The 55,973-nt window shown below is 63.8% G+C and carries 54 protein-coding genes and 3 tRNA genes (2 of these 57 running past the window's edge); 25 read left to right on the top strand and 32 right to left on the bottom strand.

Going from position 1 to position 55,973, the window contains the following annotated elements; genetic code table 11:
* From der to RGQ15_RS06070, 12 genes are all read right to left on the bottom strand, one after another.
* Positions 1–971: the 5' portion of a ribosome biogenesis GTPase Der gene (gene der, locus RGQ15_RS06125; protein WP_311159331.1), read on the bottom strand. It extends 502 nt beyond the left edge of the window; only the first 971 of its 1,473 coding nucleotides appear in the window; the start codon lies at positions 969–971; the stop codon falls past the left edge of the window.
* Positions 968–2,290: an outer membrane protein assembly factor BamB family protein gene (locus tag RGQ15_RS06120; protein ID WP_311159330.1), complete on the bottom strand. Its 1,323-nt coding sequence runs from the start codon at positions 2,288–2,290 to the stop codon at positions 968–970. The genes der and RGQ15_RS06120 overlap by 4 nt, the downstream gene beginning before the upstream one ends.
* Positions 2,291–2,351: 61 nt before the next feature.
* The gene (locus RGQ15_RS06115) at positions 2,352–3,047 is read right to left on the bottom strand and encodes a tetratricopeptide repeat protein (protein ID WP_311159329.1); all 696 of its coding nucleotides are present in this window, start codon (positions 3,045–3,047) and stop codon (positions 2,352–2,354) included.
* Between the two features lie 76 nt (positions 3,048–3,123).
* Positions 3,124–4,032 carry an EamA family transporter RarD gene (gene rarD / locus RGQ15_RS06110; protein ID WP_311159328.1) on the bottom strand — a complete coding sequence of 303 codons (909 nt, stop codon included), beginning with the start codon at positions 4,030–4,032 and terminating at the stop codon, positions 3,124–3,126.
* A gap of 148 nt (positions 4,033–4,180) precedes the next feature.
* Positions 4,181–4,780, bottom strand: a complete 600-nt coding sequence (locus tag RGQ15_RS06105) for a superoxide dismutase (RefSeq protein ID WP_311159327.1) — start codon at positions 4,778–4,780, stop codon at positions 4,181–4,183.
* A 125-nt stretch (positions 4,781–4,905) separates the two neighbouring features.
* Complete coding sequence (locus tag RGQ15_RS06100) at positions 4,906–5,340, bottom strand: hypothetical protein (RefSeq protein ID WP_311159326.1); 435 nt, start codon at positions 5,338–5,340, stop codon at positions 4,906–4,908.
* A gap of 72 nt (positions 5,341–5,412) precedes the next feature.
* Positions 5,413–5,931 (bottom strand): sarcosine oxidase subunit gamma, encoded by a 519-nt coding sequence (locus RGQ15_RS06095; protein ID WP_311159325.1) that lies wholly within the window; start codon positions 5,929–5,931, stop codon positions 5,413–5,415.
* Complete coding sequence (locus tag RGQ15_RS06090; protein WP_311159324.1) at positions 5,924–8,854, bottom strand: sarcosine oxidase subunit alpha family protein; 2,931 nt, start codon at positions 8,852–8,854, stop codon at positions 5,924–5,926. The genes RGQ15_RS06095 and RGQ15_RS06090 overlap by 8 nt, the downstream gene beginning before the upstream one ends.
* Positions 8,851–9,216 (bottom strand): sarcosine oxidase subunit delta, encoded by a 366-nt coding sequence (locus RGQ15_RS06085; protein WP_311159323.1) that lies wholly within the window; start codon positions 9,214–9,216, stop codon positions 8,851–8,853. Before RGQ15_RS06085 ends, RGQ15_RS06090 begins: the two co-directional genes overlap by 4 nt.
* A gap of 3 nt (positions 9,217–9,219) precedes the next feature.
* Complete coding sequence (locus RGQ15_RS06080; protein WP_311159322.1) at positions 9,220–9,555, bottom strand: hypothetical protein; 336 nt, start codon at positions 9,553–9,555, stop codon at positions 9,220–9,222.
* A gap of 90 nt (positions 9,556–9,645) precedes the next feature.
* Positions 9,646–9,888 (bottom strand): hypothetical protein, encoded by a 243-nt coding sequence (locus RGQ15_RS06075; RefSeq protein WP_311159321.1) that lies wholly within the window; start codon positions 9,886–9,888, stop codon positions 9,646–9,648.
* Between the two features lie 154 nt (positions 9,889–10,042).
* Positions 10,043–11,317 (bottom strand): sarcosine oxidase subunit beta family protein, encoded by a 1,275-nt coding sequence (locus RGQ15_RS06070; protein ID WP_311159320.1) that lies wholly within the window; start codon positions 11,315–11,317, stop codon positions 10,043–10,045.
* Between the two features lie 205 nt (positions 11,318–11,522).
* Here RGQ15_RS06070 and ccmI point away from each other — a divergent pair, with 205 nt between their 5' ends.
* Genes ccmI through RGQ15_RS06055 form a run of 3 tightly spaced genes read left to right on the top strand, consistent with a single transcriptional unit; the run spans position 11,523 to position 13,389 of the window.
* Positions 11,523–12,743, top strand: a complete 1,221-nt coding sequence (ccmI, locus tag RGQ15_RS06065; RefSeq protein ID WP_311159319.1) for a c-type cytochrome biogenesis protein CcmI — start codon at positions 11,523–11,525, stop codon at positions 12,741–12,743.
* Positions 12,740–13,207: a Holliday junction resolvase RuvX gene (gene ruvX / locus RGQ15_RS06060; RefSeq protein ID WP_311159318.1), complete on the top strand. Its 468-nt coding sequence runs from the start codon at positions 12,740–12,742 to the stop codon at positions 13,205–13,207. The genes ccmI and ruvX overlap by 4 nt, the downstream gene beginning before the upstream one ends.
* Positions 13,204–13,389, top strand: a complete 186-nt coding sequence (locus tag RGQ15_RS06055; protein WP_311159317.1) for a DUF1289 domain-containing protein — start codon at positions 13,204–13,206, stop codon at positions 13,387–13,389. The genes ruvX and RGQ15_RS06055 overlap by 4 nt, the downstream gene beginning before the upstream one ends.
* Positions 13,390–13,392: 3 nt before the next feature.
* Here RGQ15_RS06055 and RGQ15_RS06050 read toward each other — a convergent pair whose 3' ends face one another.
* The 6 genes from RGQ15_RS06050 to RGQ15_RS06025 form a co-directional block, all read right to left on the bottom strand.
* Positions 13,393–15,549, bottom strand: a complete 2,157-nt coding sequence (locus tag RGQ15_RS06050) for an esterase-like activity of phytase family protein (protein WP_311159316.1) — start codon at positions 15,547–15,549, stop codon at positions 13,393–13,395.
* Positions 15,550–15,635: 86 nt separating this feature from the next.
* Positions 15,636–15,986, bottom strand: a complete 351-nt coding sequence (locus RGQ15_RS06045) for a hypothetical protein (RefSeq protein ID WP_311159315.1) — start codon at positions 15,984–15,986, stop codon at positions 15,636–15,638.
* A complete protein-coding gene (locus tag RGQ15_RS06040) occupies positions 15,983–16,891 on the bottom strand; it encodes a DnaJ C-terminal domain-containing protein (protein WP_311159314.1) in 909 nt (302 codons plus the stop codon). Before RGQ15_RS06040 ends, RGQ15_RS06045 begins: the two co-directional genes overlap by 4 nt.
* A gap of 105 nt (positions 16,892–16,996) precedes the next feature.
* Complete coding sequence (gene mog / locus RGQ15_RS06035; RefSeq protein ID WP_311159313.1) at positions 16,997–17,539, bottom strand: molybdopterin adenylyltransferase; 543 nt, start codon at positions 17,537–17,539, stop codon at positions 16,997–16,999.
* A gap of 50 nt (positions 17,540–17,589) precedes the next feature.
* On the bottom strand, positions 17,590–17,994 hold the full coding sequence (locus tag RGQ15_RS06030; RefSeq protein WP_311159312.1) for a GFA family protein: 405 nt from the start codon (positions 17,992–17,994) through the stop codon (positions 17,590–17,592).
* 77 nt (positions 17,995–18,071) lie between these two features.
* Complete coding sequence (locus RGQ15_RS06025) at positions 18,072–19,298, bottom strand: argininosuccinate synthase (RefSeq protein WP_311159311.1); 1,227 nt, start codon at positions 19,296–19,298, stop codon at positions 18,072–18,074.
* A 381-nt stretch (positions 19,299–19,679) separates the two neighbouring features.
* On the opposite strand from RGQ15_RS06025, the gene ilvA reads away from it, so the two are divergent.
* Positions 19,680–20,918: a threonine ammonia-lyase IlvA gene (gene ilvA / locus RGQ15_RS06020; protein WP_311161045.1), complete on the top strand. Its 1,239-nt coding sequence runs from the start codon at positions 19,680–19,682 to the stop codon at positions 20,916–20,918.
* A gap of 18 nt (positions 20,919–20,936) precedes the next feature.
* Here ilvA and RGQ15_RS06015 read toward each other — a convergent pair whose 3' ends face one another.
* Positions 20,937–21,284, bottom strand: a complete 348-nt coding sequence (locus tag RGQ15_RS06015) for an Hpt domain-containing protein (RefSeq protein ID WP_311159310.1) — start codon at positions 21,282–21,284, stop codon at positions 20,937–20,939.
* A 120-nt stretch (positions 21,285–21,404) separates the two neighbouring features.
* Here RGQ15_RS06015 and RGQ15_RS06010 point away from each other — a divergent pair, with 120 nt between their 5' ends.
* A complete protein-coding gene (locus RGQ15_RS06010; protein ID WP_311159309.1) occupies positions 21,405–22,745 on the top strand; it encodes a PP2C family protein-serine/threonine phosphatase in 1,341 nt (446 codons plus the stop codon).
* On the opposite strand, the gene RGQ15_RS06005 is transcribed toward RGQ15_RS06010, so the two are convergent.
* From RGQ15_RS06005 to RGQ15_RS05990, 4 genes are all read right to left on the bottom strand, one after another.
* A complete protein-coding gene (locus RGQ15_RS06005; protein ID WP_311159308.1) occupies positions 22,681–23,121 on the bottom strand; it encodes an NUDIX hydrolase in 441 nt (146 codons plus the stop codon). The two genes, RGQ15_RS06010 and RGQ15_RS06005, sit on opposite strands and share 65 nt — an antisense overlap.
* Before the next feature lie 109 nt (positions 23,122–23,230).
* Positions 23,231–23,854, bottom strand: a complete 624-nt coding sequence (locus RGQ15_RS22370) for an acyltransferase (protein ID WP_409201303.1) — start codon at positions 23,852–23,854, stop codon at positions 23,231–23,233.
* A 210-nt stretch (positions 23,855–24,064) separates the two neighbouring features.
* A tRNA-Leu gene (locus tag RGQ15_RS05995) sits at positions 24,065–24,149 on the bottom strand.
* 179 nt (positions 24,150–24,328) lie between these two features.
* Positions 24,329–24,413: transfer RNA gene (locus tag RGQ15_RS05990), tRNA-Leu, on the bottom strand.
* Between the two features lie 300 nt (positions 24,414–24,713).
* On the opposite strand from RGQ15_RS05990, the gene RGQ15_RS05985 reads away from it, so the two are divergent.
* From RGQ15_RS05985 to gltB, 5 genes are all read left to right on the top strand, one after another.
* Complete coding sequence (locus RGQ15_RS05985) at positions 24,714–25,706, top strand: complex I NDUFA9 subunit family protein (protein WP_311159307.1); 993 nt, start codon at positions 24,714–24,716, stop codon at positions 25,704–25,706.
* Complete coding sequence (locus RGQ15_RS05980) at positions 25,706–26,509, top strand: undecaprenyl-diphosphate phosphatase (RefSeq protein WP_409201302.1); 804 nt, start codon at positions 25,706–25,708, stop codon at positions 26,507–26,509. Before RGQ15_RS05985 ends, RGQ15_RS05980 begins: the two co-directional genes overlap by 1 nt.
* A gap of 148 nt (positions 26,510–26,657) precedes the next feature.
* On the top strand, positions 26,658–28,151 hold the full coding sequence (locus RGQ15_RS05975; protein ID WP_311159306.1) for an NAD(P)-dependent oxidoreductase: 1,494 nt from the start codon (positions 26,658–26,660) through the stop codon (positions 28,149–28,151).
* A 109-nt stretch (positions 28,152–28,260) separates the two neighbouring features.
* Positions 28,261–28,965, top strand: a complete 705-nt coding sequence (locus RGQ15_RS05970) for a hypothetical protein (protein WP_311159305.1) — start codon at positions 28,261–28,263, stop codon at positions 28,963–28,965.
* Positions 28,965–33,497, top strand: coding sequence for a glutamate synthase large subunit (gltB, locus tag RGQ15_RS05965; protein WP_311159304.1), 4,533 nt, complete (start codon positions 28,965–28,967; stop codon positions 33,495–33,497). The genes RGQ15_RS05970 and gltB overlap by 1 nt, the downstream gene beginning before the upstream one ends.
* Positions 33,498–33,716: 219 nt before the next feature.
* Here gltB and RGQ15_RS05960 read toward each other — a convergent pair whose 3' ends face one another.
* Positions 33,717–34,316 carry a thermonuclease family protein gene (locus tag RGQ15_RS05960; RefSeq protein ID WP_311159303.1) on the bottom strand — a complete coding sequence of 200 codons (600 nt, stop codon included), beginning with the start codon at positions 34,314–34,316 and terminating at the stop codon, positions 33,717–33,719.
* 253 nt (positions 34,317–34,569) lie between these two features.
* On the opposite strand from RGQ15_RS05960, the gene RGQ15_RS05955 reads away from it, so the two are divergent.
* From RGQ15_RS05955 to RGQ15_RS05920, 8 genes are all read left to right on the top strand, one after another.
* Positions 34,570–35,457 carry a cation diffusion facilitator family transporter gene (locus tag RGQ15_RS05955; protein ID WP_311159302.1) on the top strand — a complete coding sequence of 296 codons (888 nt, stop codon included), beginning with the start codon at positions 34,570–34,572 and terminating at the stop codon, positions 35,455–35,457.
* Positions 35,458–35,597: 140 nt separating this feature from the next.
* Positions 35,598–37,406, top strand: a complete 1,809-nt coding sequence (locus RGQ15_RS05950; protein WP_311159301.1) for a sensor histidine kinase — start codon at positions 35,598–35,600, stop codon at positions 37,404–37,406.
* The gene (locus RGQ15_RS05945) at positions 37,403–38,752 is read left to right on the top strand and encodes a sigma-54-dependent transcriptional regulator (RefSeq protein ID WP_311159300.1); all 1,350 of its coding nucleotides are present in this window, start codon (positions 37,403–37,405) and stop codon (positions 38,750–38,752) included. The genes RGQ15_RS05950 and RGQ15_RS05945 overlap by 4 nt, the downstream gene beginning before the upstream one ends.
* Positions 38,753–38,943: 191 nt before the next feature.
* The gene (locus RGQ15_RS05940; RefSeq protein WP_311159299.1) at positions 38,944–39,918 is read left to right on the top strand and encodes a tripartite tricarboxylate transporter substrate-binding protein; all 975 of its coding nucleotides are present in this window, start codon (positions 38,944–38,946) and stop codon (positions 39,916–39,918) included.
* Positions 39,919–39,967: 49 nt separating this feature from the next.
* Positions 39,968–40,429: a tripartite tricarboxylate transporter TctB family protein gene (locus RGQ15_RS05935; RefSeq protein ID WP_311159298.1), complete on the top strand. Its 462-nt coding sequence runs from the start codon at positions 39,968–39,970 to the stop codon at positions 40,427–40,429.
* A 9-nt stretch (positions 40,430–40,438) separates the two neighbouring features.
* On the top strand, positions 40,439–41,947 hold the full coding sequence (locus tag RGQ15_RS05930; RefSeq protein ID WP_311159297.1) for a tripartite tricarboxylate transporter permease: 1,509 nt from the start codon (positions 40,439–40,441) through the stop codon (positions 41,945–41,947).
* 416 nt (positions 41,948–42,363) lie between these two features.
* Positions 42,364–43,971 (top strand): sensor histidine kinase, encoded by a 1,608-nt coding sequence (locus RGQ15_RS05925; RefSeq protein ID WP_311159296.1) that lies wholly within the window; start codon positions 42,364–42,366, stop codon positions 43,969–43,971.
* Entirely contained in the window at positions 43,949–44,623 is a 675-nt protein-coding gene (locus RGQ15_RS05920) for a response regulator transcription factor (protein ID WP_311159295.1), read from the top strand. The genes RGQ15_RS05925 and RGQ15_RS05920 overlap by 23 nt, the downstream gene beginning before the upstream one ends.
* A gap of 94 nt (positions 44,624–44,717) precedes the next feature.
* Here RGQ15_RS05920 and RGQ15_RS05915 read toward each other — a convergent pair whose 3' ends face one another.
* From RGQ15_RS05915 to leuB, 4 genes are all read right to left on the bottom strand, one after another.
* Positions 44,718–45,455 (bottom strand): calcium-binding protein, encoded by a 738-nt coding sequence (locus RGQ15_RS05915; RefSeq protein ID WP_311159294.1) that lies wholly within the window; start codon positions 45,453–45,455, stop codon positions 44,718–44,720.
* 309 nt (positions 45,456–45,764) lie between these two features.
* Positions 45,765–45,841, bottom strand: a tRNA-Pro gene (locus RGQ15_RS05910).
* 70 nt (positions 45,842–45,911) lie between these two features.
* Positions 45,912–46,859, bottom strand: coding sequence for a DMT family transporter (locus RGQ15_RS05905; RefSeq protein WP_311159293.1), 948 nt, complete (start codon positions 46,857–46,859; stop codon positions 45,912–45,914).
* A gap of 58 nt (positions 46,860–46,917) precedes the next feature.
* Positions 46,918–48,039, bottom strand: coding sequence for a 3-isopropylmalate dehydrogenase (gene leuB / locus RGQ15_RS05900; protein ID WP_311159292.1), 1,122 nt, complete (start codon positions 48,037–48,039; stop codon positions 46,918–46,920).
* A 144-nt stretch (positions 48,040–48,183) separates the two neighbouring features.
* On the opposite strand from leuB, the gene RGQ15_RS05895 reads away from it, so the two are divergent.
* Both RGQ15_RS05895 and RGQ15_RS05890 read left to right on the top strand, forming a co-directional pair.
* Positions 48,184–48,585 (top strand): hypothetical protein, encoded by a 402-nt coding sequence (locus RGQ15_RS05895; protein ID WP_311159291.1) that lies wholly within the window; start codon positions 48,184–48,186, stop codon positions 48,583–48,585.
* 62 nt (positions 48,586–48,647) lie between these two features.
* Positions 48,648–49,460 (top strand): uracil-DNA glycosylase, encoded by an 813-nt coding sequence (locus RGQ15_RS05890; RefSeq protein ID WP_311159290.1) that lies wholly within the window; start codon positions 48,648–48,650, stop codon positions 49,458–49,460.
* On the opposite strand, the gene RGQ15_RS05885 is transcribed toward RGQ15_RS05890, so the two are convergent.
* Positions 49,457–50,251 (bottom strand): protein-disulfide reductase DsbD domain-containing protein, encoded by a 795-nt coding sequence (locus RGQ15_RS05885; RefSeq protein ID WP_311159289.1) that lies wholly within the window; start codon positions 50,249–50,251, stop codon positions 49,457–49,459. The two genes, RGQ15_RS05890 and RGQ15_RS05885, sit on opposite strands and share 4 nt — an antisense overlap.
* Before the next feature lie 123 nt (positions 50,252–50,374).
* Between RGQ15_RS05885 and RGQ15_RS05880 the strand changes: the two genes are divergently transcribed.
* Positions 50,375–50,950, top strand: coding sequence for a YqgE/AlgH family protein (locus tag RGQ15_RS05880; RefSeq protein WP_311159288.1), 576 nt, complete (start codon positions 50,375–50,377; stop codon positions 50,948–50,950).
* On the opposite strand, the gene RGQ15_RS05875 is transcribed toward RGQ15_RS05880, so the two are convergent.
* Positions 50,947–51,897, bottom strand: coding sequence for an L-threonylcarbamoyladenylate synthase (locus RGQ15_RS05875; protein ID WP_311159287.1), 951 nt, complete (start codon positions 51,895–51,897; stop codon positions 50,947–50,949). The two genes, RGQ15_RS05880 and RGQ15_RS05875, sit on opposite strands and share 4 nt — an antisense overlap.
* Before the next feature lie 111 nt (positions 51,898–52,008).
* Between RGQ15_RS05875 and RGQ15_RS05870 the strand changes: the two genes are divergently transcribed.
* The 4 genes from RGQ15_RS05870 to RGQ15_RS05855 are packed head-to-tail and all read left to right on the top strand — an operon-like array spanning position 52,009 to position 55,599.
* On the top strand, positions 52,009–53,700 hold the full coding sequence (locus RGQ15_RS05870; RefSeq protein WP_311159286.1) for an acyl-CoA dehydrogenase: 1,692 nt from the start codon (positions 52,009–52,011) through the stop codon (positions 53,698–53,700).
* Complete coding sequence (locus RGQ15_RS05865) at positions 53,697–54,719, top strand: MBL fold metallo-hydrolase (RefSeq protein ID WP_311159285.1); 1,023 nt, start codon at positions 53,697–53,699, stop codon at positions 54,717–54,719. The genes RGQ15_RS05870 and RGQ15_RS05865 overlap by 4 nt, the downstream gene beginning before the upstream one ends.
* A gap of 58 nt (positions 54,720–54,777) precedes the next feature.
* Positions 54,778–54,930 (top strand): aa3-type cytochrome c oxidase subunit IV, encoded by a 153-nt coding sequence (locus RGQ15_RS05860; RefSeq protein WP_311159284.1) that lies wholly within the window; start codon positions 54,778–54,780, stop codon positions 54,928–54,930.
* Between the two features lie 21 nt (positions 54,931–54,951).
* Positions 54,952–55,599, top strand: a complete 648-nt coding sequence (locus tag RGQ15_RS05855; RefSeq protein ID WP_311159283.1) for a hypothetical protein — start codon at positions 54,952–54,954, stop codon at positions 55,597–55,599.
* Here RGQ15_RS05855 and RGQ15_RS05850 read toward each other — a convergent pair.
* On the bottom strand, positions 55,584–55,913 hold the full coding sequence (locus tag RGQ15_RS05850) for an AzlD domain-containing protein (protein ID WP_311159282.1): 330 nt from the start codon (positions 55,911–55,913) through the stop codon (positions 55,584–55,586). The genes RGQ15_RS05855 and RGQ15_RS05850 overlap by 16 nt on opposite strands.
* Positions 55,910–55,973: the end of an AzlC family ABC transporter permease gene (locus RGQ15_RS05845; RefSeq protein WP_311159281.1), read on the bottom strand. It continues 725 nt past the right edge of the window; 64 of the gene's 789 nt are visible here — the last part of the coding sequence; its start codon lies off the right edge, out of view; it ends in the stop codon at positions 55,910–55,912. Before RGQ15_RS05845 ends, RGQ15_RS05850 begins: the two co-directional genes overlap by 4 nt.

The raw sequence follows: 55,973 nt of genomic DNA, 5'->3' as shown, positions 1-55,973 counted from the left end.
TCTTCCAAATCCCACTTATTCGCGGCGACGACGACGGCACGGCCCTCGGTCTCGGCGAAATCGGCGATGCGCAGGTCCTGCTGCTCGAAGGGGATGCCCACGTCCAGCAGAACGACGACCACCTCGGCGAAGCGCACGGCGCGCAGTCCATCGGCGACCGAGAGCTTTTCCACCTTGTCGGTCACGCGCGCCTTCTTGCGCATGCCGGCAGTGTCAAAGATCCGGACCGGCGTGCCCATGAATTCGGTTGTGACAGAGATCGAGTCGCGCGTGATCCCGGCTTCGGGGCCGGTCAGCAGGCGATCTTCGCCGATGATCTTGTTGATGAGCGTCGATTTCCCGGCATTCGGGCGACCGATCACCGCGACTTGCAGTGGCTTGTGGATGCTCGGCCGCCAGTCCTCGGCATTGCTCTCGTCGTCATCGGACACGGCAACATCGGTTTCCGGAGCTTGCTGGATGTTCTGCGCCTCGAACTCCTCGGCCAGCGGCACGAGGATGCGATAAAGGTCGTCCATCCCCTCGCCATGTTCGGCGGAAATTCGCAGCGGCTCGCCCAGGCCCAGCGACCAGGCCTCCATCGCACCCGCCTCGCCAGCGCGCCCCTCGGCCTTGTTGGCCGCAAGAATCACGTGTTTCGATCGCTTGCGCAGGATCTCGGCAAAATATTCGTCGGCAGCGGTCACGCCAACGCGGGCGTCGATGACGAACAGGCAAACATCGGCCTCATCCACGGCGCGCTCGGTCAGGCGGCGCATGCGGCCTTGCAGGCTGTCATCGTCAACCAGTTCCAGACCGGCCGAATCGACGACGATGAAGCGCAGGTCGCCAAGGCGTCCCTGTCCCTCGCGCAGGTCGCGCGTCACGCCCGGCTGGTCATCGACCAGCGCCAGCCTCTTTCCGACGAGGCGGTTGAACAGCGTGGACTTGCCGACATTCGGCCGCCCGACAATGGCGAGGGTGAAGCTCATCGGTATGCCATAAGTTGGCCGTCATGGGTGACGACGTAAAGGGTCTGGCCTGCGACGGCCGGGGCCGCCGCGGCGCCGCCCGGTATCTCGGCTTGACCGATAAGGGCGCCCGTGGCGGGATCGAAGACGCGCAGATAGCCGTCCGACGAGGCAAGGTAAAGCCGATTCCCTGCAAGCACCGGGCCGAAATGCGTCCAGACCTTGCCTTGCTTGCGGATGATGTTCTCGCTGAAATAGGGCAGCTTCTGCGCCCAGACACGCCCGCCATTCGCGATATCAAGACGCAGAAGCTGTGCCTGGTCGTTCACCAGGAAGACGGAATTTCCAGCGACAAGTACCGGGCTCGACGCCCCTTCGCGGGCTTCCCAATTCATCGCGCCGGTCGCAAGATCATAGGCACCGACCCGGCCCGAACTCGTTCCCGCATAGACCGTGCTGCCGACCACAACGGGGTCGCCGGTCATGTCGCGGAACAGGGTGATGGAACGTCCAAGGCGCGAACCGGCCACGTTGGCCGTCCAAAGCTGGCTTCCATCCGAGGTGTCGACCCCGGCGAGCTGACCGTTGGAATAGGCGAATACAGCCGTGCCACCAGAAACGGCCGGAGCGCCGCCCCCCATGACGCCCGCCATGCCATTATTGCCGAAGACCCGCCATAGCACCTTGCCATCGGCGGCCCGCACAGCCCAGCCCGTGGCATCACGGCCAAGGGCGTAAACAACCCCGTTCGCGACGGTCGGCGCGCCGCTGATCGGCGCATCGACGCGCTGGCGCCAGACAATGGCACCGCTGCGCGCGTCAAGCGCAATGACCTGACCATAGCCCGAGGTCACATAGACGCGCCCGCCCTCATAGGCGAGACCACCGCCGGAAACACTGCCCGAGGTTTCGGCCGGGGGACGCACATCGGTGCTCCAGACCCGACCGCCACCAGTCGTGGTCGCGGTAACCGAGCTTTGGCTGTCAAGCGTATAGACAATGCCGCCGGCGACAATCGGATCAGCAACGACGCGGTGGCGGCGGTCGGAGCCTGCTCCGATATTCGCGCTCCAGATGCGGCTGGTTCCGGCACCAAGTGCCATGTTGCCCGAGGCATGGCTCGCACTGCCAGCCCGCTGCGGCCAGTCGGCATTTCCGCGCACCGCAGGCAGGGACAGCGCCGTCGTCGTCGGTCCCGCGGCACCTTGGGTGACGGGTCCATCGGGGGAAATCACCGCCCGCGGATCCAGTCGTTCGCCTTGCAGGGTTTCGTCTTGCCGGTTGCAGGCAGTCAGGGCCACGAGGACCGCCATAGTGGCGATCAAAGGAAGCCTTGTCATCGCTGTCTCCTCGTTGCGGCGGGTTCGTCGCATTCTCGTTGTTCCTTGGCCGATGCTGGCGTCATTCCGACGGAGCCAGCGGCATCGTCTGCGGACCCGGACCGGCTGCCTCGTCGGGCGCGGCTCCTAGCGTGATCATCATCTCGGCGAGACGGCGACGCAAGGCTTCGGAAAGCCCATCTTTTTGCTGGATCTGACGGATCAGAACGATGGCGTCATCGGTCCGCCCCGCATTGATCAGCGCAACGGCCTTCTGTTCAAGTGCAAGCAGCTCGAACGGAGCGCCGGGCTTGGACAATTCGGCCAGGATGCCGTCGCGGCGCGCCGCATCCATGTTCGGCCCCGCCACCATCACCGCCTTGAGAAGCGCGAGATCGTGAAAAAGCCTGTTGTCGGCGACGCCTTCGGCTGCCGACTGCAGGCGTTCGGATGCTTTTTCCGTCAGACCGGATTCGGCTTCGACACCGGCAGCCAGCATTTCGGACAGAAGCTTCCGTCCGGCCACGCCCTCGGCATCGATGGCGCCGAGCGCGGCGATCCGGTCCGGCGCATCCTGGGCTGCCAGCACGGCATCACCCCAGGCTTGGGCAGACTGCTCGGCCTTGCGCGCGGAATATTCCCGCCAGGCCGAACCACCGACCAGCGCCAGTATGAGCAGGACCGCGATCCAGCCGTAGCGCCGAAAGGCGTTGAACAGCCTGTCGCGGCGCAGATCCTCGGTGACCTCGTCAATGAAGCTGTCGTTCTGATTGGCCATGTCGTCCCCGTTCGCTTTCGCGCTGTTCTATACGGGCTTGCAACATTTTGCCAATGCCGAGGCTGACTGGCGTTGATCACGTGCTTTGGCGCAGGCCAAAGGCGCCGCGGCGGATCGCAGGCGCAGAGTAGAGCGCAAGGGCCAGCCAGATCAGCGGAAAGGCGATCATGTGCCAGCCTGTAACCGTTTCTCCGAAAATCGCGACCGCACAGAAGAATTGCAGGGTCGGATTGATGTACTGCATGATGCCGATCGTCGCCATGCCCACGCGGCGCGTTGCATAGCTGAAAAGGATCAAGGGCAGCGCCGTCACCACCCCGGAGGAGATCAGCAGAAGCGTAAGGCGCAGGTCAGTTCCGAAAACCAGCCCTTGGGGAAAGGGGTCGGGCAAGGCGCCGAAACCCTGAAGCAGCAACCAGCCAAGGGCGATGGGGCCAAGAATCGCCACTTCGCAGGCGACCGAAACGACCGGACCCATCGGCAAGGTCTTCTTCACTACGCCATACAAGCCGAAGCTAATCGCCAGGACCAGGCTGATCCATGGCGCGGCGCCCAACCCCCAGCTGAGCAGGGCGACTGCAAAGGCCGCGAGCCCGATCGCGAAGCGTTGCAACGTGCTCAGCCGCTCACCGAATGCCAGAACCCCGGCCAGAACCGCAACCAGCGGGAAGATGTAATAGCCAAGCGAACTTTCGACGACATGCCCTGATTGAACGGCCCAGATGAAGATGCCCCAGTTGAGCGAGATAACCAGCGCCGCGAGGCAGATCTTCGGCAGATGAGGTCCGCTGAGCGCCTCTCGTAAAAGGGCAACACGACCCTGTGCCGCAAGCAGAAAGACAAAGAAGACAAGCGAGAACAGCGTTCGGAAGGCCAGCACTTCGAGGACCGGAACACCCACCATCAGGTGATAGAACAGCGGGCAGAAGCCCCAGACCACGCAGGCCAGGACCATCGCCCAGAAACCCTTGCTCCATTCCGTCATGATTTTCTCCGCCTGAGGCAAGCCGGCACATGCGCCCGTTTGCATGGAAGAGCAAGTGGTATGGTAGGTTTGCGCTACAATCGTGAACGACGCGCTAAAAAGAAAAGACCCGCCTTTCGGCGGGCCTTTGATCGCAAGCGGGTCGGGTTCAGAGGCGCGAGGCCACGTTTTCCCAGTTCACGAGCTTGTCGAGGAAGTTCTCGAGATATTTCGGACGGGCATTGCGGAAGTCGATGTAGTAGCTGTGCTCCCACACGTCGCAGCCCAGAAGCGCGGTCTGGCCGAAGCAGAGCGGGTTCACGCCGTTTTCGGTCTTGGTGACCTTGAGCGAACCATCCGCATCCTTGACGAGCCAAGCCCAGCCCGATCCAAACTGGCCGACGCCGGCAGCCGAGAAGTCCTGTTTGAACTTGTCGACCGAGCCGAAGGATTCAGTGATAGCCTTTTCCAGTTCGCCCGGCATTGCGCCCGGGTTCGGACCCATCATTTCCCAGAACTGGGCGTGGTTCCAATGCTGGCTCGCATTGTTGAAGATGCCGTTCTGAGCCACCGCACCCGATTGGTAGGTGCCCTTGACGATGTCCTCGAGGCTCTTGCCTTCCCACTCGGTGCCCGAAACCAGCTCGTTCAGCTTGTCGACATAGGCCTTGTGGTGTTTGTCGTGGTGGAATTCCAGCGTTTCTTTCGACATGCCGCCCGCAGCAAGTGCGTCATGGGCATAGGGAAGATCGGGAAGCGTGAAGGCCATTTTCGATTTCCTTTCCAAAGGTTTCGGAACAGGGTTCTGACACAGCTGGATAGCGGGGGAAAGCCCTGTATCGCGATGATCCGTCAGGCGTCAGAACGCGCGATGAATGTCTGGGTTCCTTGCCGCTACTCTGGCGGTGACAGGCAGAGGCCCTGCCCCCGCATCGTGTTTGCATATCCTTGCGCCTCGACGTTGAGAATCGCGGCACCATCCTTTTTGTTCACCGTCAGACGGTAATCAAGCCGTTCGGCGAATTGGCCGGAATGATTGGTCACCCTGCCCAATGCCCAGCCATAAGTGCGACTCGCGGCCGTGTCCGCAGTGATGACCGCCTTGATCGGCCGACCGACCAGATCCTGCAGGATCGGATCGAACACCTCGATCCGGCCATTATTCTGCCCTGAAGTCTGACGGGTGAGCATCAGGAACTCGGGAACCCAACCCGTCCCACTTTGATCTTCCAACTCGCACATCATGACGCGTGGACGGTTCGCGTCCTCCTGTCCAAGGGCCGAGACCGGAAGGCAAAGAGCAAGGCAAAGGAACGGAAGGCGTGGCATGGGGCGGCTCTTGCTGGATCTGCGGCCCAGCTTAAGCCGCCTTCGCCCCGCCACAAGATGCGAAGTGCCGCATCAGCGGGGCTCGAGCTGGGTTCCGCCCTGTGCCGCGCCCATCAGCAGGCCGCGCAGATAGTCTCCGACCGAGCGAAAACCGATCAGGGTGAAACCATCCGCCTGGCGCCAGATCCCGCACGCCACCTGAGCGGCCCTTGTACGACGCATACCGTTTTCGGGCATGGATGCGATATCGGTCGGGCAAAGCTTCATCAGGACCTGCTGCGCCTTGGCGCCCTCGATCGCGAAGGCAGCGCGCATGTCGCTCACGTCCAGGACCAGGGCATGCTGGGACGAAAGCGCCGCGTTCAGCGACTCGACCGTTGCCGCGACCTCGCTGCGGGGCAGTACAAGCAGCAACTCGTCCGGCGACATCCAGCACAGCCGTCGCGCACCATCGGCGCTGGTCGTGCCCGATGCGGGCACGGTGACGCCCGCCGCTGCGGCGATGGCTTCGCCCGCGCTTTCAAGATCGGCCCGGATCTGGATCATGCCCAGATCCGCAACTTCGGTTATTCGTGCCAGCGCCTCAGCCATTCGCCCGGCTCCCTTCCTTGTCGTAGAAGACGGGATCGACGATCCGCGCCTTGTAGCTTTGCTCGCCCGCAACCGGGAATTCGAGGACCTCGCCCATACGATCGGGCCCATGCAGGACCAGGCCCATGGCAATCGGCTTGTTGAGGGTCGGCGAAACATAGGTCGAGGTCACCCGACCCTGGGTATTGCGCTGGCCGTTGCCATTGACGCCATCGGCGACAGCGTAGACGCCATCGGGCAGCATGCGGCCGTCAAGGCTTTCCAGCCCCACCAGTTTCCAGCGTTCCGAAGAGGCCATGAAGCTGCGCTCCTGCGCGCGCTTGCCGATATAGTCGGCCTTCTTCTTCGAGATCGCCCAACTCATGCCCAGATCCTGCGGGATCACCGTTCCGTCGGTTTCGTCACCGATCATGATGAAACCCTTTTCGGCGCGCATGACGTGCATCGCCTCGGTGCCATAGGGCGTGATGTCCAGATCCTTGCCAGCTTCGTGCAGCCTTTCCCAAAGCTCCAGACCCCGCTTGGCGGGAACCGACACCTCGAAGCTCAGTTCCCCCGAGAAGCTGATACGGTAGACCCGTGCCGGGATGCCGGCAATCTCACCCTCGGCCCAACCCATGAAGGGCAGCGCCTCGGCAGAAAGGTCCATGCCCCCCAGCCGCTCGAGCAGGATGCGGGCCTTGGGTCCGACGACTGCGACCTGTGCCCATTGCTCGGTCACGTTCGCCGTATAGACCTTCCAGTCCCACCATTCGCACTGCAACCAGTCCTCCATATGGGCGTGGATGCGATCCGCGCCGCCGGTGGTTGTATGAACAAGCCAGGTATCCTCGGAAAGACGCGCGGCGACGCCATCATCGGTCAGGAAGCCGTTCTCGGTGCAGATCAGGCCATAGCGGCACTTGCCAACCGGCAGGGTCGACATCATGCCGGTATAGATCATGTCGAGGAAACGCCCCGCATCGGGACCCTTCACGATGATCTTGCCAAGGGTCGAGGCATCGAGCGTGCCGACCGAGGCGCGCACCGCCCTGACTTCGCGCGCGATCGCGTCGTGATGCGTTTCGCCCGCCTTCGGATAGCAATAGGGACGACGCCAATGGCCGACGGGCTCCCAATGCGCGCCCTTGGCTTCGTGCCAGCCATGCATCGGCGTCTTGCGCAGGGGCTGGAACAAGTCTCCCCGAGCCTCTGCCGCGATCGTGCCGAGCGTGAGCGGCGTGTAAGGCGGGCGGAAGGTCGTCGTCCCGGTCTGCGGGATCGCCTGCTTCAGCGCCTTGGACAGCACCGCGAGGCCGTTGATGTTGCTGACCTTGCCTTGGTCAGTCGCCATCCCGAGCGTAGTATAACGCTTGGTATGCTCGACGCTTTCATAGCCTTCCTGTGCGGCGAGTTCGACATCCGAGACCTTCACGTCGTTCTGGAAGTCGAGCCACATCTTGAACTTCATCTTGCGGGTCGCATTGATCGGCATGACCCAGACCGGCAGCAGGGGCTGCTCAGCCGCGGCGCCCGTCAAGGTGGCCACTGCCAGATCACCCGCGGCCGCGCCGACAGGCGTCGCCATCGCCTGGCCATCGGCGCCGGTCGGGGGACGGCCGGTATCGGGGGAGAACATCGCCTGTGCATCGGACCAGTTCAGCTTGCCGCCGCAATGACTCCACAGATGGACGACCGGGGACCAGCCACCCGACATCGCGACGCAATCAGCCTCGATTATTTCGGACACCTGACCCGCGCCGGTGTGCGAGCAAATCTTTACCGCCTCGACGGTCTGGCCGCCCTTGATCCCGGCAATCGCGCTGGCAGCAAGGATGCGGACACCGCGCGACCGGACGGCTTCGGGCAGCGCGCCCGTGACCTCGTGACGCGCATCGATTACCGCAGGCACTTCAAGCCCGGCATCCAGCGCGGTCAGCACTGTGCGATAGGCATCGTCGTTGTTGGTGACGATAACGATGCGACGCCCGGGTGCGACGCCGTAATCGGCAATGAAATCACGCACCGCCGAGGCAAGGATCACGCCCGGCACATCATTGCCCGCAAAGCTCAGCGGACGTTCGAGCGCCCCCGAGGCGATGATCACATGTCCGGCCCGGATGCGCCACAGACGCTGCCGCGGGATGCCCGCATTCGGATCGTGATCCGCAAGCGCCTCGCGCGCGATCAGATAACCGTGGTCATAAAGCCCGGTCGCCATCGTGTTGCGGCGCAGGGTTACGTTGGGCATGGCGCGAAGTTCGCCCAGCAGCGCGTCGACCAGTGCCTGACCGTTCGCATGATCGGTCGGGGTGCGACCGCCCCAATGCCCGGTCTGTTCCAGAACGGTGACCGTCTTGCCCTCGCGTGCCGCATCGCGCGCGGCCGACAGCCCGGCGATGCCGCCACCCACCACGACAAGATCGGCATGGCCGTAGGCCTGCTCGTAGGTATCAAGGTCGGCATCGGTCGGCGCTTTGCCGAGGCCTGCCGAGCGGCGGATGATCGGTTCGAAGACGTGCTTCCAGAACGGGCGGGGGTGGATGAAGGTCTTGTAATAGAAGCCCGCCGGGAAGAACCGATAGAGCCAGCTGTTCACAGCGCCCACATCGACGGACAGGCTGGGCCAACAGTTCTGGCTTTGCGTCACCATTCCGCCGACCAGAGGCGTGGTCGTGGCGCGCTGGTTCGGCTCGAACCGGCCGCCCTGGCCAAGGCCCAGCAGGGCGTTCGGCTCTTCGGCACCCGAAGCGATCGGGCCGCGGGGGCGGTGATACTTGAACGAACGCCCCATCATCAGCTGGCCGTTCGCCAGCAGGGCCGAGGCCAGCGTGTCGCCCTGCAAGCCGCGCATCTGCCTCCCGTCGAAACGGAATGGCAACGGGTAGGCGCGGTCGATCAGGCGACCGCCACGGGACAGGCGGAAGGGTCCGGAATCGCTCATTCTGTCAGGCTTTCGGCAGAGGTGTTCGAGTTGTCTTGGGGCCAGTCGGGCATCCAGTCCGGGCGTCTGGCCTGGATGGCGGCGACGATCTCGGGCGTGGGATGGGGGGTCTGGGCCGTATAGGTCCCAAAGACCTCAAGCGTGATCGTGCAGCGCGCCGCCATGAACCATTTCCCGCAGCCGTAGGCATGGCGCCAACGCTCGAAATGGACGCCCTTGGGGTTCTTGCGGGCGAAAAGATACGCCTCGAAATCTTCATCCGTGGAGCCGGGCCCGAACCGTTTCAGATGCGCCTCGCCACCTGGGTGCAGTTCGGTCTCTTCGGCGGCAACACCGCAATAGGGGCAGGTCAGGGTCAGCATCGTTCACTCCTTGGGCGGCAATGCGCGCACGGTCTTCATTGCCCAGCCGGTCAGCCGGGCACGTATCTTGTCATCGGAAAGGGAATCGCCAGAGAGCCAGATCCAGCCGGGATAGGCGTGACCGCCATGGACCATTCGTTCGGAACCGGGGATGTCAAGCGCGGCGGCCTCATGGGGCCTGCCAACGCGGTACATCCCGCGGCCTTCGCGGATGGCGCAGATCATGTTGCCGTGGGACAGAAAACAGAGGCCGCCGAACATCGGCTTTTCGCCAAGGCCGGGTATTGCCCCGAGGTCCTTGCGCATCACCTCTTCCATGCCGGGGTCGCGAACCATCACGCGGCACTCCCGACAGGGGCATGTTCCGCATGACACAGGGGCAGGCGGAACAGCAGAGCGGGGACGACCGAGGCCGCCCCCTCAATAAAATCAGTTGTTGGCCGGGGGCGTGGCGTCGGCGGGCGCGGGCTCGGTCGTGGCAGGCGCCGCTGGCTCGACACTGACGGCTCCGTCGGTCGGCGCGGGCTCGGGGGCCGGTGTCGTGACGGCGCCGGTCTCTGCAGGCACGGTCGGCTCGGGGGTGCCGGACGACATGTACCAGTAGATGACTGCCAGCACCACGACGACGGCGCCGATGATGAGCCAGAGATTGCCCTTGTTCTGTTCGGCCATGAAGGAAGCTCCTTGGTCAGGGGGACGTGTCCGACCAATGCACAACCATCAAAAGAGTTCCCCGCGCGATGCAGAGCCAGAGGCGCGAGTCCCGCATGGGCAAGAACCCGCGCGTCGCGGGTTCCAGCCGGCATGAGCTCGCGCAGGTTCTCCATCAGTGCGCGACCCCCGCCGCGACGCTTTCGTCGATGAATCGGCCTTCCTTGAAGCGGTTCAGGCCGAATTCGGCAGCCAGCGGACCCGGCTCGCCCTTCGCGACCAGCTCGGCCATGGCCCAGCCCGATCCCGGAATTGCCTTGAACCCGCCCGTGCCCCAGCCGCAGTTGACGAAGATATTCCCGACGGGAGTGGTCGAAAGGATCGGTGAGCGGTCGCCGGTCATGTCCACGATCCCGCCCCATTGCCGCAGCATCTTGAGCCGCGACAGCATCGGGAAGGTCTCGACCAGGGCTCGGACCGTTTCCTCGACATGCTGCCACGAGCCGCGCTGCGTGTAGTTGTTGAAACCATCGGTGCCGCCCCCGATCACCATTTCGCCCTTGTCCGATTGCGACAGGTAGCCGTGAACGGTGTTGGCCATGATGACCAGATCGCAGCAAGGTTTGATCGGCTCGCTGACCAGGGCCTGTAGCGCCAGCGATTCGATCGGCAGACGGAAACCCGCCTTTTCCGCCAGAACCGAGGAATGACCCGCGACGACCAGTGCAAGCTTGTCGCATTCGATCCGGCCCTTGCCGGTATTCACGGCCTTGACCTGCCCGCCTTCGGTCTCGATGCCCGAGACCTCGCAGTTCTGGATGATGTGCATGCCCATGGCCGAGCAGGCGCGGGCATAACCCCAGGCCACGGCGTCATGCCGTGCAGTGCCGCCCCGCTCTTGATAGAGCCCGCCCAGGACAGGATAGCGCGGCCCTTCGATGTTGATGATCGGCAGCATCTGCTTGATGCGCTCGGGCGTGACCCACTCGGTCGCCACGTTCTGCAACTGGTTGGCATAGACGGTGCGCTTGTAGCCACGCACCTCGTGCTCGGTCTGGGCCAGCATCAACAACCCGCGCGGGCTGAACATCACGTTGTAGTTCAGGTCCTGCGACAGGTTCTCGTAAAGCTTCAGCGCCTTGTCGTAGATCGCAGCCGAGGGGTCCTGCAGGTAGTTCGAGCGGATGATGGTCGTGTTCCGACCGGTATTGCCGCCCCCCAACCAACCTTTCTCGATGATCGCGACGTCAGTGATGCCGAAGTTCTTGCCCAGGTAATAGGCCGTTGCCAGCCCGTGGCCACCCGCCCCCACGATCACCACCTGGTACTTTTTCTTGGGTTCGGGACTGGCCCAGGCACGCTTCCATCCGGTGTGCAGGCGCATCGCCTCGCGCGCGATGGCAAAGACCGAGTAGCGGCCGGTGCTGTTTGAGGCGGGATTGGCGGACATGGGCGGACCTTTCGAGACTCTCGTGACGCAGAGTGGAATCTTCCTGCTCTTCGGGCAAGGCGGGCATGCGACGGGGAAACTGTCAAAATGCGTCACATATCTGCGCATATCTCCCGCATGGGGCGCGCAGCATGTCGCAGGTCTTTGACTTTTGCCCTCGCGACAAAACCGCTATGACGCGATCGGAGGCGGCAGGGAGTATGTGATGTTCTGGATTATCTGTGCGGCGTTGACGGCAATCGTGGCAATCGCCATTGCCGCGCCTCTGATCCGTCGCCGGACGACCGGCGAGGAACCGGCGGCTGCCTATGACCTGCGGATCTATCGCGACCAGCTTCGCGAGGTCGAGCGCGATCTCGAGCGTGGTCTTGTCGAGCCGTCCGAAGCCGAGCGGCTGCGCAACGAGATCGGTCGCAAGGTTCTGTCCGCCGACCGGGCCCTTGCGCGCGAGACGGCGGCGCGGCGTGCGCCGGGCGGACCGGCCGCGATCGCGATCCTCGTCCTGCTCATTGTGGGGACGGTCCTTCTGTACCAGCGGATAGGCTCGCCCGAGATGCCGGACGAACCGATCGCCGAGCGTGTAGCCCTGGCCCAGGCATTCTACGAGGATCGCCCGAGCCAGACCGAGGCGGAAAATGCCGCGCCCAAGCCCCAGCCAGCCCAGGTCGACCCCGAATACCAGGCGCTGATCGACCAGCTTCGTGCGACCGTCGCAAGAAAGCCTGACGATCCGCGCGGACAGGAGCTTTTGTCCCAGCACGAAGAACGACTGGGCAACCTGATCGCCGCGAAAGACGCCCAGGCCCGGCTGATCAAGTTGCAGGCGGAGAAGGCAACGGCGGCGGACCATGTTCGTCTTGCGGCGCTCAGCGCTCAGGCGGCAGGCGGGCTTATCACGCGCGAAGCCGAGGCGGAAATTGCCCGCGCGCTCGAGATCGAACCCGGCAACCCCCAGGCGCGCTACATGGTGGGCCTGGTCCATATCCAGAGCGGTCGGCCGGATCGTGCCTTCCCGATCTGGGCGGACCTTCTGTCCGAAGGTCATCACAATGCTGAATGGGTCCCGACGGTCCGGATGGCGATCAGCGATCTTGCCTGGTTCGCGGGGGAGCCCAGCTATGTCCCGCCCGAGGAAGGGGCGCGAAGGCTTCCGGGACCCGACGCGGCCACCATGGCCGCGGCCGAGGACATGACGCCCGATCAGCGTCAGGAAATGATCGAGGGCATGGTTCAGGGGCTGGAAACCCGTCTCGCGACGCAAGGAGGCAGCCCCGAGGAATGGGCGAGGCTCATTTCGGCCCTTGTGGTCGTTGGCAAAAAAGACCATGCGCAGGACATCCTGGGCGAGGCGCGGATGCGTTTTGCCTCCATTCCCGAGGCGCTCGAGATCGTCGAGACCGCGGGCAAGCAATCGGGGCTGCAATGATCTGCGAGACGATCGAGGAATTCGCCGCGACCCTGCCGCGGGCGGGGGCGATCGCCGGGCTGGATCTGGGCACCAAGACGATTGGCGTTGCCGTCAGCGACGGGTTGCGCGGCGTCGCTTCTCCGCTCACGGTCATCCGGCGCGTCAAGTTCACGGCCGATGCCGAGGCGCTGCTGAAGATCGCGGCGGAACGGGGGCTGGTCGGGCTGGTGCTGGGGCTGCCGCGCAACATGGACGGCTCCGAAGGTCCCCGCGCGCAATCGACCCGTGCATTTGCCCGGAACCTTGAACGGCTGACGCCCCTGCCGATCAGCTTCTGGGATGAACGCCTTTCGACCGTCGCGGCCGAACGCGCGCTGCTTGAAGGCGATACCTCGCGCAAGCGCCGCGCCGAGGTAATCGACCAGGTGGCAGCGGGGTACATTCTGCAAGGTGCGCTGGACCGGCTTCGTTTTCTGGAATGAAGCCTTCCAGCCCCTGCATCGACATCTGCCAGATCGATGCGAAGTCCCGCCTGTGCATTGGCTGCCTGCGGAGCATGGACGAGATCGCGGCCTGGGGCAGTCTTCCTGAAACCGAAAGGCTGGCCATCATGGCCAGCCTGCCTGCGCGCAAGACGGACCGGGACGCAGAGCCCCGGCCCTGATCCTTACATCTTGAACGACCAGAAGAAAGTTTCGCCCGAGGCATCGTCGACGCCATCATTGTCGGTCGCGACCCAGGCAGTGCCGTCGGGCGAAATGGCAAGGCTTTCGACCTTGTCCTGAACATAGCCGTTCCACTGCTTCAGGTCGGGGATCAGGTCGCGCACCACCTTCTTTTCGACCAGGGGCAATTCCCCGCCCAGCGGTGCCGGCTTCAGCCCCGACAGCGCAACCGAGGTGATCTGCTTCAGCTTGGCTGCCTGCCCGATCTGGTTGTCGCGCTCGATCAGGTAGAGATTGTCGCCGTGAATGGCTATCTCGGACAGGCCGACCCAGCCTTCGCCCGATTCCAGTGGATAATGGACGCCGGCCCAATCCCCGGTGGCGGGATCGAACTGCAGCAGCTTGGTCCGGCCTTCTGGATCATCCTTCCATTCGCGCTGGACAGCCATCCAGAGCTTTCCGTCCGAAGCCATCGCGATCCCTTCGAGCCCGAAGCGGGTCGATTGGGCCGTCAGTTCCGCCGGAAGCTCGATCGCCTGCGAAACCTCGCCATCGGCATCGACATGCAGGATCTGATGCGGGATTTCCTTTTCCGGATTTCCCTCGCTTGCCAGCCAGAAACCGCCCTGCCCGTCCGAGGCAATGCCTTCCAGATCGAGCTTGCCAACAGGTTCACCCTCTTTGCAGACGGCCATGACCGACGTGATGCGGGCCGGCATGGAGCCCGTCTCGATCCGGTAGATCGAGGGCGCCTTGCCATAGGCGCTGTCATTGACCGCATACAGAACCGAGGGGTCCTTGGCATCGACGGTCAGGCCCGAGATAGCGCCCCAGCCAATCAGGTCCTCGCCGTCCGAAATCAGCGTCGGATAAGCGGGCTCACCTTCGGCACGCTCGTAGATCATGACATGGGAACGGGCGGCGCCGTCCGCGCCCAGATCGGTTTCGTTGGCGCTGGCGAACAGGTTGCGCTGCGGGATCGCCACCAGTCCTTCCGGTCCGATGCCAGAAGGCAGGAACTGGCGAAGCTTCGGCTCGGCCGGATTTGCCACATCGAACACGCCGATCACGCTGCCGCGCTCGGAGCCGACGAAAAGCAGCTTCTCACCGTCAAACTCGGCATATTTCAAGGCTTCGGGCTCGACACCCTTCTTCCCCGAGCGGCCCTCGGGATAGTGGCCGATCCGGACGATTTCATGCTCGAAGCTCGCGCCTGCATCGTAAACGACCGAGCCATCGCGGTTCCAGATGGTGAAGCCGCGCGAGCCTCCCTTCCAGTCACCCTCGTTCGCAGTCGCGAAGTGGTCATTGTCGATCCATGCGACGGTGTCGGGCTCGCGCGCGACACCTTTCAGGCTGCCGGAGAAGTCGAGCTTTCCGTCCTTTTCGATGTCGATGCCGTCAAGGTCGACCGCGCCAGCACTGAAATGCGAAGCAACTTCGCCATCCGCGCCGATCACGACGATGTGGTTGTTTTCCTGCAGCGTGACGACCAGGTCGCCGTTGTCATTGAAGTCCACATATTCGGGTTCGGGATCCTCGGGCGCAACCTCGGCCAGGCCGGTCAACTCGACGACCTGCTTGCCGGCACAATCCACCTGGCCATCCATGATCGGAAGGCGAACGACGAAGCCCGCGGGCATCTGCGGCAGCGCGCCGTCATTGATCTCTTCGTCGCGTTCGTTTTCGATCGCGACGGCCAGCCAGTCACCCTTGGGCGAAAGGGCGACGGAATCGGGCTGCCCCCCCAGATCGCAGTTCGCTGTAACACTTTTGCTGGTCAGGTCCACCGAGCGCAGCACGCCCGATGGCTGCGTGAAGCTTTCCGAGGTATTCACCCCGACAAAGGCGGTCCCGCCCAGGACCACGGTCGTCGTCGGCTCGCCATCCATCGCGATATTGCCAAGCGGCTTCGGCGCATTCGGATCGCGGATGTCAATGAGGCCGATCGCGTTCAGCGGACTGTCCGAATAGATCAGCTCCATCCCGTCGGCGTTCGCGGTCATGATCTCGGCCGAAGTCTCGCGGCCGCGATCCTCTCCCGCAGCCATGTTCTCCGCCGTGGCAAAGCTGGAGATCCGGTTGAAGACAGGCTCAGCAATGGCCGGAGAAGCGGCCGCAAGGGCAATGAGTGAGCAGAATGTCAGGCGAAACTGCATGTTTACCTCGGGGGTTGGAGGGTCCCCGGGGGTGTCGCGCCACCATGTAACAGCGTCTTGTCGCCGCCGTGACGCTTTGATGACCTTTAATCGCGATCCACGATGCGGATCTCTCGGATCGCCGTCTTCAGCCGATTGCGCGTTTCGGCAGGCTCGCGCGCCACTGCGTCCAGAATGGCCCGCATGTCCCCGCGCAGCCCGTGCAACTGATCCACGAGCGAGAGGACAAGCGACAGGCCCTCTGCGTCCAGATGATATCCTTCGGCCAGATCCACGACGAGATGCAGCCGCGCGATGTCCAGTTCGCGAAACAGCGGCCCCGTCTCGGATTGGACGGGCAGCACGACGCCCCCTTCGATATAGCCCTCAAGCTGTTCGCGGGTGAGATCCGGCACCTCGATCAGGGTTTCGGTCAGGGTGTAATGCCTGCGCGTCATTTCCCCCTCCTCGGATCGTAGGCATGGTCCTCGCGCCAGGTTTCCATGAACCGCGCGAGTTCGTCATCCACGTGGGAAGGCATGACGACCTTGAGCACCACATGCTGATCGCCCCGCTTGCCGCCCGCGCCCTTGAGCCCCCTGCCCTTCAGCCGAAGCTTCTGGCCGGTATTGGCGCCGCGCGGAACCGTCAGCATCACCGGCCCGTCGATCGTCTGGGCCTCGACCTTGCCACCAAGGATCGCCTCGTCGATCGTGATGGGCAAGGTCGTCTCAAGATCGTCGCCATCACGCCGCCAGTCGGGATCTTCGGCCACGATCAGCGTCAGCAGCGCGTCGCCCGGACCGCCATCGCCATAGCCGGGACCGCCCTTGCCGCGCAGGCGGATGATCTGGCCGTCACGCGCGCCTTCCGGGATCTTGACGTCCAGCAGCGCACCGTCGGGCATCGTGATCCGCGTGTTTCCGCCACGAGCCGCCGTCATGAAGTCGATTTCCATGGTGAAGCGCTGATCCTGCCCCCGCATGTCGAAACTGCGCGCCCCAGCCCGGCGTCGCGAGGCGCCCTGCCCGAAGAGATCCGAGAAGACATCCGACAGATCCTCGAAGTCCTGAGCCCCCGCGCGATAGGGATTGTCGCCCGCTTGCGCGAAGTCCCGGTAATACTGCCGCTGCGGGCGTTCCTGCCCCGAGGCGTCTATTTCGCCCCGGTCGAAACGGGCGCGCTGGTCGGGGTCCTTCAGCAGATCATAGGCAGAGGAGGCGGCCTTGAAGCGCTCATGCGCCGCGGGATCGGGATTAAGGTCCGGATGGTCAGTCTTGGCGATCCTGCGATAGGCCTTCTTGATTTCGTCCTGACTCGCATTCTTGCTGAGACCCAACGCGCTGTAGGGATCATCGGCCATTGCCGCTCCGTCCTTTCCCGTGACATTGGCCTGCCCCGTACGGGTCGGCCGCCAAGGGCCATCGGACACGAGGCACGGGAATTTGTCCAGTTTTCCGCGCGAAGACTATGCCTTGGGACGAAAGGCAACGATGCGCCGAGGATCGGTCTCGATCCGGGCCGCACCGATCAGGTCAAGGCAGTAGGGCACCGCCGCAAACACCGCGTCGAGGCAGGTCGCGATCGCCGAGGGCTTGCCCGGGATGGTGATCATCAGCGTGGCACCCCGAATGCCCGCCGTCTGGCGCGAAAGAATGGCCGTCGGCACTTCGCGCAGGCTGGCACGGCGCATCTCCTCGCCAAAGCCCGGCAACTCCTTTTCCATGACATCGGCCATGGCTTCGGGGGTCAGGTCACGCGGCGATGGTCCAGTTCCACCGGTGATCAGGATCAGGTCGGCCGCCCGGTCGTCGGCCAGATCGCACAGCGTTTCAGCGACGATCTCGCGGCCATCGGGAATGATGATGCGGGTGATTTCGATCGGTGAGGTGATCGTGGCGCGCAGCCAGTCTTCAGCGCCCGGCCCGCCCTTGTCCTCATATTCACCACGACTTGCGCGGTCCGATACGGTGACGATGGCGATATGGGCGGTCTGGCTCTGTGAGGACATGATGGCGCTTTCGTCGACAAATCAGCATGGCGGAGGAATACGAATCCGCATCAAGGCTTTTTGGGCAAATCGTCGGCCACGTCGATCAGCCGTGAGGCATAGTGGAAATGGCTCATGGACCGCAGCGTGTCGGGCAAGGTATTTCCGTAGTTCTTGGCAATCAGATGCTGCGACACGACGCGCCAGTCCATTGCGTTCGTATTGTAGATCACCTCACCACAATTCGAACAGAAAACCTTCTTCATCGACAGCCGTGGATGCCGGAACTGGGACAGAAGGTCGTGGCCACGCGCAATTTCGACCTGATCGGGGTTCCATGCGGTAACAGAGTGGTATGGGATATCCAGCAGGGTGCGGCAATCCTGACAGTGGCAATGCCCGCGAACACGCGGCTCGCCAATCAGAACCATCTCGACGCTTCCACAATCGCAGGAGACGGAATAGCGGTCGGACATGAGGGCGGACTCCTCTTGATGCTTCCGGCCAGCCATAACGGCGCAGCGAGATCATTCGTTCCCGCTGCGCCGCCGCTTTATTTCACCCGCGCATTCCGCGTGGCGATCAGCTTCAGGCGCAACGCGTTCAGCTTGATGAAGCCCGCCGCGTCCTTCTGGTCATAGGCCCCGGCATCTTCCTCGAAGGTGACGTGCTTCTCGCTGTAAAGCGAATGGTCCGACCAGCGGCCGACGCAATTCGCCGAACCCTTGTAGAGCTTCAGCCGGACGGTGCCGGTGACATGCTCCTGCGACTTGTCGATCAGGGCCTGCAGCATCTCGCGCTCGGGCGAGAACCAGAAGCCGTTATAGATCAGCTCGGCATAGCGCGGCATGATCGAGTCCTTGAGGTGACCCGCGCCGGCATCCAGCGTGATCTGCTCGATCCCGCGATGGGCCTCCAGGAGGACCGTGCCGCCGGGGGTCTCGTAGATGCCGCGCGACTTCATGCCGACGAAGCGGTTCTCGACGAAGTCCAGGCGGCCGATGCCGTGCTTGCCACCCAGTTCGTTGAGCTTGGTCAGGATGGTCGCCGGCGACATCGCCTCGCCATTGATCGCGACGGCATCGCCCTTCTCGAAGGTGATCTCGACGAATTCCGGCTCGTTCGGCGCTTCCTCGGGGGAAACCGTGCGCTGATAGACATATTCCGGCGCGGCCTCGGCCGGGTTTTCCAGCGCCTTGCCCTCGGACGAGGTGTGCAGGAGGTTCGCGTCGACCGAGAACGGCGCCTCGCCGCGCTTGTCCTTGGCGATCGGGATCTGGTTCTGCTCGGCGAATTCGATCAGCTTGGTGCGCGAGGTCAGGTCCCATTCGCGCCAGGGTGCGATCACCTTGATCGAGGGGTCCAGCGCATAGGCCGAAAGCTCGAAACGGACCTGGTCGTTGCCCTTGCCGGTCGCGCCATGCGCCACGGCATCGGCGCCGTGCTTGTGCGCGATCTCGACGAGATGCTTCGAGATCAGCGGACGGGCGATCGAGGTGCCGAGCAGATACAGGCCTTCGTAAAGCGCGTTGGCGCGGAACATCGGGAAGACGAAGTCGCGCACGAATTCCTCGCGCACGTCGACGATATGGATGTTCTCGGGCTTGATGCCCAGAAGCTCGGCCTTGGCGCGCGCCGGCTCAAGTTCTTCGCCCTGGCCCAGGTCGGCGGTGAAGGTGATGACCTCGCAGCCGTATTCGGTCTGCAGCCATTTCAGGATGATCGAGGTGTCGAGCCCGCCCGAATAGGCAAGGACGACTTTCTTCGGCGCGTCGGACATGCAGGTATCCCTCTGTGGAATTTCGGCAGGGAATAGGCCCATTCGCCGCGTGTCACAAGGGGAAGGGGGAAAATAGGCGCTGCGAAAAACATGGGGAAATCCAGCAGGCAGGACCCATGGTTTTCCAGCCCCCCTAGCAGATTCTATCTGATGTTCGGCAAGCCGTGTCGCCATATGTCATACCAACCATCCTGACGGGGCCACCCGCTGACAAGCAAAGCTGCACGGGCCTCGCACCCCATCACGTTTGACCGCCGCCAGTTCGGTTCCTGGCGCAGTCCGGGATCGAGGTGCCGCCGCTTATCCGCATGCGGCAGGTTGATCACGACGCATGGCGCGACGGCGCTTGCCAAATCGTGCATTTCGGGCCATTGGCGGCCTATGGAAAACTTTGCCGCCTCTGTCCGCCAGGCAGAGCTCGCGCTGCGCGATCTCTTCGAGCCGACGCCCCTGCAAAAGAACGACCATCTCTCGGCGAAATACGGCGCCGAGATCTGGCTGAAACGCGAAGACCTGACCCCGGTGCGCAGCTACAAGCTGCGCGGGGCCTTCAACGCCATGCGCAAGATCGGCGCGGGTGCGCAGGGCCATTTCGTCTGCGCAAGCGCCGGAAACCACGCGCAGGGCATGGCCTTCGCCTGCCGCCATTTCGGGGCCAAGGGCACGATCTTCATGCCGGTCACCACCCCGAAACAGAAGATCGACAAGACCCGCATATTTGGTGGCGGCGCGGTCGAGATCGTTCTGACCGGCGACTATTTCGACCAGACGCTTGCCGCCGCGCAGGAATTCGCGCGGACCGAGGGCGCGGCCTTTCTTTCGCCCTTCGATGACCCGGACATCATCGAAGGACAGGCGACCGTCGGGCTGGAAATCCTGACCCAGTTGGGGGTCGCACCTGACCTGGTCGTCCTGCCGGTCGGTGGCGGCGGGTTGTCGGCCGGGGTGACGCGCCTGCTTGGCGAACTGTCCCCTGCGACGCAGATCGAATTCGCCGAGCCGGAAGGCGGCGCCAGCCTACGAGAGGCACTTGTGGCGGGCGCACCAGTCACCCTGCCCTCGGTCGACACATTCGTGGACGGCGCGGCAGTTGCCCGGATCGGTGCCCTGCCCTTCGACGCACTTCGGCGTTTTTCGGCTTGCCAGGTCCATGCCGCCCCCGAAGACAGGATCTGCGCCACGATGCTCGAGATGCTGAACATCGAAGGCATCGTTCTGGAACCCGCAGGCGCGCTTGCGGTCGATGTCCTGCGCGACATTCCCGATCTTGCCGGGAAGCGCATCGTCTGCGTCTGCTCGGGTGGCAATTTCGACTTCGAGCGCCTGCCAGAAGTGAAAGAGCGCGCCCAGAGGTTTTCGGGGCTAAAGCGCTATTTCATCCTGCGGATGCCACAACGCCCCGGTGCGCTGCGGGACTTCCTGCAGCTTCTCGGGCCGGAAGACGACATCGCGCGGTTCGAATATCTCAAGAAATCGGCCCGCAACTTCGGTTCGATCCTGATCGGGATCGAAACGACACGCCCCGAAAATCTGGATCTGCTGCGCGACCGACTTGACGAGGCCGGGATCAAGCATCGCGACATCACCCGCGATCCGGTACTGGCGGAATTCCTGATCTGAGAAACAGGGTCGGGCCGCTCAGGCCCGCCACCGCCCTTCGCCGAGCTGATCGGCCTGAAGCCCTTGGAACAATGCCCGCTTGGAAGAGGCATAGCAGGCGATCAGCTCATCAAGCCTGATTTCGTCTGCCCGATCATTGCAGGCCAGCCGCTCTGACCGGACGCAGATCCTGTCGAAGCTACGGAAGCCCAGGTTCCTGGCGCAGCCGACCAGGAAATGCAGATCGCTGGCGAGACGGGCAGGTTCGCGGCCCGCAAGACGCATCACGACGCCTTCGACCTCGTCCAGAAAGAGGTCGAGGATCAGCGAAAACTCATCCTCGCCCACTTCCTCGCGCAACTCGTGGATGCGGCCCCAATCCAGCATTTTTCAACCTCAGGAAGAATCATCGCCTTCTCGTAGCACAGGAACGCGTCGGGGCGCGCAGATGCCGACAATTCTTCCTATTAACAGAACCTTCAGCGCCCCTGTCATAGAGATCTTTTCATGACAGAACCCGCGAACCCTTCATCTCTCTCCAATCAGCCTTTCTGGCGGCTTATCCTGCTGGTGGATGACAGCCGGGCGCAGCGCCGCGCGCTGGCGGTCCAGCTAAGGCGCGCGGGCTATGACGTGCTGGAAGCCGCAAGCACGGCAGAGGCGATGCGGATCTGTTCGGAACGACGTCCCGATTTCGTCATCTCGGACTGGATGGCACCCGGCCGGTCGGGGCTGGAATTCTGCCAGAACTTTCGAAACATGCGACAGGATCGCTACGGCTATTTCATTCTCCTGACCTCAAGGGATGACAAGCGCGATGTGGCCGAGGGACTGCGCGCTGGTGCCGACGACTTCCTGACAAAGCCCGTCTCCGGGGCCGAATTGCTGGCCCGGCTTTCCGCAGGAGAACGGGTGCTGCGCATGGAGGACAGCCTGCGGTCAGCGAATGCGCAACTCAAGGAAACGCTGTCCCGCCTGCGCGAACGAGAAGCGGCGATCGACCGTGACCTGCGCGAGGCACAACGGCTTCAGCAGAGCCTGGTCAGCGAAAGGAACGGCCGTTTCGGGGATTTCGACATTTCGCTGCTGATGCGTCCGGCCGGTCATATCGGGGGGGACCTGGTTGGCTTTTTTCCGATCAACGCCCGGCGGGTCGGGCTTTTCGCGCTGGACGTTTCTGGGCATGGCGTGGCCGCGGCCCTTCTCAGCGCCCGGCTCGCCGCGCTGCTCTCGGGCACGGCCGAACACAATATCGCCGTTCGCGTGTCGAAACGGGGCCGGCACGAAGCGCGCTCGCCCGCCGAGATCATGCGCCATCTGAACCGGCTGATGATCGACGAGGTTCGGACGGATGCCTATTTCACCATGATCTATGCCGATCTCGACATCTCCAGCGGAGAGGTCCGTCTGGTCCAGGCCGGCCATCCTCATCCGGTCGTTCAACGGGCCGATGGGCGCATCGAGCTGATCGGCGACGGCGGCATGCCGGTCGGCGTCTTTGCCGAGGCCCATTTCGAAGAAATCGCGCTGAGCCTTGCCGAAGGCGACCGGATGTTCATTTCTTCCGATGGGTTGACCGATAGCGAAAACCCCCGCGGCGAACCGCTGGGGACCGAGGGTTTGCAGGCCATCCTGCGCACGAATGCCGTCTTGCGCGGCAATGCGCTGCTGGAATCGATCTGCTGGTCCGCAGCGAATTACGCCCTGGGCAAGCGCAATGACGACATCTCGGCCGTACTTGTCGAACGGGGCCATCCATGCCGCGCAAACCCGACCGACAACGTCACTGCCTTCCCAGCACTCGTCCAGCAAAGGCCCGGGAACCAGGATCGGCCAGAAGATCATTGAGTTCGGCGAGCGGGACCCAATGCGCCTCGTGCCCCGGCTCGGTCGGCGGCCCGAGACGGCGGATCGGGCGTGCAATCCAGACGGAACACAGCTTTTCGGCCCAGTAATCGTATTCCGGCATGAAGCAGAAACGCCGGTAGACCCCCAGCCGGCTGGGTGAACCGATGGTCCAGCCCGTTTCCTCATAGACTTCGCGATGCAGGGCGGCGATGGGCGATTCGCCGGCATCGATGCCGCCGCCGGGAAGTTGCCATTCTGGCTCTGGCGCATGCTGAAAGGTGACAAGCGCCGCTCCGTCCCGGATCAAGAGGGCATAGGCTCCGGGGCGCAGGCGGTAGCGGCGGGCACCCGGCGGCGTGCCGAATCTGGGAATCATCTGGCTGGACCTTTCCTGTGGCTGGGACAGCCTTAGCCGCTGCATTACGGGATCAGAAGCGGGTGATGGCCCTGACGACCGCGGCGCAAGTTCCATCTGGGCGCGAAGATCACTCCTCCCAGCGGCGATCTCCGAAAAAATGGGCAGTCCGCATTCGGATCAGATCGGGCTCAAGCGCTGGGTCATAGCCCCCCTCGCGCCTTTCGATGATTCCTTTCCAAGGGTATTTCTCGGAGCGCTCGCGCACCAGGGTCAGGTGTTCGTCGAGGGTTCGTATGAACCTGGCCGGGTTTCCGGCAACGACGGAGTTCGGCGGCACATCGCGGCTGACGACCGCGCCCGCGCCGACGATGGCGCAGGGGCCGATCGACACGCCCGGCAGGATCGTCGCCCCTCGCCCGATGAAGACATTGTCCTTGATGATCACCGGCCCTACCGCATCAAGCTTGGTGCCGTGAAGCCGGTTCAACATGTTGACGCTGCCGTCATGGCCCGAAATCCAGGCACCGGCGATCGAGACATTGTTTCCGATCATCGTATAGGCGGGGTCGGTGAAGATGGTTTCGGGCAGGATCGAGCAATCCGCGCCGATACTGTAAAGCCCGCCGAATTTCGCCAGCCAGATTGTCCAATCCGCGGCGGAGGGTTTGCAGATCCGTCGCCAGAGGCCGACAAACCGCCCCTTCTCAATCGCTTCAATCCTCAGAAACCGCTCGAACCAACGACGCAGCACGATGATGAGAACTCCGCCCGGACTTGGCCAGATGGCCCTATCGCTCGACGATATGCCAAGCCTCAGATCGCTGATATGTCAAGAATTTCATTGCGATGGAGCGCGAGATCACAGCACGTTTTCGTGCTCTGCCACATCCGTGACCTTCCGAATGCGGCGCGGCATGCAAAAACCCCCTTGAAACGCGAGGTTTCAAGGGGGTTTTTATTATGGTGCCCAGGAGAGGACTCGAACCTCCACGCCTTGCGGCACACGGACCTGAACCGTGCGCGTCTACCAATTCCGCCACCTGGGCAGGTGGTGTGAAGGCTCAGTAAAGCCAGTCGCGGCGGGTTTCAATGGGGGCCAAGCGAATAATCGCAGAATCTGATCACCTGCCGCGGCAGGATGGGAAGGGATCGCGAAGGGGTGAGGAAACGATCAGGACGAAATGAAAAAACCCTGCAACTTCAAATGAAGTTGCAGGGTTTTTCATGGTGCCCAGGAGAGGACTCGAACCTCCACGCCTTGCGGCACACGGACCTGAACCGTGCGCGTCTACCAATTCCGCCACCTGGGCAGGTGGTGTGGGCGGGTCTCTAAGGGCAGTCGCGAAGGCCGTCAATGGGATTCGACAAGAAAAATTCAGCTCGCGCATTTTTTCTGAAACGAGATCCCTCGGGGCCAGCAATCATTGGCTTGCGCGGGTCGACCCATGGGTTTGAACGGCTGACCCGGATAGAGGCAGCCAAAGCGCGATCGGTCTGCAATACGCCAGCGGATGTGCCCCGGAATGCGCCCACGACTTGCCGCCCGCACCGGCCTTGGGTAATGAGCAGGCTAGCACGCCATCCAAGGCACGCAAGAAGGAGCGAGAGCCATGTCCGCAGCCAAGCTTGTCACGATCTATGGTGGATCCGGATTCCTGGGTCGGCAGATCGCCAGGTTGATGGCCGCCCAGGGTTGGCGCGTCCGTGTCGCCGTCCGCCGCCCGAACGAGGCAGGAATCGTGCGCACTTACGGCGCGCCGGGTCAGATCGAACCGGTTCCGTGCAATGTGCGCGACGACCGTTCCGTTGCCGCCTGCATGGCCGATGCAGATGCCGTTGTGAACTGCGTGGGCATCCTGGTGAACGAGGGCAAGAACACCTTCGCTTCGGTCCATGAAGAGGCCGCAGGCCGCGTGGCCCGGATCTCGGCCGAAATGGGCGTGCAGCATGTCGTCCATGTTTCTGCACTGGGCGCCGATGCAAATTCCGACAGCCACTATGCCGCCTCGAAGGGGAAAGGCGAAGCCGCAGTCCTGCAGCATCGCCCCGACGCGATGATCCTGCGCCCCTCGATCATCTTCGGTTCGGACGACAATTTCTACAACCGCATCGCCTCGATGTCGCGCCTTGGCCCGGTCCTGGCGCTGCCCGGCGCGCGCTGCGAGATCCAGCCGGTCTATGTCATGGACGTGGCCGCCGCCGCCGCGAAAGGCGTGACCGGCGAGGCCGCTCCGGGCATCTACGAACTGGGCGGGCCGGAGGTGATCACCATGCGCGAGCTGGCCGGCCAGGTCCTGACCGCGATCGACCGGCGCAAGCTGGTCGTCGGCCTGCCGTCCTGGATCGCAGGGATCGGCGCGGCGGTGCTGGATGGCGTCCAGTTCGTCACCGGTGGCCTGCTGACGAACCGCGTGCTGACGCGTGACCAGTTGCGCACGCTGAAACACCCCAACAAGGTTGCAGATGGCGCACGCACATTCGCCGATTTGGGAATCACCCCGACCGCGCCTGAAGCCGTGATCGGCGAATATCTTTGGCGCTTCCGTCCTTCGGGACAATACGAGTCGATGACCGCCACCGCGAAGAACCTGCGCCGGAGCTGATGGAACATAACACGATCGTTGCCGCCTTTCTCGGTCTGCTGGAAGGGCTGACCGAGTTCATCCCCGTGTCCTCCACGGGCCATGTGCTTCTTGCAGGACATTTCCTGGGGTTCGATTCCCCCGGCAGGGCCTTCGAGGTGCTGATCCAGTTCGGCGCGATCCTGGCCATTCTCGGCGTATATGCCAGCCGGTTGTGGAACATCGTCACCAGTGCGCCGCATGATCCGCGCGCCCGGCGCTTCATCGCCGCAGTTCTGGTGGCCTTTCTGCCCGCAGCGGTCATCGGGGTGATGGCCCACAGGATCATCAAGGAAGTCCTGTTCGAAACGCCCATGCTGATCGCGTCGATGCTGATCCTGGGCGGTGTCGTGCTGTTGTTCGTCGACCGGATGGCGAAAGCGCCCCGCTATCATTCGGCCGAGGAGATCCCGATCAGCCGGGCGCTCGGCATCGGCTTTATCCAGTGCCTGGCGATGATTCCGGGCGTTTCGCGGTCCGGCGCGACGATCACGGGTGCCCTGCTTCTGGGCGCGGACAAGCGATCTGCCGCCGAGTTCAGCTTTTTCCTGTCGATGCCGACCATGCTGGGCGCTTTTGTCTATGATCTCTACAAGAATCGCGAGATCCTTGATGCTGCCTCGGCCGGAAACATCGTCATCGGCTTCATTTGCGCCTTTTTGTCTGCGCTGGTCGTCGTGCGGGTGTTGCTGAGCTACGTCTCGGCGCATGGTTACGCGATCTTTGCCTGGTGGCGAATCGCGCTTGGCGGGGTTGTCTTGTTGGCCCTTGCGGCAGGTTGGTAAGCTTTGCTGACCTATTTTTTGCGCGAGCGCGTCGGATTTTATCCTGTTCGGCGGGAAAATCGTTAAATAGGTCAGCATTACTGACTTTTAATCATTTCGCCCCTGATCTATCAGGCTGACAACAGCTTGTTTTGGGGGATGCGCAGCGATGGCCACGCAAAAAATGCTCAAGTTCGTCACGGTCGGTCGGGAGATGCCCGAGAAGCGTGACGCGGCATCCCGTGCCGAGGATTTCCACGAGATCTATCGCGAATTCGCGGACGCCAAGGCGAAAGAGCAGGCCAGCCGTTGCAGCCAATGCGGGGTCCCCTATTGCCAGTCGCATTGCCCCCTTCATAACAACATTCCCGACTGGTTGCGCCTGACGGCAGAAGGTCGCACGCAGGAAGCCTATCTGCGCAGCCAGGAAACCAATACCTTCCCGGAAATCTGCGGCCGCATCTGCCCGCAGGACCGGCTGTGCGAAGGCAATTGCGTCATCGAGCAATCGGGCCATGGCACCGTCACCATCGGCGCGATCGAGAAATACATCACCGACACGGCATGGGAGGAAGGCTGGGTCCAGCCCGTCGCCCCCGCCGCCGAACGCCCGGAATCCATCGGCATCATCGGCGCCGGACCGGGCGGGCTTGCCGCCGCCGACCGGCTGCGTCGCCTGGGCTACCAGGTCACCGTCTATGACCGCCACGACCGCGCCGGCGGGCTGCTGATCTATGGCATCCCGGGCTTCAAGCTGGAAAAGCATGTCGTCGAGCGCCGCAACAAGCTGCTGGCCGATGGCGGGGTCGAATTCGTCCTGAACGCCAATGTCGGCGAGGATATCAGCTTCGACGCGATCCGCGGCAAGCATGACGCGGTGCTCATCGCGACCGGCGTCTACAAGACCCGCGATCTGGATATCGACAATGGCGCGGCCAAGGGCGTGGTGCGCGCGCTGGATTACCTGACCGCTTCGAACCGGGTCGATCTGGGCGACGAGATCCCCGATTACGAGGATGGCGAGCTGAATGCCAGGGGCAAGCGCGTCGTCGTCATCGGTGGCGGCGACACCGCGATGGATTGCGTTCGCACCGCGATCCGCCAGGGCGCACAATCGGTGAAATGCCTTTACCGCCGCGACCGCGCGAACATGCCGGGCTCGCAGCGCGAGGTGCAGAATGCCGAGGAAGAAGGCGTCGAATTCGTCTGGCTTTCGGCCCCCGGCGCGTTCAGCGGCCATGTCACAGGCGAGGCCATGGAGCAGCAAGAGCGCGACATGGACGAGGTGGGCGACATCCCGACCATCAGCGCCGTCCGGGTGCAGAAGATGCGCCTTGGCCAGCCCGATGTTTCGGGCCGCCAGTCGCCCGAGCTGATCGAGGGCGCCGATTACGACGAGCCCGCCGATCTGGTCATCAAGGCGCTGGGTTTCGAGCCCGAGGAGCTGCCGAAGCTTTGGGGTGTGGACGGGCTGGAAGTGACCCGCTGGGGCACCATCAAGGCCGATTTCCAGACCCACCAGACCAGCCTGCCCGGCGTCTATGCCGTGGGCGACATCGTGCGCGGCGCCAGCCTTGTGGTCTGGGCCATCCGCGACGGCCGTGAAGCGGCGGACAGCATCGTCGGTTACCTGACCGGCGCTGCCCGCGTCGCCGCCGAATAGGGAAGTGACCATGGTGCACAAGCCGTACACAGGCTGTACACCGCGCGTACACCGGCAGCGAGCGTTGCATGTTGCGCGCGGCCTGGCCCTTCCGGCGGGAATGGCAGCGATGCTGACCATTTTCGCCCTGCCCGCTTCGGCCGCGAATTTCACGCCGCCACAGGGCTGCAAGCTGGAGGTGACGGTCCAGAACCGTGGCTGCACGGTGTCGCAGCATTATCGCTGCGGATCGGACACGCCCGGCGATCAATGGGTGACCTATTACACGCCCGACGGGCCGTCCTATCAGTCGCGGATCGACCGCGAGACGCGCTGGATGGAAAGCACCGACCTGACCACCGGCCTGGTCGACACGCTGGAACCCGATGCCAAGGATCACGCGTCGTTTTCGACGCTGCTGAAAACCGGATCGGACGATTTCGACTTCTGGACGAGCTCGAATACCGGCGAGCGGCTGCACCATGTCGGCCGCGACGAGCTGACCGGCGAGAAGGTCGATATCAACGGGGTCGAGCTGGAGATCACGCGTTTCCAGCTGACCACCTATAGCGAGGCGGGCGACGCGCTGATCCACCGCGAGGGGCAGCAATTCGTCAGCCGCGCGCAGGGGCGCTTCTACGGTGGGGTCGAGCAGTCGGAAGACTGGACCGGCGCCAGCGAGAAGACGAATGACAGTCCGGTAAGCTTCGCCTTTCCGGGACAGCCCGGATTTGGCTCGACCAAGCCGGAATATGATTGCGACCTGCAGATGGTCCGGGGGCAAAGGCCCGACCTGATGCGGCAGCTTAGGATCTTGAAGGAGGCACGGACGTGATGGACTGGGAACAGAAGGAACAGGCCCGCCGCGACTGGATGGCGGAGAATTCGCTTTACCGTGCCGAGGACGAGCATTCGTCCTGCGGCGTCGGTCTGGTCGTCAACCTGGACGGCAAGTCGAGCCGCAATGTCGTCGAGGCCGGCATCAACGCGCTGAAGGCGATCTGGCATCGCGGCGCGGTCGACGCCGATGGCAAGACCGGCGACGGCGCCGGCATCCATGTCCAGATCCCGGTTCCCTTCTTCTATGACCAGGTGCGCCGCACCGGGCACGAGCCGGATCAGTCGAAGCTGATCGCGGTCGGCCAGGTCTTCCTGCCGCGCACCAACTTCGCCCAGCAGGAAGCCTGCCGGACGATCGTCGAATCCGAAGTGCTGCGCATGGGCCACTATATCTATGGCTGGCGCCACGTTCCGGTGAACACGAGCGTCCTGGGCGAAAAGGCCAATGCCACCCGCCCCGAGATCGAACAGATCCTGATCCGCTGCGAAAAGGATATCGACCAGGAAGATTTCGAGCGCGAGCTTTACATCATCCGTCGTCGGATCGAGAAGGCCGCGATCGCGGCGCAGATCGCGGGGCTGTATTTCGCCTCGCTGTCGTGCCGGTCGATCATCTACAAGGGCATGATGCTGGCCGAGCAGGTCGCGGAATTCTATCCCGACCTCAAGGACGAGCGCTTCGAATCCGCCTTCGCGATCTATCACCAGCGCTATTCGACCAATACCTTCCCGCAATGGTGGCTGGCCCAGCCCTTCCGCATGCTCGCCCATAACGGCGAGATCAACACGCTGAAGGGCAACTCGAACTGGATGCGCAGCCACGAGATCCGCATGGCCAGCCGCACCTTTGGCGAGATGGCCGAGGACATCAAGCCGATCATCCCCGCGGGTTCGTCTGACTCGGCGGCGCTGGACGCGGTGTTCGAGGTGATGGTGCGCTCGGGCCGCTCGGCCCCGATGACCAAGACCATGCTGGTCCCGGAAGCCTGGTCCAAGGCCACGACCGACATGCCCAAGGCCTGGGCCGACATGTATGCCTATTGCAATGCCGTGATGGAGCCCTGGGACGGCCCCGCCGCCTTGGCGATGACCGATGGCCGCTGGGTCTGCGGCGGTCTGGACCGCAACGGGCTGCGTCCGCTGCGTTATGTGGTGACCGGTGACAACCTGCTGATCGCAGGCTCGGAAGCGGGCATGGTGCCGATCAATGAAACCACCGTGCGCGAAAAGGGCGCGTTGGGTCCGGGGCAGATGATCGCCGTCGACATGAAGGACGGCCGGCTCTACCACGACCGCGAAATCAAGAACCGTCTGGCCAACAGCCAGCCTTTCGGCGAATGGCTGGAAAAGGTCACGCAGCTTTCCGAAGTGATGAAGGACCTGCCCGAGCAGGTCGTCCATGCGGGCGAGGATCTGCGCCGCCGCCAGGTCGCGGCCGGCTACACGGTCGAAGAGATCGAGACCATGCTGACGCCCATGGCCGAGGACGGCAAGGAAGCCCTGGCCTCGATGGGCGACGACACGCCACCCGCGGTTCTGTCGGGCCAATATCGCCCGATGTCGCATTTCTTCCGCCAGAACTTCAGCCAGGTCACCAACCCGCCGATCGACAGCCTGCGCGAGACCCGCGTGATGTCGCTGAAGACCCGTTTCGGCAACCTCAAGAACGTGCTCGACGAATCCTCGTCGCAGACCGAGATTCTCGTGCTGGAGAGCCCCTTCGTCGCAAATGGCGAATTCGCCGAGATGTCGAAGATGTTCGGCGACACGGTGACGCAGATCGACTGCACCTTCATTGTCGATGCCGGACCCGAGGCGATGGGCGAGGCCCTGGCCCGCATCCGCGCCGAGGCCGAGGATGCCGTGCGGTCCGGTGCTGGCCATCTTGTCCTGTCGGATGAGCGGCTTGGCCCCGATCGCGTCGGCCTGCCGATGATCCTCGCGACCAGCGCGGTGCATAGCTGGCTGACCCGCAAGGGGCTCAGGACCTTCTGTTCGCTGAACGTGCGTTCGGCGGAATGCATCGACCCGCATTACTTCGCGGTTCTGATCGGCTGCGGCGCGACGACGGTGAACCCCTATCTCGCGCAGGACACCATCGCCGACCGGATCGAGCGCGGGTTGCTGGGTGGTTCGCTGATCGAGAACATGCGCAACTATCGCGACGCGATCGATGCGGGCCTTCTGAAGATCATGGCCAAGATGGGGATCTCGGTCCTGTCTTCCTATCGCGGCGGTCTGAACTTCGAGGCGGTGGGCCTCAGCCGTGCCATGGTCGCGGAATATTTCCCCGGCATGCAGTCGCGCATCTCGGGCATCGGCCTGCACGGGTTGCAGAACAAGGTCGAGGAAATCCACGCCAAGGGCTTCTTGGGCGCGACCACCGAACTGCTGCCGGTCGGCGGCTTCTACAAGGCGCGCCGCTCGGGCGAGAAGCACGCATGGGAAGCCAATACCATGCGCCTGCTGCAACTTGCTTGCGAGAAGGCATCCTATGACGTCTGGAAACAGTTCACCGCAACCATGCGGGCGAACCCGCCGATCCACCTGCGCGACCTTCTGGACATCAAGTCGCTGGGCAAACCCGTGCCGCTGGAGGAGGTCGAATCGATCACCTCGATCCGCAAGCGTTTCGTGACGCCGGGCATGTCGCTGGGGGCGCTTTCGCCCGAGGCGCACATGACCCTGAACATCGCCATGAACCGGATCGGCGCGAAGTCGGACAGCGGCGAAGGCGGCGAGGACCCGGCGCATAGCCACCCGCTGCCGAATGGCGACAACCCCTGCGCCAAGATCAAGCAGGTCGCCTCGGGCCGTTTCGGCGTCACCGCCGAATATCTGAACGCCTGCGAAGAGCTGGAAATCAAGGTGGCCCAGGGCGCGAAGCCCGGCGAGGGCGGCCAGCTTCCCGGCATGAAGGTCACCGACCTGATCGCCCGGCTGCGCCATTCGACCAAGGGCGTCACGCTGATCTCGCCGCCGCCGCATCACGACATCTATTCGATCGAGGATCTGGCGCAGCTGATCTATGACCTGAAGCAGATCAACCCGCGCGCCAAGATCACCGTGAAGCTGGTGGCATCCAGCGGCGTCGGCACGATCGCGGCGGGTGTGGCGAAGGCGAAAGCCGACATCATCCTGATCTCGGGCCATAACGGCGGCACCGGGGCCTCGCCCGCGACCTCGATCAAATATGCCGGCCTTCCGTGGGAGATGGGCCTGACCGAGGCGCATCAGGTCCTGGCCATGAACCGCCTGCGCGACCGCGTCACTTTGCGCACCGATGGTGGTCTGCGCACCGGCCGCGACATCGTCATGGCCGCGATGATGGGCGCCGAGGAATACGGCATCGGCACCGCCGCGCTGATCGCCATGGGCTGCATCATGGTCCGCCAGTGCCAGTCGAACACCTGTCCGGTGGGCGTCTGCACCCAGGACGAGAAGCTGCGCGCCATGTTCAACGGCTCGGCCGACAAGGTGGTGAACCTCATCACCTTCTACGCCACCGAAGTGCGCGAGATCCTTGCCAGCATCGGCGCGCGCTCGCTCGACGAGATCATCGGCCGCGCCGACCTGCTGACCCAGGTCAGCCGGGGCGACAAGTCGCTGGATGACCTCGACCTGAACCCGCTTCTGATCACCGTCGATGGCTCGGAAAAGATCGTCTACGACCGCTCGAAGCCGCGCAATGCGGTGCCGGACACGCTGGATGCCGAGATCATCCGCGACGCCAGCCGCTTCTTCTCGGATGGCGAAAAGATGCAGCTGAGCTACGCGGTCAGGAACACCCTGCGCACGGTCGGCACCCGGACCTCGTCGATGATCGTCCAGACCTTCGGGATGCGGAACAACCTGCAGCCCGACCACCTGACGGTGCGCCTGACCGGTTCGGCCGGCCAGTCGCTGGGGGCCTTCGCGGCTCCGGGCCTCAAGATCGAGGTTTCGGGCGATGCCAACGACTATGTCGGCAAGGGCCTGTCGGGCGGGACCATCGTGGTGCGCCCGCCGATGGCAAGCCCGCTGACCGCCGCCGACAACACCATCATCGGCAATACCGTGCTTTACGGCGCGACCGATGGTCACCTGTTCGCGGCGGGCCGCGCGGGCGAGCGTTTCGGGGTGCGCAACTCGGGCGCCAAGGTGGTGATCGAGGGCTGCGGCTCGAACGGCTGCGAATACATGACCGGCGGTGTCGCCGTGATCCTGGGCCGGATCGGCGCCAATTTCGGCGCAGGCATGACCGGGGGCATGGCCTATCTTTACGACCGCGAGGGTCTGGCGCGCGACTACATCAACGCCGAGACACTGATCCTTTGCCCCGTCACCCAGGACCATTGGGAAGGCGAGTTGAAGGGCCTGATCGAGCGGCATTTCAAGGAAACCGGCTCGCGCCGGGCGAGCGAGATCCTGCAGAACTGGGCCGAGGAAAAGGCCAATTTCCTGCAGGTCTGCCCGAAAGAGATGCTGCCGCATCTCAAGCATCCCATCGCGGATGTGGAGGACCTGGCAGCCGTTCCGGCGGAGTGAAGATAAAGGAGCGGGGGCCACTTGGCCCCCGTTTCTATTTTTGAAAAAGGCAGTATGTGCACTTTCCGACCCATCAAGTGTCACCCGTGTTTTGCTTGGATCAAACGGGCAGGCCACGGCCACGTGACGGGAGCGCCTTGGCACAGAGGTGAGGTGAGGGCGCGCCGAACAGGAACTGCGAGGGGGATTCCACGAGCCGCCTAAGCCCGTGAGCCCAGGCTACGTTTCGGACTTGCGCATGCCCTGTTTGGCTTCAAACCTCTCCCACACGTCCAACCGCCCCTTCTGCCGAGCGTCGGCAAGCCATAGTTTCTTCCGCGCATCTGCAGTTTCGAGGGTTCGATACTGCCCACCCGAAAACTTCGGCCAGTCTATAGCCAAGCCCAGCTTGACCATTTCAGCGGAGAGATCACGGCCATCCGGCAGGTAACATCTTGCAACAGTCCGCCCATGGGTATCTTGCTCGGTGACCTCGGCCCGGACGGAGTGGCCTTTGCAAAGCGAAGTCAAAGCCCACTTGGCCTTCTTTCCGTAAGGATGGTCCAATTCAGCGGCGTCGATGCCAAACAGACGAATCTGGGTCTTTTTAATAGTGATGGTGTCGCCGTCCACAACATAGGCTGACCCCTGAAGAACCTTCCGAGTTGGAACGGGCTCTACAGTCTTGGTGTCAGTCCTGACTGACGACTTTTCGCGTTTTTCTGGATATGCACGCGCCATCTCGTCTTCCAACTCTTGCCGCATACGCGATCGGCTGAGTCGCCAAAACATCAATACCGCAGCAAATGCGGCGAGCACTATGAGAGCTGTAATTTCCAAATTAGCTGCCCCTTCAACCTACTAAACCGTTCCACAGCTTCATCTAATCTGCGAGCAAAAACGGAAAAGCAATCCGGGCAAAAGCACATCGAGAATTTTGCGCAGGTCGTTACGACTGATCACCGGTATAGGTTCACCACGCCGTTGAACCTCCACGCAGCTCGAGGAGCAGCCAATCTTAACCTCTACAGTTGGCGATCCCGACAATCCCCGCTAAACCACCCCTTCGACAGATTCGAACAGGGAAGCGCGCATGCCTGCTACCGAAAGAATCGCAATCGGCAGCATTTTCGTCGGACTCCTCGTTCTTGGCCTCAAGACCCTGTCCTGGTGGCTGACCGGGTCGATCGCGCTGCTCTCGGATGCGATGGAAAGCACGGTGAACGTGGCGACGGCGATCGCCGCGCTGATCGCGATCCGGGTGGCCGCGCGACCGGCGGATCGCGAACATCCCTATGGGCATCACAAGGCCGAGTTCTTCAGCGCCGTGCTGGAGGGCGTGATGATCATCGTCGCGGCGCTGCTGATCCTGCGCGAATCCCTTGCCGCATTTCTGGAACCGCGCGTGCTGGACGCCCCGCTGGAAGGGCTGCTGATCAATATCGTCGCGAGCTGCATCAACGGCTGGTGGTGCTGGGTGCTGCTGACGCGCGGCAGGCGCCTGCGATCGCCGGCGCTGGTCGCGGATGGCCATCATCTTTTGTCGGATGTCGTGACCTCGGTCGGGGTGGTGATCGGCGTGGCGCTTGCCGTCGTCACCGGCTGGTCGATCCTCGACCCGGCGCTGGCGGCGCTGGTCGCGGTCAACATCCTGTGGTCGGGCTGGAAGGTCATGGCCGCGTCCCTGTCCGGGCTGATGGACGAGGCGGTCTCGGAGGAGATGCTCGAGAAGATCCGCAGCACGATCTCGGACCATGCGACCGGCGCGATCGAGGCGCATGACCTGCGCACCCGCCATGCCGGGCCCAAGACCTTCATCGATTTCCACCTGGTGGTGGACGGCCAGACCACCGTCGATCAGGCGCATGACATCTGCGACCGGGTCGAGCAGGCGCTGAAATCCCACCTGCCCGAGGCGCTGATCACCATCCATGTCGAGCCCGAGCACAAGGCCAAGCATTCGGGCGTGCTCGTCATCTGACGGAAAGATTGCGCGACGCGGGGCAAGCTGTCACATTTCGCCAGGGGATGTGAGGACAGCTGCATGATCGAAAGCCCGGCACGCGCGGCACGCCGCCCATGCGCCTAGCCCTGCCTGCGGGGCCGCGAGGGCGGCGGGCGATGATTTGGCCATCGGCCCTGATGGCGGTGCTTCTGGGGCTGGTGCTGTGGCTTGGATCGCAGGCAGCCTTTCAGCATTACCTTGCGACCGGCCAGAACCGCGCGGCGACGGCGCTGCGCCTGACGGTGAACGCGCTGCGCGCCGATCTCGCACGCTACGAGGTCGTGCCGCAGCTTGTCGGCGAACAGGACCTGATCAACCGGCTGGCGGCCGAACCGGAAAACGCGGCGCTGCGCCGGCAGGTGAACCTGTGGCTCGCCGAGCAGAACGAGGCGCTGGAAGCCTCGGATATCTACCTGATCCTGCCCGATGGCGAGACCATCGCCCATTCGACCCATCGCGGGCCGAACAGCTTCATCGGGCAGAATTTCAGCTATCGGCCCTATTTCATCGACGCGATGGCAGGCCGTCCGGCGCGGTTCTTCGGTGTCGGCACCACTTCGGGCGTCAGGGGCTATTATTTTTCCGCCCCGGTCAGGAACGAAACCGGGCGGATCATCGCGGTCGTCGCCGTCAAGATCGGGGTCGAACGGATCGAAAGCGCCTGGCGCGGCGGCGAGCACCGGGTTCTGGTCACCGATCCGGACGGCGCGGTCTTTCTGGCCTCAGAGCCGGACTGGCTTTACCACAGCCTGACGCCCCTGACCCCCGAGCGGCTGGCCCGCAGCCTTGCCGAACGGCGATATGCCGATACCCCGCTGACCGAATTTCCGCATCGGGTCGGGATCATGCACGGGGTGCCGGTCCTGCGCCTGTCGGACGCGGCGGGGCCCCAGGATTACATCATGGCCTCGCAAGAGATGCCCGATGCGGGCTGGCGGGTGCATGTTCTGCTGAACAGCGCGGAACTGCGTTCCGAGGCGCGGCTGGCGGTCGCGAGCCTGGTGCTTTTGCTTTCGGCGGCCGGTTTCGGGGCGCTGATGTGGCGCCAGCGCCGCGTCCAGGCGGCCGAGCGGCTTGCGATGGAGCGTTTCGCCCATGCCGAGCTGGAGCGGCGGGTGATCGAGCGGACCGCGGCACTTGCCCGCGCCAACAGCCAGCTTGAACAGGAGATCGCCGAGCGGCGCGCGACCGAGGCCGAGCTGCGCGCGGCGCAGGCCAGTCTCGTGCAGGTCGGCAAGCTGGCCGCGCTGGGGCAGATGTCGGCCTCGCTTTCGCATGAGATCAACCAGCCCCTGGCGGCGGCGCGCAACTATGCCGACAGCGCCATGATCCTGATCGAGCGCGGCGATCACGGCCGCGCTTGCGAGAATATCGGCCATATCCTGTCGCTGGTCGACCGCATGTCCGCCATCGGAAAGCATCTGCGACAGGCCGCGCGAAAGCCCGACGAAAAGCTGGGCGCGGTGGCGCTGGCCCCGCTGCTGGAGGAAACGCGCACCATCGTCGCCGCCCGGCTGGCGAGCAGCGGGGCCGTGCTGGAGCTGGACCTGCCCGAGACGCTGCCATTGCTGCGGGCGGGGCCCACGCGACTGCAACAGGTGCTGGTCAACCTGATCACCAATGCCGCCGATGCGGTCGAGAGCGCCGGGGACCGGCGCATCACCCTGTCTGCATGCGTCGAAAGCGGACGGGTCGTGATCCGGGTCAGGGATCGCGGCACCGGCATCCCCGAGTCCATCACGCCGCGGATCTTCGACCCATTCTTCACCACCAAGGGGATGGGTGCGGGGCTGGGGCTGGGGCTGTCGATCACGGCCAATATCGTGCGCGATTTCGGGGGCGACATCACCTGCCGCAACATGGAGCCCGGCGCCGAATTCTGCCTGCGCCTGCATGCGGCCCCCGCGACCGAGGCTGCGGCATGAGCACGGGCCGCGTTCTTCTGGTCGATGACGACGAACAGATGCGCTCATCCAGCGCGCAGGCGCTTGAGCTTGCGGGCTTTGCCGTCGAGCCTCTGGCCAGCGCGGACGAAGCGCTTGCCTTGGCCGCTCCGGGTTTCGCGGGGGTCGTCGTCAGCGACATCCGCATGCCCGGCATGGACGGGATGACCCTGCTGGGACGGCTGCACGAGGTGGACCCGGATATTCCGGTGATCCTCGTGACCGGCCATGCCGAGGTGCCGCTGGCCGTCGAGGCGATCCGTGGCGGCGCCTATGATTTCATCGAGAAGCCCTTTGTGGTGCAGGATCTCGCGACCGTCATCCGCCGCGCGCTGGAACATCGCGGGCTGGTGCTGGAAAACAGGAGGCTGCGCGCCGTCGCGGGCAAGCGCGATGACATCGAGGCCCGCCTGCCCGGCCGCACGCAGGTCATGGTGGACCTGCGCTACCGCTTGCGGGCGATCGGCGCATCGGATGCGGATACGCTGATCATCGGCCCCACTGGCGCCGGCAAGGAGGTCGTGGCCCGCGCGCTGCACGACATCTCGGCGCGGGCCGGGCGCCCTTTCATCGCGATCAATTGTGCCGCCTTGCCCGAAGCGCTGATCGAATCCGAGCTGTTCGGCCATGAGGCGGGCGCCTTTCCCGGCGCGCTGCGCCCGCGCTACGGCAAGTTCGAACATGCCCGCGGCGGCACCGTCCTGCTGGATGAGATCGGGTCGATGCCGCTGGAATTGCAGGCGAAGCTGCTGCGCGTGCTGCAGGAACGGGTGATCACCCGGCTGGGCTCGAACGATCCGGTTCCGCTGGACGTGCGCTTCATGGCGATCAGCAAGGTCGACCTGGCCGGGGCCGTCGCAAGGGGTGATTTCCGCGAGGACCTGTACTGGCGGCTGAATGTCGCCGTGCTGCATGTCCCGCCGCTATCGGCGCGGCGCGAGGATATCCCGCTGCTGTTCCTGCAATTGGTCCGCGAATCCGCGGCTCGCCACCACATTCCCGAACGCGCCGCCCCTGCCGCTTTCCTGTCGGGGCTCGCCGCCAAGGACTGGCCCGGCAATGTGCGCGAATTGCGCAATCTGGCCGAACGCTTCGTGCTGGGTCTGGAACATGCCGAGCTTGCCCCCGAGGCGGGCGCGCGCCTGTCGGACCGGGTCGCGGATTTCGAGCGCAGCCTGATCGCGGGGGCCATCGCCGCGCATGGCGGACGGCTGCGACCGGTCTATGAGACCTTGGGCATTTCGCGAAAGACGCTTTACGAGAAGATGCAGAAATACGCGCTGGACCGGCGCATGATTGTCGACACCGGCGAGGACGGCGCGGCCTGACGCCAGCGATGGGTGGCAATCCACACATTTTCGGCGGGCGATGTTACCCTTTCCACCCGTTCTCGCGATAAATCGCCGATATGGCTGTCCAAGCCGCATCTAGGCATTTTGCGCCGCACGGGCGATGGCCGCAATCTGGCACCAGAGGCGGCCAGGGAGACCGCCGGACATGCAGTCCTTGGGAGGGGAAAATGTCTATCTCGAAGCTTGTCGGCGCGCTTGTCGCCGCAACGATGCTGACCGCGCCGGCCTTCGCGCAGGATTACCCGTCGCGGCAGATGACCATGGTGGTGCCCTTCTCGGCGGGCGGGCCGACCGATACTGTCGCCCGCCTGGTCGCCGAGAAGATGTCGGCCGATCTGGGCCAGACGATCGTGATCGAGAATGTCGGCGGCGCGGGCGGCACGCTGGGCGCGGGCCAGGTCGCCAAGGCCGAGCCGGATGGCTACACGATGCTTCTTCATCATATCGGCATGGCCACCTCGGCCACGCTTTACCGCAACCTTGCCTATGATCCGCTGGCCGCCTTCGAATATGTGGGCCTTGTGACCGAGGTGCCGATGGTTCTGGTCGCGAGGAAGGATTTCGAGCCGGCCGACATCAATGGCTTCAAGGATTACGTCAAGGCCAATGCCGACAAGCTGACGCTGGCCAATGCGGGCATCGGCGCGGCCTCGCATCTGTGCGGCATGCTCTTGATGCAGGCGCTGGAAACGCCGATGGTGACTGTTCCCTACAAGGGCACCGGACCGGCGATGACCGACCTTCTGGGCGGGCAGGTCGATATCATGTGCGACCAGACGACCAACACGACACAGCAGATCCAGGGCGGCACCATCAAGCCCTATGCGGTGACCACGCCCGAACGCCTGCCGCTGTTCCCCGATCTGCCGACCGCCAAGGAATCCGGACTGGAAAGCCTGGAATTCGCGATCTGGCACGGCATCTACACGCCCAAGGGCACGCCCGCCGAAGCCAATGAGCGGCTGTCCAAGGCGCTGCAGGCGGCATTGGCCGATGAGGGCGTGATCAAGGCCATGGCCGATCTGGGAACCGCGCCTTCCTCGGCCGAGGACGCCACGCCCGCCGCGCTTCAGGCCCAGCTGGAATCCGAGATCGCCCGCTGGAAGCCGGTGATCGAGGCTGCCGGCGTCTATGCCGACTGATCCAATGCGGCCCCGCCTCGGCGGGGCCATCTTCATGGAGGGTTGGCGCATGTCCACCAAACCAAAGGACCGCACCGATATCGCGGCGGGTCTGTTGCTGATGGCGGCGGCAGCCTTCTTCGGCTGGCAGACACGCGGGCTGGAGCTTGGCACCTCGCTGCGCATGGGGCCGGGATATTTCCCGATGGTCCTGTCGGGGCTGCTGTTCCTGCTGGGGTTGCTGGTTTTCCTGAAGGCATTCGGCAGCGAAGACGAGCCTTTCGGCAGGATCGCGTGGCGCGGGATGCTGTTCATCCTGCCCGCGCCGATCTTCTTTGGCCTGACGGTTCGGGGGCTGGGCTTCGTGCCGGCGCTGTTCCTGGCCACGCTGATCGCGGCGCAGGCCTCGATGCGGATGAAACCCTTGCATTCGCTTCTGCTGGCGCTTGCAGTCACGCTGCTTTCGACGCTGATCTTCAGCTATGGGCTGGGTCTGCCGTTCCGCCGCTTTGGCCCCTGGCTGCCGTTCTGAGGGCGTGACATGGAACTTCTGAACAATCTCGCGCTGGGTTTTTCGGTCGCATCCTCGCTGGCGAATATCCTTTTCTGCCTCATAGGGGTGATCCTTGGCACGCTGATCGGGGTCTTGCCGGGCATCGGGGCCACCGCGACCATCGCCATGCTCTTGCCGATCACCTTCCAGCTTGAGCCGGTCAGCTCGCTCATCATGCTGGCGGGGATCTATTACGGCGCGCAATATGGCGGCTCGACCACGGCGATCCTGATCAACATGCCGGGCGAAAGCTCATCCGCCGTGACCGCGATCGATGGCTACCAGATGGCGCGCAAGGGCAAGGCCGGGACCGCGCTTGCGACCGCCGCGCTGGGGTCCTTCTTCGCGGGCACGGTCGCGACCTTCCTCGTCGCGATCTTTGCCCCGCCCTTGACGACGATCGCGCTTAAATTCGGCGCGGCCGAGTATTTCAGCCTGATGGTCATGGGGCTTGTCATGTCGGTCGCGCTGGCCCATGGCTCGGTTCTGAAGGCGCTGGCCATGGTGGTTCTGGGCCTGCTGCTGGGCATGGTCGGAACCGACATCTATACCGGCACGCCCCGTTTCACGATGGGCATCATTCAATATGCCGACGGGCTGAACTTCGTGGCGCTGGCCGTCGGCGTCTTCGGTATCGCCGAGATCCTGCGCAATCTCGAGGACGAGCATGACCGCGAGGTGATGACAAAGTCGATCAGCAGCCTCTTTCCCAGCCGCGCCGAATTCCGCGAGATGGCGGGGCCGGTGGTGCGTGGCACGGTCGTCGGCTCGGCCCTTGGCATTCTGCCGGGCGGCGGCGCGATCCTTGCGAGCTTTGCATCCTACACGGTCGAGAAGAAGCTTTCGGACCACCCCGAGGAATTCGGCAAGGGCGCCCTGGCGGGCGTCGCCGGACCGGAAAGCGCGAACAACGCGGGCGCGCAGACCAGCTTCATCCCGCTTTTGACACTCGGTATTCCGGCGAACCCGGTCATGGCGCTGATGATCGGTGCGATGATCATCCAAGGCATCGTGCCGGGGCCGAATGTCGTGACGCAGCAGCCCGCGCTGTTCTGGGGCATCATCGCCAGCATGTGGATCGGGAACCTGATGCTGGTGGTCCTGAACCTGCCGCTGATCGGGCTTTGGGTAAAGCTGCTGACCGTGCCCTATTACGTGCTTTTCCCCATCATCATGGCGATGTGTTCGATCGGGGTCTATTCGGTGAACTCGAACAGCTATGACCTGTTCGCGGTCGCGTTCTTCGGGCTCTTGGGCTATGTCATGTCCAAGCTGCGCTGCGAGCCCGCGCCGCTGCTTCTGGGCTTTGTTCTGGGTCCGCTGCTCGAGGAAAACCTGCGCCGGGCGATGATCCTGTCGCGGGGCGATCCGATGACCTTCTTCACCCGCCCGATCAGCGCGACGCTGCTTCTGGTGACGCTCGCCGTGCTCATCCTGATCTTCATGCCCCAGATCAGGAAGCGTCGGGACGAAGTCTTTACCGAAAGCGATGCCTGAACCCTTTCGCAGCGAGGGACGCCCCCTGCCGACAGCCGGAATAGGCATCGGCAGGGGGCATTGTTTCGCAATAGCCGCCATCGGGGATCGGGCCGCACGCCTTTCGTGATTTCAGGTCGGAAGTCTCGATAGGCAGATCGGGCCCAGCCATCCATGTTCCCGGTCGTCTGCGAGCTGCTTGGCCTGCATCTGGTGGTCCTGGGCAGCATCAGGATAGGCTGCCTTGGCGTGAGATCGACAGGGCGGCTTCGTGATAATTTCATCGGTCCCGCGCTATCTTTCGTATCCCGCTTCGGTCAACACTCCCCCACGGGCGCAGTTCACCTGGCCGGAACGCCGGCGCTTAAACTGCCGGATCGGCCAAGCGGCAGCTGGTCGCATCGCCTTGGATCGCCTGCAGGAGCCCGTCCAGAATCATGACCATCCGCCTCAAGATCCTGTCGTTCCAGTTTCTCGTGACGGCAATGCTGCTGAGTGTGGCCACGGTCACCTGGCTCTATGTCGGAAGGATCGATTATTATTTCGATCGCAACCGGCTTGCCGGGGCACAGCTCGACAGTGTCATCCGCATGTCCGCCGCGATGAACCGCTATTCCGAGAATGTCGCGGAACTGCTGTTGCTGGGGCGCACCGAGCTTTCGGATTTCAACGAGGCCCGCGACAGTCTTGAGACCAGCCTTGATCGGCTGGAGGATCTGATCCGTGACGAGCTTGCCATTCTGTCGCTGCCGGCGGGGAGCGCCAACGAAGAGCGCGAGCTGGAGCGCGTGGCCGAGATGCGCAAGCTTTACGAGGATATCGACCTGCGCACGCAAAGGCTGCTTCTGCTGCGCGACGAGGGGCGGCTGGACGAGGCGGTGCAAATCTTTCGCGACGAGATCGAGAACCGGCTGGATACGACGCTGGAGGTTCATATCAGCGCGGCCATCGCTGACGAGGAAGCCGAACTGCGCCAGTTCCAATCCCAGGCCAATCGCCTGGAACGCGAACTGGAATGGATCATCAGCCTTGTGACCGCAGCGGCCTTCCTGTTCTCGGCGATGGCGGCCTGGCTGCTCAGCCGGTCGCTGACCCGGCCGATCCAGGCGCTGGAGAACGCCACCCGGGCGATCGCCGAGGGTGATCTGGGCTATCGCATCGGATACCGCGGACGGGACGAATTCGCGAGCCTCGCCGGCCAGATCGACAATGCCGCCTCGCGGCTCGAGGTGCAGCGCACCGCATTGCTCGACGTGCAGGCCGGGCTGGAACACGAGGTCGGTCGCCGCTCGGGAGAGCTTGAGGAAGCCAATTCCAGGCTGCAAACGCTCAATCACAGCCGCATGCTGTTTCTGGCCGATATCGGTCACGAATTGCGCACCCCCCTGACGGTCATCCGGGGTGAGGCGGAGATTGCCTTGCGCGGGGCAAGCAGAACCGTCGGGGAATATCGCGAGACGTTGGAACGCGTGGTCACGCTGTGCCACCAGATGACGCGTCTGGTCGAGGACCTCTTGTTCCTTGCCCGGGCCGAAGTCGATGCGATCCGTTTCGACATGCAGGCGCTTGACCTGCGCGACATCCTTGAAATCGTGCATGCGGACGCGGAAATCCTTGCCGCAGCCCGCGAAATCCGGATCGAGATCCAGGGTCCCGCAGGGCCCTGCCGCGCGAGCGCAGATGCAGGCCGTCTTGCGCAGGCGTTGATGATCGTGCTCGACAATGCGATCAAATATGCCGATCCGGGCTCGACGGTGCGCTTCACCCTGGACTGCGACAAGGAGGGGGCCGAGTTCGCGATCCGAAACCGGGGCGCCGATATACCTGCCGCCGAACTGCCCCATGTCTTCAGCCGATTCTACCGCTCTCGCCAATCCGGGACGCCCGATCAGGGTGGTACGGGGCTGGGACTTGCCATCGCCAAATGGATCGTCGAGGGCCATGGCGGTCGGATCGAGATTGCCAGCGCCGAACGCTTGACGACGCTCCGCATCTGGGTCCCACTTCAGGCCGGAGGTGCAGATGGCAAAGATTCTGCTGGTTGAGGATGACCCCCGCATCGCGAGCTTCGTCTATCGCGGGTTGAAGGCAGAGGGGCATATGCTGGACATTGCCGGCGACGGGCAGAACGCCATGCGCATGATGCGCAAGGCGGACTATCCACTGGTCATCCTTGACCGCATGCTGCCCGACCATGACGGCGTGACCATCTGTCGGCAGATGCGCAGCGAAAACATCACCTCGAGCGTCCTGATGCTGACGGCGCGCGATGCGCTCGGCGAAAAGATCGAGGGGCTGAATTCCGGGGCGGATGACTATCTGACCAAGCCTTTCGCCTTTGACGAGCTGGTCGCCCGGGTCGAGGCGCTCTTGCGACGTGCCCCGGGGATGCGGCTCGATCCCGTTCTGCAGGTCGCCGACCTCGTGCTGGATCCGACGACCCGTCAGGTAACCCGCGCCGGTCGCGACATCACCCTGACGCCGAAGGAATTCAGTCTGCTGCGTTACATGATGGAACATAGCGGCGCAGTGCTGAGTCGCAGCCAGATCCTGAACAACAACTGGGGATATGGCTTCGACCCAGGATCGAAGGTGGTCGACGTCTATATCCGCTATCTGCGCAACAAGATCGACGGCGATGCAAAGCCGAGCCTCATTCACACGGTCCGTGGTGCGGGTTACCGGATTGGCTTGTGACCGCGCCGGAGAGGCACGGCGGGTCGTGGCATGCGGGTTCGGCCAAAGGCGTGACGCCGAAGGATCGCGCCATCGGCGTCAGTGCTCATGAGCCTTACCAGATGAAATCGTCGCTGCTGAGCTGGTTCAGTTGCAGGTCCTCGATCACCAGCCGATCCGTGCCCGCCTGGATCACGACGTCGTCGCCGCTCTGGACTGCCGCATCGCGAATATCGGCAAAGCTGTCGAAGCGCGCATAGGCCGAGACGTCTATCTCGTCATCGTCATCTTCGAAATCGGTGATGCGATCCTTGCCGCCATTCCAGATGAAGACGTCATCGCCTGCGCCGCCCGTCATCGTGTCATTGCCCCGCCCGCCGTCAAGCGTGTCGTTCCCCTCATGTGCGGAAATGCGATCATTGCCGTTCTGCCCATGGATATGGTCGTCGCCTTCACCCGCGTCGATATGGTCGCGCCCACCACCGGCCCAGACGGTGTCATTGCCGTCTCCCGCCGAAATCGTGTCCCGGCCCCCGCCAGAGACCGAGGAATCATTGCCCTCTCCCAGGGTGATGCGGTTGTCGCCCGATCCGGCGCGGACGATGTCGTTCCCCTCGCCGGCGTCGATGATGTCATTGCCGTCACCGGCATCGATCACGTCATTGCCGCTGCGGGCAAGAATCCTGTTCGCCCCTTCCCCGGCATCGATCCGGTCATTGCCTTCGCCGCCATCGATTGTGTCATCTCCTCCGGCGCCAAGGATGGTATCATCCCCGGACATGCCGAACAGGCGGTCGGCAGCATCGGTGCCATTGACGCGATTGTCATCGTCATTGCCGCGAATAGTCGCCATGATCTCTCTCCGTCACACAACAAGGCATGAGGCGATCAGCCTCGGCATCACTGTCGGGACCGGTCAGTCAGGCTGCAATCCGGGCAAGCCGGGAATGCGTCTTTCTTCGCGAAGTTTAATCCGGCTCTTCGCGAATTCTTACCTTTCGGTCAACGCGCCCCCGGTCGGGTGCGGACAGCGCAGAAGGTCTGGCGCAGAGCCGTCAAAGGCAAGGGATCAGGCCCGAGAGCTAGGCACGGTCACATTGTCGCAAAAATGTTGAAGCTATCCGGAAAGGACGAAACATCTGTCGTTTCGCGATTCGGGAAATGGTCGGAGCGAGAGGATTCGAACCTCCGACCCCCTGCTCCCGAAGCAGGTGCGCTACCAGGCTGCGCTACGCTCCGACCGTGGGCTGGCAGGTAGCCTGTAGGACAAAGGAATGCAAGGGGGGTCGTGCGGTTTTCTCAGTCGCGATCACTCGCGCCGCAGAAGCCGGCGCAGCAAGAGCGCGCGTGGCGCGGTGACGGTTTCGCTGCGAAGCCGCGCTTCGGTCACCGGCCGAAGACGCGATCCGCCCCGACGTTCCCGCATCAGGATGAAAAGTCCGGAACCGATGATGAGCCCCGCCCCCGCCAGTGTCGCCGCATCGGGATTCTCGTCGAAGACGAGCCAGCCATAGGCAACCGCCCAAAGCATCTGGGAATATTGCATCGGCGCGACATTCGCCGCCTCGCCGGCTTGATAGGCCTGGATCAGCAGGAAGCCCGCCGTCAGACCCAGCACCGCGATCAACCCGGTCAGGGCAAGGTCCAGCCCTTCCATCGGGCGGTAGGCAAAGCCAAGCGAAAGACCGGTCAGGATGAAGTTCCCGATGATCGGCCACAGGATCAGGATCACCGTCCGTTCGGTCCGGCCCAACCTGCGCACGGACACAGCCGCCATCGCGCTGGAGAATGCGGCCAGAAGCGCCGCGAAATGCCCCAGTTCCAGCGCCAGATAGCCTGGGCGCAGCACGACCAGCACGCCCGCGAGACCCACCGCCACGGCAAGCCCGCGCGCCAGCCCCACACGCTCGCCCAGGATCGGCACCGAAAGCAGGGTGATCAGCAAGGGCGAGGCGAACAGGATCGAATAGACCTGCGCCAGCGGCAGGACAGAAAAGGCGTAAAAGCCGCAAATCCCGGAATTCACCACGCAGATCGCCCGCAAAGTCACCCAGAAGGGCGAACGCGGCAGCAGCGTGCCATGCGTCGGGTCCCGAAGCAGCAGGATGGCGATGGGCGGAAAGGAAAACAGGGCCGAGAAGAACAGGATCTGCAGCGCCGGGTAACTTTCGCCCAGCAGCTTGATGATCACGTCATGGGTCGAATAGATCCCCATGGACAGCAGCGCCAGAAGCGCGCCCTTGAAATTTCCCGGCATCGCTCCCCCATCGCCAGAAAAAGCTGCGCCCGCCGATAAGGGCGGGCGCTTGGTTGGCTCAGAGGACCGAGAGGGCTTCGACGATCTTGTCGCCCATCTGCGAGGTGGTGACCGGCGTGCCGCCTTCGGGGCCCATCAGGTCTGCGGTGCGGACGCCATCGGCCAGCACCTTCTCGATGGCCTTTTCCAGCAGGTCGGCCTCGGCGCCCAGATCGTAGCTGTAGCGCAGCGCCATGGCGAAGCTGAGGATGCAGGCGATCGGATTGGCCTTGCCCTGCCCCGCGATATCGGGGGCGGAGCCGTGGACCGGCTCATACATCGCCTTGGGACGGCCATTCGCCATCGGCGCGCCGAGGCTCGCGGAGGGCAGCATTCCAAGCGAACCGGTCAGCATCGCTGCGGCGTCAGACAAAATGTCGCCGAACAGGTTGTCGGTCACGATGACGTCGAACTGGTTCGGGCGGCGCACCAGCTGCATCGCGCCGTTATCGGCATACATGTGCGACAGCTCGACTTCCGGATATTCGTTGTCATGGACCCATTGCACTTCCTCGCGCCACAGGATGCCCGATTCCATGACGTTGGCCTTTTCCATCGAGCAGACGCGGTTGCCGCGCTTCTTGGCCAACTCGAAGGCCGCACGCGCGACGCGACGGATCTCGCCCGAGGTGTAGCGCTGGGTGTTGATGCCGACGCGGCCACCTTCGTTCTGCGGGTTGTTGTCGTCGGAATGGATGCCGCGCGGCTCGCCGAAATACACGCCCGAGGTCAGTTCGCGCACGATCAGGATATCGAGTCCGGCAACGACTTCACGCTTCAGCGACGAGAAATCGGCCAGCGCATCAAAACATTGCGCCGGGCGCAGGTTCGCGAACAGGTCCATTTCCTTGCGCAGCCGCAAGAGCCCGCGCTCGGGCTTGACCGAAAAATCGAGGTTGTCATAGGCCGGGCCGCCGACCGCGCCCAGAAGGACGGCATCGACTTCCTGAGCCTTCTGCATGGTTTCGTCGGCCAGCGGCACGCCATGCTTGTCATAGGCGGCACCGCCCACAAGGTCTTCGCTGACCTCGAACTGGATGCCCTTGTTCGCCTGGAACCAGTCGATGACCTTGCGGACCTCGGTCATGACTTCGGGACCGATGCCGTCGCCGGGCAGAATCAGCAGGGAATGGGTGGTCATCGCAGGGCATCCTCTCGTGCTACGCGCGGTTCGTGAAACCGCCTAGCCCTGCAGCCCCGCAGCGTCAAGTTCACGGCGAATTGGGTTGCAGGTGATGACCGCTTCGGGCGGGATGGGCCGGCAATCGGAATAAAGGGGCAACCCATGCATGCACTCACGGCTGCGGCCGGCGCGCTCGTCATGATGACAAGCGCGGCGCTTGCCGACGGAGGCGTCACCGTCGAATTGCCGGACGTGTCCGGCCTGAGCACCGAAGAGGCCAAGTCGCTGATCACCGAACTCGCGAATGTGAATGTCATTACCTCGAACTGTTCGGGCTACGAGATCAGCAATGGCGAATGGACATTGATTACCGGAACCGGTGACCGTCTCGCGGCAAAGCTGGGATTGGATGCAAGGTCATATGACCGCGACTATTACGGCCCCGCCTTCAAGCTGCTCGACGATCCCGACGCCTGTGATCGCATCGGCCCGCAGGCCAGGCCGCTGATCCAGCGGCTTGTCGAGATGGGGGGCGGAACGACGCCGATCACCCAGTCGCAGTGACGATGCGCCCGCGCGGCAGGCGGCGGCTTGCCCGCGCGCCTCTCGGGCCTTAGCCTGCGCGCATGACGGCTGATCCGACCTATCGGGGATTCGCACTGGATGCGCAGACCGCGCTGGCTCTTCTGCAATGGCAGGCAGAGCTGGGCGCCGACGAACCATGCCTGGACGATCCGCTAGATCGCTACGACCTGCCCGACCGCATCGCCTCTGTCCCTGCAACCGCCGCACCTGCGCCGCCCCCTGCCCCGCGCGACGAGGCGCGCGATCTTGTCGCGCTGGCCGAACAATCGGCCTCCGCGGCCGGAACGCTTGCAGCGCTCGCCGCCGCGCAGGAAGCCTTCGAGCCGATCGAGCTGAAAAAGGGCGCGCGGAACTTCTGCTTCGCCGACGGACGGGCCGGGGCACGGGTCATGGTGATCGGCGAGGCGCCAGGCGAGGAAGAGGACCTGCAGGGTCGACCCTTCGTCGGTCGAGCCGGCCAGCTTCTGGATCGGATGTTCGGAGCAATCGGGCTTGCCCGCGACGCGGCCGATGCCGAAAAAGCGATTTACATCACCAATGTCCTGCCCTGGCGTCCGCCGGGAAACAGGCGGCCGGAAGCGGCTGAGATCGCGTTGATGCTGCCCTTCCTGCGGCGCCATGTCGAACTGGCGCAGCCAGAGATCATTGTCCTGATGGGCAACACGCCCTGCATCGCGGCGCTGAACCGGCAAGGCATCCTGAAGCTGCGCGGTGGCTGGACCGAGGCCTTCGGGCTCTCGGCACTGCCGATGACGCACCCGGCCTATCTGCTGCGAACGCCTCTGGCCAAGCGCGAGGCCTGGGCCGATCTGCTGTCGATCGCCGCGCGGCTGGATGCAGGGCCGCGCCCCTAGTCAAGCACCGGCCTGCAGCCCATGAACTCGGTCGCACTGTCGGGGCCGATCAGCGTCAGTCTCAGATGGGCCGCATCCAGCGGAAAGGGCCTTCCCGTTCCGTCGATGAAATCGGCCTTGGCCGTCAGGACATGGCCAGCTTGCGACAGCTCTGGCTGCGACACCCAGACATCGTCATCGTCGAGTTCCATCGCCACCTCGGGCGCCTCGTGATCCTTGAATTCAGCCGTGACGCGCAAGCCGTCGCTGATCTCGTCGATCCGGCAACTGGGTTTTTCGCTCGAAAGCTCGGGCGTCTCGGCAAGCGCGGCCTCGATCGCGGGATCGGGGGCGTGATGAGCAGGTGGCGCGGCCAGCGTCACCTGGACCGGAACGCAGATTTCCTCGCAGATCCCGAAATCGATCACGGCCCTGAGTTCGACCTGCTGATCCGGCTGGGCAGGCACGGCCTCGATCGGCAGGATCAGCCTGTCGTGATAACCCAAGGTCCGCTCGCCACCGGATTCGATCACCTCGGGGCGCGGCCAATGGATGGCGACGCTTGCCAGATTGCCAGAACCCTGCCAGTCGAATTGCGGCGGCACACCGGTATCGCCCGGGCTGCGCCAATAGGTCTTCCAGCCGGGCTCCAGCACGACCGACAAGGCGACCATCCGATGACCATCGGGCAGGGTCCAGCCGGGCAGCAATTCAACCGATACAAGCCCCGGCGGAAGTTCGGACGGCATCGTGCCGCCGTCCTGCGCCAGCGCCGGAATCGTTGAAATCAAAAGGAACGCAAACCACTTCATGACTGCATTCTTAGGTGGCAGCCGGGGGACGGGTGAAGTCACAATACCGGCAAAATGCCGCGATCCCTTGCGAAACCCTGCGTAAAACCCGATCTTTGAAATGAGAGAGAAGGGGAGTTCCGTTTGGACAATGTCATCAACCTGACGGGCAAGATGCTGATCGCCATGCCAGGCATGCGCGACCCGCGATTCGAGCATTCGGTAATTCTCGTCTGCGCCCATTCCGATGAGGGTGCGATGGGGCTTGTCGTCAACCGCCCGATGCCCGAGATCGGTTTCTCGGATCTGCTTGCGCAATTGGGCATCGACACCGGGACCGAGACGCTTGATATCCCGGTGCGGTTCGGTGGCCCGGTGGAACCGGGGCGGGGCTTCGTGCTGCATCGCCTTGCGACCGAAACCGATGACGAAGGTGAAGCGCATATGCGCATCGATGGCGATCTGGCCATGTCGACGACGCGCGACATTCTTGAAGACTTTGCCCATGGGCGCGGGCCGCAGCCTGCCATGCTGGCGCTGGGATATGCCGGCTGGGGGCCGGGTCAGCTAGATTCCGAAATCCTCGACAATGGCTGGCTTACCAGCGATCGGTTCGACGAACTCATCTTCGGCGCCGACAATTCTGGCAAGTGGAGCGCCGCCCTGCGCGGGCTCGGCATCGACCCCCTCGCCCTGTCGCCCAGCGCCGGCCGCGCCTAGCGGGGCGCCGCCGCGCGGCGAAGCCGATCGTTGATCGCCGCCCCAAGTCCGCGTTCGGGCACCGTTGCGACGGCAATCGGACGGCCCAACGCATCGGCCTGCCGCAAGAGATCGAAGAGACGCGCCGCGGCCTCGATCAGATTTCCCGAAGCGCTCAGCGTCATGTCGCCCTCGATATCGCCGAAACCGATCAGAACCTCGTCAGGGGCTCGATCCGTCGCGTTCAGTCGCAGGCTTTCGCGCGGGGCATAGTGGCTCGTCAACTGACCGGGTGCGTTCGGAGCATCGGGGTCAAGCTCGGGCCGTAGCAGCGGCTCGCCCAGAATCGCCTCGATATCCTCGGCCGAAACCCCGCCGGGCCGCAGCAGCGCGGGTCGGCCGTCCAGCCAGCCGACAATGGTCGATTCGACGCCGACGGGGCATGCTCCGGCATCGACCACCGCGGGAATGCGACCGCCGAGGCCAGTTTCGGGATCTGCCACATGGCCCGCCATGGTGGGGCTGATGCGTCCTGACGGATTCGCCGAAGGTGCGGCCAGCGCGCCGCCGAAACGTTCAAGCAGGGCATGGGCGACGGGATGCGCCGGAACCCGCAGCGCCACCGTGTCGAGCCCGGCCGTGACCAGCGAGGCGATCCCCGCATCGTCGCGCAGCGGCACGACAAGCGTCAGCGCACCGGGCCAGAAGGCTTCGGCCAACGCCTGCGCCTTCCCGTCGAAATGGCCCACCTTCTCGGCAGCGGCCCGGTCGGGCAGATGCACGATCAGGGGATTGAAGCTTGGTCGTCCCTTGGCCTCATAGATGCGCGCAACGGCGGCGGGGTTGCGGGCATCCCCCGCCAGACCGTAGACCGTTTCCGTCGGCATCGCGATGACATCGCCTTGCAAGAGCCAGTCGCACGCGATGGCAAGGCCTTGATCGTCAGGGGAAAGAAGGCGCGTGTGCATTTGTTACGTCGGGTAGTGGTTGATGGCTTCCGAGCCGCCCATATGATCGGCCCCAGTGGGATCAGTTAGGCGCCAAAAGAAGATTTGCCAAGGCGCGAAGGGAAGAGGACCATGCCATATACAGCTCCAGTCGAACAGATCACGTTCATCCTGAACGAGGTCGTCGGCCTTCCCGATGTATCCAGGACAGAAATTTTCGCCGAGGCCACGGCCGAAACCGTCAGCGCAGTGCTGACCGAAGCAGGCCGCATCGCAACCGATATCATCGCCCCGGTGAACCGGTCGGGCGATCTGACCCCCGCCCGGCTGGAAAACGGTGCGCTGCGCTCGAGCCCCGGCTTTGCCGAGGCCTTCCGCGCCCTTGCCGAGGGTGGCTGGATCGGCCTTGCAGCCAACCCGGAATATGGCGGCATGGGACTGCCCCAGGCGCTGAACATGGCCGTCAATGAAATGGTCGCCTCGGCCTGTCTGGCGCTGCAACTGAACCCGATGCTGACCCAAGGCCAGATCGAGGCGCTTGAGCATCACGGAAGCGACGAGCTGAAGGCGCTGTACCTGCCCCGCCTGACATCCGGCGAATGGTCGGGCACGATGAACCTGACCGAGCCGCAGGCCGGTTCGGATGTGGGTGCGCTGACGACCCGGGCCGAGCGCGCCGATGACGGAACCTATCGCATCACCGGCCAGAAGATCTTCATCACCTGGGGCGATAGCGATGTGACCCGGAACGTCTGCCACCTGGTGCTTGCCCGCCTTCCCGATGGCGGCAAGGGCACCAAGGGGATCAGCCTGTTCATGGTGCCGAAGCTCATACCCGACCAGGACGGAAATCCGGGCATTGCCAATGACCTGCGCGTCGTCAGCCTTGAACACAAGCTTGGCATCCATGGCTCGCCCACCTGCGTTATGAGCTTCGAGGGCGCAAGGGGCTGGCTTGTCGGCGAAGAGCACAAGGGCATGGCCGCGATGTTCACGATGATGAACTGTGCCCGACTCGGCGTCGGCGTGCAGGGCGTGGCGCAGGGCGAGGCGGCGCTTCAGCAAGCCACCAGCTATGCCGCCGATCGCGTCCAGTTCGGACCGATCATCCGCCATCCCGACGTGCGCAGGATGCTGGCCATTTCGCGGGCCGAGATTTTCGCGGCCCGCTCGATCTGCCTCGCCTGCGCGGTCGCGATCGACATGGCCCGCGCCACCGAAGACAAGGACTGGGCCGCCCGCGCCGCCTTCCTGACCCCGATCGCAAAGGCCTACGGCACCGACGCGGGGACCCGTGCCGCCGATACGGCCATCCAGGTGCATGGCGGCATGGGTTATATCGAGGAAACCGGCATTGCCCAGTATCTGCGAGATGTCCGCATCACCTCCATCTACGAGGGAACGAACGGCATTCAGGCCATGGACCTTGTCGGGCGCAAGTTCGCGGATGGCGGCGCTGCCGCAACCGCGCTGCTGGACGAAATCCTTGACGAAGCCAAGGCCGCGCAGACGGACCAGCCGGACCTGGCAAACCAGGTCTGGCAGGCGGCCGAGACCCTGCGCGAGACGACGCTTGACCTGATCGAACGCGATCTGCCCGAACGGTTCGCCGGGGCGGTTCCCTATCTGTCGGCGTTTGCCCGCGTCCTTGGCGCGCATTACCACCTGTTGGCGGCAACCCGCGGCGGCAGCGTGACGCTGGCACGCGTCCACATTACCCGTGTCCTGCCGCAATTCGCGGCCGACCTCGCCGCTGCCCGTGCCGGGCTGGAGGATCTGGAAGCGCTTGACGATGCTCTTCTCCTTGGTCAGATGGCGGTGTGATCCAAAGCGAGACACATATCCTGCCGGCCAGCGGCGAGGCGCATGAAATCGCGCCGGGCGTCCTTTGGATGCAGATGCCGCTGCCGTTCAAGCCGGATTTCGTCAACGTCTATGCCTTTCTGGACGACGGCGGCTGGACCGTCGTCGACACCGGCATAGACACGCCCCAAATCCGCGAGATCTGGCAAGCGCTTCTGGCCGGACCGATGGCGGGCGCGCCGGTCACCCGGCTGATCGTCACGCATCACCATTTGGACCATATGGGCCTTGCCGGATGGTTCCAGGCGCGCGGTGCCGAACTTTGGACATCCCGCACCGCCTGGCTGATGGCGCGCATGAGCATCCTAGACGTGCAGGAACGCCCGACACCCCAAGCGATCGCCTTCTGGCGCGCCTCCGGCATGTCGGCCGAGATGATCGCCGAACGTTCGGAAGAGCGGCCCTTCAATATGGCGGATGCCAGCGCGCCCCTGCCACCGGGTTTCCGGCGGCTGGCCGAGGGTGAAACGGTCGAATTCGGCAACCGCCGCTGGATCATCCGCATGGGCGAAGGCCATGCGCCCGAACATGTCACGCTGTGGTCGCTGGGCGACGATCTGGTGATCGGCGGGGATCAGATGCTGGCCTCGATCTCGCCCAATCTCGGCGTCTATCCGAATGAGCCGGATGCCGACACGGTCGGGGCCTGGCTTGCATCCTGCGAACGGCTTCTGTCCCATGCACGCCCCGAACAGCTTGTCCTGCCCGGTCATCGGATGCCCTATCGCGGGCTGCCGACCCGCCTGCGCCAACTGGTCGAGAATCAGAACGCCGCGATCGCGCGATTGCTGAACGGTCTTCGCGAAGAGCCGCGAACGACTGTGGGTTGTTTCGAACTGCTTTACCGCCGCATGATCTCAAAATCGGAATTCGGCCTCGCTCTGGCCGAGGCCGTGGGTCACATCAACCATCTCCGTGCCACCGGACAGGTGTGGCCCTGCGGCATGACGGATGACGGCGCGATCCTCTGGGGGGCGTGACAGCGCGCGGGGCTTCGGCTATCCCTGTCGCGACGCATCGTTGCAACCAGGGGGAAACATGGCCTCGCATCACGAGATCACCGAGCACAAGCATGGTGAAATGGATATCAGCGAGCATCAAAAGACCTTTGCCGGCTTCATCAAGGCGGCAACCTGGGTCAGCGGGCTCGCGATCGGCGTCCTCATCTTCATGGCGCTGACCAACGCCTGACCCCACCTTCGGAGAATGAAAATGCAAAGGCGTGCGTTCCTCGCGCTGGCGCTGCCGGCTGCGCTTGCGGCTTGCGGAGCCGATAATATCTGGGCCAGCGACGAGGCGGTGCGCAAGGCGCGCTACGTGTCGAACGAACCGCCGTCGATCACCCTTCTGACCGTGATCGGCATCCCGAAAGGCGAAGGCGGGCATTCCGCGCTGATGATCAACGGCACCCAGCGAGTGATCTACGATCCGGCCGGCAGCTGGAATCACCCTTCGATCCCGGAACGGCATGACGTGCTTTACGGGATCACGCCGAACTTCAAGAATTTCTACATCGACTACCACGCCCGGCAGACCTATTGGGTGGCCGAAGACACGATCCAGGTGCCGCTTGAGGTGGCCGAGGCAGCGATCCGTGCAGCCGAAAGCCAGGGCCCGGCCAACAAGAGCTTCTGTGCCGTCTCAACCGGTACCGTCCTGCGGCGCGTGCCCGGCTTCGAGGCCGCCCCTTCGGGCTTCTCGCCGCTGCGACTGCGCAACTGGTTCCTGACCCTGCCCGGCGTCACGTCCAAGAAGCACATGGATGGCGACCCGGCCAACAACCATGACGTGCTGCTGCGCCAGAAGAACGGCGTCATCACCGGATATGGTGTCGACGGCCAGCTTCACGCCCAGATGTAAAGCATCCCGAACAGCGTCACCATGCCCGCAACGATCGCCAGAAGCACGTTGCGGGTAGTGATCCCCACCGCCATGGTGGCCAGGGCAGCCGTCAGCCGAACCGGGTCCATCTGCCCATCCGTCGCAGCTGGCCAGACCACGAGCGGCGCGGCGATGGCAGGCAGCACGGCAACGGCGGTATATCGCAGCGCCCGCGATGCCCATTCCGGGATGGCCCGATTGCCGATCGCGCCAAGGAATGACCATCGGATCAGGTAGGTTCCCGCACCCAGAACCACGATCACGAACCAGATTTTCAGATCATAGCCGGTCATTGCCGCGCCCTCGCCTGTTCCATGCGCTTCTCGACGATGGCTCCGGTCGCCATGGCCAGC

It is taken from the genome of Paracoccus sp. MBLB3053, assembly GCF_031822435.1.
GTDB classification, from domain to species: domain Bacteria; phylum Pseudomonadota; class Alphaproteobacteria; order Rhodobacterales; family Rhodobacteraceae; genus Paracoccus; species Paracoccus aurantius.
This window is presented reverse-complemented; position numbering and strand designations above follow the sequence as displayed.

Bases quoted from the DNA above. Each gene is read 5' to 3' on its own strand.
- RGQ15_RS05975 (WP_311159306.1), top strand. From the start codon at position 26,658: ATGGCCACGCAAAAAATGCTCAAGTTCGTCACGGTCGGTCGGGAGATG.
- RGQ15_RS05925 (WP_311159296.1), top strand. From the start codon at position 42,364: ATGACCATCCGCCTCAAGATCCTGTCGTTCCAGTTTCTCGTGACGGCA.
- RGQ15_RS05850 (WP_311159282.1), bottom strand. From the start codon at position 55,913: ATGACCGGCTATGATCTGAAAATCTGGTTCGTGATCGTGGTTCTGGGT.
- RGQ15_RS05950 (WP_311159301.1), top strand. From the start codon at position 35,598: ATGATTTGGCCATCGGCCCTGATGGCGGTGCTTCTGGGGCTGGTGCTG.
- RGQ15_RS06030 (WP_311159312.1), bottom strand. From the start codon at position 17,994: ATGTCCGACCGCTATTCCGTCTCCTGCGATTGTGGAAGCGTCGAGATG.
- RGQ15_RS05885 (WP_311159289.1), bottom strand. From the start codon at position 50,251: ATGAAGTGGTTTGCGTTCCTTTTGATTTCAACGATTCCGGCGCTGGCG.
- RGQ15_RS05920 (WP_311159295.1), top strand. From the start codon at position 43,949: ATGGCAAAGATTCTGCTGGTTGAGGATGACCCCCGCATCGCGAGCTTC.
- RGQ15_RS06015 (WP_311159310.1), bottom strand. From the start codon at position 21,284: ATGCTGGATTGGGGCCGCATCCACGAGTTGCGCGAGGAAGTGGGCGAG.
- leuB (WP_311159292.1), bottom strand. From the start codon at position 48,039: ATGACCACCCATTCCCTGCTGATTCTGCCCGGCGACGGCATCGGTCCC.
- ilvA (WP_311161045.1), top strand. From the start codon at position 19,680: ATGGAAAACTTTGCCGCCTCTGTCCGCCAGGCAGAGCTCGCGCTGCGC.
- RGQ15_RS06070 (WP_311159320.1), bottom strand. From the start codon at position 11,317: ATGTCCGCCAATCCCGCCTCAAACAGCACCGGCCGCTACTCGGTCTTT.
- RGQ15_RS05870 (WP_311159286.1), top strand. From the start codon at position 52,009: ATGCCATATACAGCTCCAGTCGAACAGATCACGTTCATCCTGAACGAG.
- RGQ15_RS05935 (WP_311159298.1), top strand. From the start codon at position 39,968: ATGTCCACCAAACCAAAGGACCGCACCGATATCGCGGCGGGTCTGTTG.
- RGQ15_RS06090 (WP_311159324.1), bottom strand. From the start codon at position 8,854: ATGAGCGATTCCGGACCCTTCCGCCTGTCCCGTGGCGGTCGCCTGATC.
- RGQ15_RS06025 (WP_311159311.1), bottom strand. From the start codon at position 19,298: ATGTCCGACGCGCCGAAGAAAGTCGTCCTTGCCTATTCGGGCGGGCTC.
- RGQ15_RS05855 (WP_311159283.1), top strand. From the start codon at position 54,952: ATGCAAAGGCGTGCGTTCCTCGCGCTGGCGCTGCCGGCTGCGCTTGCG.
- ruvX (WP_311159318.1), top strand. From the start codon at position 12,740: ATGATCTGCGAGACGATCGAGGAATTCGCCGCGACCCTGCCGCGGGCG.
- RGQ15_RS05955 (WP_311159302.1), top strand. From the start codon at position 34,570: ATGCCTGCTACCGAAAGAATCGCAATCGGCAGCATTTTCGTCGGACTC.
- RGQ15_RS05915 (WP_311159294.1), bottom strand. From the start codon at position 45,455: ATGGCGACTATTCGCGGCAATGACGATGACAATCGCGTCAATGGCACC.
- RGQ15_RS05875 (WP_311159287.1), bottom strand. From the start codon at position 51,897: ATGCACACGCGCCTTCTTTCCCCTGACGATCAAGGCCTTGCCATCGCG.
- RGQ15_RS05890 (WP_311159290.1), top strand. From the start codon at position 48,648: ATGACGGCTGATCCGACCTATCGGGGATTCGCACTGGATGCGCAGACC.
- RGQ15_RS05980 (WP_409201302.1), top strand. From the start codon at position 25,706: ATGGAACATAACACGATCGTTGCCGCCTTTCTCGGTCTGCTGGAAGGG.
- RGQ15_RS06010 (WP_311159309.1), top strand. From the start codon at position 21,405: ATGACAGAACCCGCGAACCCTTCATCTCTCTCCAATCAGCCTTTCTGG.
- RGQ15_RS06085 (WP_311159323.1), bottom strand. From the start codon at position 9,216: ATGCTGACCCTGACCTGCCCCTATTGCGGTGTTGCCGCCGAAGAGACC.
- RGQ15_RS06120 (WP_311159330.1), bottom strand. From the start codon at position 2,290: ATGACAAGGCTTCCTTTGATCGCCACTATGGCGGTCCTCGTGGCCCTG.
- RGQ15_RS05970 (WP_311159305.1), top strand. From the start codon at position 28,261: ATGCTGACCATTTTCGCCCTGCCCGCTTCGGCCGCGAATTTCACGCCG.
- rarD (WP_311159328.1), bottom strand. From the start codon at position 4,032: ATGACGGAATGGAGCAAGGGTTTCTGGGCGATGGTCCTGGCCTGCGTG.
- RGQ15_RS05905 (WP_311159293.1), bottom strand. From the start codon at position 46,859: ATGCCGGGAAATTTCAAGGGCGCGCTTCTGGCGCTGCTGTCCATGGGG.
- RGQ15_RS06105 (WP_311159327.1), bottom strand. From the start codon at position 4,780: ATGGCCTTCACGCTTCCCGATCTTCCCTATGCCCATGACGCACTTGCT.
- RGQ15_RS05945 (WP_311159300.1), top strand. From the start codon at position 37,403: ATGAGCACGGGCCGCGTTCTTCTGGTCGATGACGACGAACAGATGCGC.
- RGQ15_RS06050 (WP_311159316.1), bottom strand. From the start codon at position 15,549: ATGCAGTTTCGCCTGACATTCTGCTCACTCATTGCCCTTGCGGCCGCT.
- ccmI (WP_311159319.1), top strand. From the start codon at position 11,523: ATGTTCTGGATTATCTGTGCGGCGTTGACGGCAATCGTGGCAATCGCC.
- RGQ15_RS05985 (WP_311159307.1), top strand. From the start codon at position 24,714: ATGTCCGCAGCCAAGCTTGTCACGATCTATGGTGGATCCGGATTCCTG.
- RGQ15_RS06095 (WP_311159325.1), bottom strand. From the start codon at position 5,931: ATGGCTGAGGCGCTGGCACGAATAACCGAAGTTGCGGATCTGGGCATG.
- RGQ15_RS06055 (WP_311159317.1), top strand. From the start codon at position 13,204: ATGAAGCCTTCCAGCCCCTGCATCGACATCTGCCAGATCGATGCGAAG.
- RGQ15_RS05930 (WP_311159297.1), top strand. From the start codon at position 40,439: ATGGAACTTCTGAACAATCTCGCGCTGGGTTTTTCGGTCGCATCCTCG.
- RGQ15_RS06115 (WP_311159329.1), bottom strand. From the start codon at position 3,047: ATGGCCAATCAGAACGACAGCTTCATTGACGAGGTCACCGAGGATCTG.
- RGQ15_RS06045 (WP_311159315.1), bottom strand. From the start codon at position 15,986: ATGACGCGCAGGCATTACACCCTGACCGAAACCCTGATCGAGGTGCCG.
- RGQ15_RS05940 (WP_311159299.1), top strand. From the start codon at position 38,944: ATGTCTATCTCGAAGCTTGTCGGCGCGCTTGTCGCCGCAACGATGCTG.
- gltB (WP_311159304.1), top strand. From the start codon at position 28,965: ATGGACTGGGAACAGAAGGAACAGGCCCGCCGCGACTGGATGGCGGAG.
- RGQ15_RS05860 (WP_311159284.1), top strand. From the start codon at position 54,778: ATGGCCTCGCATCACGAGATCACCGAGCACAAGCATGGTGAAATGGAT.
- RGQ15_RS06005 (WP_311159308.1), bottom strand. From the start codon at position 23,121: ATGATTCCCAGATTCGGCACGCCGCCGGGTGCCCGCCGCTACCGCCTG.
- RGQ15_RS06040 (WP_311159314.1), bottom strand. From the start codon at position 16,891: ATGGCCGATGATCCCTACAGCGCGTTGGGTCTCAGCAAGAATGCGAGT.
- mog (WP_311159313.1), bottom strand. From the start codon at position 17,539: ATGTCCTCACAGAGCCAGACCGCCCATATCGCCATCGTCACCGTATCG.
- RGQ15_RS05895 (WP_311159291.1), top strand. From the start codon at position 48,184: ATGCATGCACTCACGGCTGCGGCCGGCGCGCTCGTCATGATGACAAGC.
- RGQ15_RS06100 (WP_311159326.1), bottom strand. From the start codon at position 5,340: ATGCCACGCCTTCCGTTCCTTTGCCTTGCTCTTTGCCTTCCGGTCTCG.
- RGQ15_RS06075 (WP_311159321.1), bottom strand. From the start codon at position 9,888: ATGGCCGAACAGAACAAGGGCAATCTCTGGCTCATCATCGGCGCCGTC.